52 protein-coding genes (1 of these 52 cut by a window edge) are annotated in these 56,716 nt (G+C 59.2%); 32 read left to right on the top strand and 20 right to left on the bottom strand.

Going from position 1 to position 56,716, the window contains the following annotated elements:
* Positions 1-47: 47 nt before the first annotated feature.
* The 4 genes from C1949_RS06655 to C1949_RS06640 all read right to left on the bottom strand — a co-directional run bounded on the left by C1949_RS06655 (position 48) and on the right by C1949_RS06640 (position 3,896).
* On the bottom strand, positions 48-785 hold the full coding sequence (locus tag C1949_RS06655) for a GntR family transcriptional regulator (RefSeq protein WP_104737686.1): 738 nt from the start codon (positions 783-785) through the stop codon (positions 48-50).
* Positions 786-797: 12 nt separating this feature from the next.
* Positions 798-2,600, bottom strand: coding sequence for an allophanate hydrolase (gene atzF / locus C1949_RS06650; RefSeq protein WP_104737685.1), 1,803 nt, complete (start codon positions 2,598-2,600; stop codon positions 798-800).
* A gap of 226 nt (positions 2,601-2,826) precedes the next feature.
* Positions 2,827-3,141, bottom strand: a complete 315-nt coding sequence (locus C1949_RS06645) for an SCP2 sterol-binding domain-containing protein (RefSeq protein WP_104737684.1) — start codon at positions 3,139-3,141, stop codon at positions 2,827-2,829.
* 50 nt (positions 3,142-3,191) lie between these two features.
* A complete protein-coding gene (locus C1949_RS06640; RefSeq protein WP_104737683.1) occupies positions 3,192-3,896 on the bottom strand; it encodes a histidine phosphatase family protein in 705 nt (234 codons plus the stop codon).
* Between the two features lie 170 nt (positions 3,897-4,066).
* Here C1949_RS06640 and sohB point away from each other — a divergent pair, with 170 nt between their 5' ends.
* Positions 4,067-5,092: a protease SohB gene (gene sohB, locus C1949_RS06635; RefSeq protein ID WP_104737682.1), complete on the top strand. Its 1,026-nt coding sequence runs from the start codon at positions 4,067-4,069 to the stop codon at positions 5,090-5,092.
* Between the two features lie 8 nt (positions 5,093-5,100).
* On the top strand, positions 5,101-6,087 hold the full coding sequence (locus C1949_RS06630; protein WP_104737681.1) for a YhdH/YhfP family quinone oxidoreductase: 987 nt from the start codon (positions 5,101-5,103) through the stop codon (positions 6,085-6,087).
* A gap of 60 nt (positions 6,088-6,147) precedes the next feature.
* Here C1949_RS06630 and C1949_RS06625 read toward each other — a convergent pair whose 3' ends face one another.
* The 5 genes from C1949_RS06625 to metH form a co-directional block, all read right to left on the bottom strand.
* Positions 6,148-6,645 (bottom strand): DUF934 domain-containing protein, encoded by a 498-nt coding sequence (locus C1949_RS06625; protein ID WP_104737788.1) that lies wholly within the window; start codon positions 6,643-6,645, stop codon positions 6,148-6,150.
* Complete coding sequence (locus C1949_RS06620) at positions 6,629-8,287, bottom strand: nitrite/sulfite reductase (protein WP_104737680.1); 1,659 nt, start codon at positions 8,285-8,287, stop codon at positions 6,629-6,631. Before C1949_RS06620 ends, C1949_RS06625 begins: the two co-directional genes overlap by 17 nt.
* A gap of 334 nt (positions 8,288-8,621) precedes the next feature.
* The gene (locus tag C1949_RS06615; protein ID WP_104737679.1) at positions 8,622-8,852 is read right to left on the bottom strand and encodes a DUF2970 domain-containing protein; all 231 of its coding nucleotides are present in this window, start codon (positions 8,850-8,852) and stop codon (positions 8,622-8,624) included.
* Positions 8,853-8,909: 57 nt separating this feature from the next.
* Entirely contained in the window at positions 8,910-10,244 is a 1,335-nt protein-coding gene (locus C1949_RS06610; RefSeq protein WP_229744343.1) for an MATE family efflux transporter, read from the bottom strand.
* A gap of 4 nt (positions 10,245-10,248) precedes the next feature.
* Entirely contained in the window at positions 10,249-13,941 is a 3,693-nt protein-coding gene (metH, locus tag C1949_RS06605; protein ID WP_104737678.1) for a methionine synthase, read from the bottom strand.
* 167 nt (positions 13,942-14,108) lie between these two features.
* On the opposite strand from metH, the gene nfuA reads away from it, so the two are divergent.
* Complete coding sequence (gene nfuA / locus C1949_RS06600) at positions 14,109-14,693, top strand: Fe-S biogenesis protein NfuA (RefSeq protein WP_104737677.1); 585 nt, start codon at positions 14,109-14,111, stop codon at positions 14,691-14,693.
* Positions 14,694-14,789: 96 nt separating this feature from the next.
* Positions 14,790-15,722, top strand: a complete 933-nt coding sequence (locus C1949_RS06595) for a chemotaxis protein CheV (protein ID WP_104737676.1) — start codon at positions 14,790-14,792, stop codon at positions 15,720-15,722.
* A gap of 51 nt (positions 15,723-15,773) precedes the next feature.
* On the opposite strand, the gene C1949_RS06590 is transcribed toward C1949_RS06595, so the two are convergent.
* A complete protein-coding gene (locus C1949_RS06590) occupies positions 15,774-17,702 on the bottom strand; it encodes a transglycosylase SLT domain-containing protein (protein ID WP_104737675.1) in 1,929 nt (642 codons plus the stop codon).
* A gap of 199 nt (positions 17,703-17,901) precedes the next feature.
* Between C1949_RS06590 and C1949_RS06585 the strand changes: the two genes are divergently transcribed.
* Positions 17,902-19,824, top strand: coding sequence for an ATP-binding cassette domain-containing protein (locus C1949_RS06585; protein ID WP_104737674.1), 1,923 nt, complete (start codon positions 17,902-17,904; stop codon positions 19,822-19,824).
* A 77-nt stretch (positions 19,825-19,901) separates the two neighbouring features.
* Here the strand turns inward: C1949_RS06585 and C1949_RS06580 are convergent, their stop codons facing one another.
* Entirely contained in the window at positions 19,902-20,339 is a 438-nt protein-coding gene (locus C1949_RS06580; RefSeq protein WP_104737673.1) for a universal stress protein, read from the bottom strand.
* Between the two features lie 515 nt (positions 20,340-20,854).
* On the opposite strand from C1949_RS06580, the gene fadB reads away from it, so the two are divergent.
* The 6 genes from fadB (at position 20,855) to C1949_RS06550 (ending at position 28,029) form a co-directional block, all read left to right on the top strand.
* Complete coding sequence (fadB, locus tag C1949_RS06575; RefSeq protein WP_104737672.1) at positions 20,855-23,002, top strand: fatty acid oxidation complex subunit alpha FadB; 2,148 nt, start codon at positions 20,855-20,857, stop codon at positions 23,000-23,002.
* A gap of 30 nt (positions 23,003-23,032) precedes the next feature.
* The gene (fadA, locus tag C1949_RS06570) at positions 23,033-24,208 is read left to right on the top strand and encodes an acetyl-CoA C-acyltransferase FadA (protein ID WP_104737671.1); all 1,176 of its coding nucleotides are present in this window, start codon (positions 23,033-23,035) and stop codon (positions 24,206-24,208) included.
* A gap of 79 nt (positions 24,209-24,287) precedes the next feature.
* Complete coding sequence (locus C1949_RS06565) at positions 24,288-24,500, top strand: DUF1653 domain-containing protein (protein WP_211287094.1); 213 nt, start codon at positions 24,288-24,290, stop codon at positions 24,498-24,500.
* Positions 24,501-24,593: 93 nt separating this feature from the next.
* Positions 24,594-27,209 carry a type I DNA topoisomerase gene (topA, locus tag C1949_RS06560; protein ID WP_104737669.1) on the top strand — a complete coding sequence of 872 codons (2,616 nt, stop codon included), beginning with the start codon at positions 24,594-24,596 and terminating at the stop codon, positions 27,207-27,209.
* 10 nt (positions 27,210-27,219) lie between these two features.
* Entirely contained in the window at positions 27,220-27,720 is a 501-nt protein-coding gene (locus tag C1949_RS06555) for a DUF6586 family protein (RefSeq protein WP_104737668.1), read from the top strand.
* Between the two features lie 72 nt (positions 27,721-27,792).
* Positions 27,793-28,029, top strand: coding sequence for a hypothetical protein (locus C1949_RS06550; protein ID WP_104737667.1), 237 nt, complete (start codon positions 27,793-27,795; stop codon positions 28,027-28,029).
* Between the two features lie 229 nt (positions 28,030-28,258).
* Here C1949_RS06550 and sulA read toward each other — a convergent pair whose 3' ends face one another.
* Positions 28,259-28,747, bottom strand: coding sequence for an SOS-induced cell division inhibitor SulA (gene sulA / locus C1949_RS06545; RefSeq protein WP_104737666.1), 489 nt, complete (start codon positions 28,745-28,747; stop codon positions 28,259-28,261).
* 10 nt (positions 28,748-28,757) lie between these two features.
* A complete protein-coding gene (gene lexA, locus C1949_RS06540; RefSeq protein ID WP_104737665.1) occupies positions 28,758-29,366 on the bottom strand; it encodes a transcriptional repressor LexA in 609 nt (202 codons plus the stop codon).
* A 219-nt stretch (positions 29,367-29,585) separates the two neighbouring features.
* On the opposite strand from lexA, the gene C1949_RS06535 reads away from it, so the two are divergent.
* Genes C1949_RS06535 through C1949_RS06515 form a run of 5 tightly spaced genes read left to right on the top strand, consistent with a single transcriptional unit; the run spans position 29,586 to position 33,746 of the window.
* The gene (locus C1949_RS06535; RefSeq protein WP_104737664.1) at positions 29,586-30,254 is read left to right on the top strand and encodes a TetR/AcrR family transcriptional regulator; all 669 of its coding nucleotides are present in this window, start codon (positions 29,586-29,588) and stop codon (positions 30,252-30,254) included.
* Positions 30,255-30,311: 57 nt separating this feature from the next.
* Positions 30,312-30,800 (top strand): L,D-transpeptidase, encoded by a 489-nt coding sequence (locus C1949_RS06530; protein ID WP_104737663.1) that lies wholly within the window; start codon positions 30,312-30,314, stop codon positions 30,798-30,800.
* A gap of 50 nt (positions 30,801-30,850) precedes the next feature.
* Positions 30,851-31,837, top strand: a complete 987-nt coding sequence (nagZ, locus tag C1949_RS06525) for a beta-N-acetylhexosaminidase (RefSeq protein WP_104737786.1) — start codon at positions 30,851-30,853, stop codon at positions 31,835-31,837.
* Positions 31,834-32,997, top strand: coding sequence for a mechanosensitive ion channel family protein (locus tag C1949_RS06520; protein ID WP_211287093.1), 1,164 nt, complete (start codon positions 31,834-31,836; stop codon positions 32,995-32,997). Before nagZ ends, C1949_RS06520 begins: the two co-directional genes overlap by 4 nt.
* A complete protein-coding gene (locus C1949_RS06515) occupies positions 32,994-33,746 on the top strand; it encodes an S-methyl-5'-thioinosine phosphorylase (protein ID WP_104737662.1) in 753 nt (250 codons plus the stop codon). Before C1949_RS06520 ends, C1949_RS06515 begins: the two co-directional genes overlap by 4 nt.
* Before the next feature lie 30 nt (positions 33,747-33,776).
* Here C1949_RS06515 and C1949_RS06510 read toward each other — a convergent pair whose 3' ends face one another.
* Together C1949_RS06510 and mfd are read right to left on the bottom strand one after the other, a co-directional pair.
* The gene (locus C1949_RS06510; RefSeq protein WP_104737661.1) at positions 33,777-34,343 is read right to left on the bottom strand and encodes a CsiV family protein; all 567 of its coding nucleotides are present in this window, start codon (positions 34,341-34,343) and stop codon (positions 33,777-33,779) included.
* Positions 34,340-37,825: a transcription-repair coupling factor gene (mfd, locus tag C1949_RS06505; RefSeq protein WP_104737660.1), complete on the bottom strand. Its 3,486-nt coding sequence runs from the start codon at positions 37,823-37,825 to the stop codon at positions 34,340-34,342. Before mfd ends, C1949_RS06510 begins: the two co-directional genes overlap by 4 nt.
* A gap of 184 nt (positions 37,826-38,009) precedes the next feature.
* Here mfd and C1949_RS06500 point away from each other — a divergent pair, with 184 nt between their 5' ends.
* Complete coding sequence (locus tag C1949_RS06500) at positions 38,010-39,449, top strand: glyceraldehyde-3-phosphate dehydrogenase (protein ID WP_104737659.1); 1,440 nt, start codon at positions 38,010-38,012, stop codon at positions 39,447-39,449.
* Between the two features lie 71 nt (positions 39,450-39,520).
* Here C1949_RS06500 and C1949_RS06495 read toward each other — a convergent pair whose 3' ends face one another.
* Positions 39,521-40,036 carry a chalcone isomerase family protein gene (locus tag C1949_RS06495; protein WP_104737658.1) on the bottom strand — a complete coding sequence of 172 codons (516 nt, stop codon included), beginning with the start codon at positions 40,034-40,036 and terminating at the stop codon, positions 39,521-39,523.
* 351 nt (positions 40,037-40,387) lie between these two features.
* Here C1949_RS06495 and C1949_RS06490 point away from each other — a divergent pair, with 351 nt between their 5' ends.
* The 9 genes from C1949_RS06490 to sthA are packed head-to-tail and all read left to right on the top strand — an operon-like array spanning position 40,388 to position 48,962.
* On the top strand, positions 40,388-41,725 hold the full coding sequence (locus C1949_RS06490) for a Na(+)-translocating NADH-quinone reductase subunit A (protein WP_104737657.1): 1,338 nt from the start codon (positions 40,388-40,390) through the stop codon (positions 41,723-41,725).
* A 1-nt stretch (position 41,726) separates the two neighbouring features.
* Positions 41,727-42,941 carry an NADH:ubiquinone reductase (Na(+)-transporting) subunit B gene (locus tag C1949_RS06485; RefSeq protein ID WP_104737656.1) on the top strand — a complete coding sequence of 405 codons (1,215 nt, stop codon included), beginning with the start codon at positions 41,727-41,729 and terminating at the stop codon, positions 42,939-42,941.
* Positions 42,931-43,710, top strand: coding sequence for a Na(+)-translocating NADH-quinone reductase subunit C (locus C1949_RS06480; RefSeq protein ID WP_104737655.1), 780 nt, complete (start codon positions 42,931-42,933; stop codon positions 43,708-43,710). The genes C1949_RS06485 and C1949_RS06480 overlap by 11 nt, the downstream gene beginning before the upstream one ends.
* Positions 43,711-43,712: 2 nt before the next feature.
* Complete coding sequence (locus C1949_RS06475; RefSeq protein WP_104737654.1) at positions 43,713-44,384, top strand: NADH:ubiquinone reductase (Na(+)-transporting) subunit D; 672 nt, start codon at positions 43,713-43,715, stop codon at positions 44,382-44,384.
* A 6-nt stretch (positions 44,385-44,390) separates the two neighbouring features.
* Positions 44,391-44,999 carry an NADH:ubiquinone reductase (Na(+)-transporting) subunit E gene (nqrE, locus tag C1949_RS06470; RefSeq protein ID WP_104737784.1) on the top strand — a complete coding sequence of 203 codons (609 nt, stop codon included), beginning with the start codon at positions 44,391-44,393 and terminating at the stop codon, positions 44,997-44,999.
* A gap of 15 nt (positions 45,000-45,014) precedes the next feature.
* Positions 45,015-46,238: an NADH:ubiquinone reductase (Na(+)-transporting) subunit F gene (nqrF, locus tag C1949_RS06465; protein WP_104737653.1), complete on the top strand. Its 1,224-nt coding sequence runs from the start codon at positions 45,015-45,017 to the stop codon at positions 46,236-46,238.
* A gap of 1 nt (position 46,239) precedes the next feature.
* On the top strand, positions 46,240-47,262 hold the full coding sequence (locus C1949_RS06460; protein ID WP_104737652.1) for an FAD:protein FMN transferase: 1,023 nt from the start codon (positions 46,240-46,242) through the stop codon (positions 47,260-47,262).
* 3 nt (positions 47,263-47,265) lie between these two features.
* Positions 47,266-47,508 carry a (Na+)-NQR maturation NqrM gene (gene nqrM, locus C1949_RS06455; protein WP_104737651.1) on the top strand — a complete coding sequence of 81 codons (243 nt, stop codon included), beginning with the start codon at positions 47,266-47,268 and terminating at the stop codon, positions 47,506-47,508.
* A gap of 56 nt (positions 47,509-47,564) precedes the next feature.
* Positions 47,565-48,962: a Si-specific NAD(P)(+) transhydrogenase gene (gene sthA / locus C1949_RS06450; RefSeq protein WP_104737650.1), complete on the top strand. Its 1,398-nt coding sequence runs from the start codon at positions 47,565-47,567 to the stop codon at positions 48,960-48,962.
* 13 nt (positions 48,963-48,975) lie between these two features.
* Here sthA and C1949_RS06445 read toward each other — a convergent pair whose 3' ends face one another.
* From C1949_RS06445 to C1949_RS06435, 3 genes are read right to left on the bottom strand one after another with little or no spacing between them, the layout of a single operon-like run.
* Positions 48,976-49,707, bottom strand: coding sequence for a glycerophosphodiester phosphodiesterase (locus tag C1949_RS06445; protein ID WP_104737649.1), 732 nt, complete (start codon positions 49,705-49,707; stop codon positions 48,976-48,978).
* Positions 49,708-49,713: 6 nt separating this feature from the next.
* A complete protein-coding gene (locus C1949_RS06440) occupies positions 49,714-50,007 on the bottom strand; it encodes a phosphodiesterase (RefSeq protein ID WP_104737648.1) in 294 nt (97 codons plus the stop codon).
* A 13-nt stretch (positions 50,008-50,020) separates the two neighbouring features.
* Complete coding sequence (locus C1949_RS06435) at positions 50,021-50,581, bottom strand: PilZ domain-containing protein (RefSeq protein WP_104737647.1); 561 nt, start codon at positions 50,579-50,581, stop codon at positions 50,021-50,023.
* A 112-nt stretch (positions 50,582-50,693) separates the two neighbouring features.
* Here C1949_RS06435 and C1949_RS06430 point away from each other — a divergent pair, with 112 nt between their 5' ends.
* Complete coding sequence (locus tag C1949_RS06430; RefSeq protein WP_104737646.1) at positions 50,694-51,938, top strand: lipoprotein-releasing ABC transporter permease subunit; 1,245 nt, start codon at positions 50,694-50,696, stop codon at positions 51,936-51,938.
* Positions 51,931-52,611 carry a lipoprotein-releasing ABC transporter ATP-binding protein LolD gene (gene lolD / locus C1949_RS06425; RefSeq protein ID WP_104737645.1) on the top strand — a complete coding sequence of 227 codons (681 nt, stop codon included), beginning with the start codon at positions 51,931-51,933 and terminating at the stop codon, positions 52,609-52,611. The genes C1949_RS06430 and lolD overlap by 8 nt, the downstream gene beginning before the upstream one ends.
* A 4-nt stretch (positions 52,612-52,615) precedes the next feature.
* Here lolD and C1949_RS06420 read toward each other — a convergent pair whose 3' ends face one another.
* On the bottom strand, positions 52,616-53,146 hold the full coding sequence (locus tag C1949_RS06420) for a DUF2062 domain-containing protein (RefSeq protein ID WP_104737644.1): 531 nt from the start codon (positions 53,144-53,146) through the stop codon (positions 52,616-52,618).
* A 93-nt stretch (positions 53,147-53,239) separates the two neighbouring features.
* Between C1949_RS06420 and C1949_RS06415 the strand changes: the two genes are divergently transcribed.
* From C1949_RS06415 to lpxK, 4 genes are all read left to right on the top strand, one after another.
* Positions 53,240-55,492: a DNA internalization-related competence protein ComEC/Rec2 gene (locus C1949_RS06415; RefSeq protein WP_170063015.1), complete on the top strand. Its 2,253-nt coding sequence runs from the start codon at positions 53,240-53,242 to the stop codon at positions 55,490-55,492.
* An 84-nt stretch (positions 55,493-55,576) separates the two neighbouring features.
* Complete coding sequence (locus C1949_RS06410) at positions 55,577-56,236, top strand: MotA/TolQ/ExbB proton channel family protein (RefSeq protein WP_104737642.1); 660 nt, start codon at positions 55,577-55,579, stop codon at positions 56,234-56,236.
* A 2-nt stretch (positions 56,237-56,238) separates the two neighbouring features.
* Positions 56,239-56,673 (top strand): ExbD/TolR family protein, encoded by a 435-nt coding sequence (locus tag C1949_RS06405; RefSeq protein ID WP_104737641.1) that lies wholly within the window; start codon positions 56,239-56,241, stop codon positions 56,671-56,673.
* Positions 56,670-56,716: the 5' end (the start) of a tetraacyldisaccharide 4'-kinase gene (gene lpxK / locus C1949_RS06400; protein ID WP_104737640.1), read on the top strand. 979 nt of this gene lie beyond the right edge of the window; the window shows 47 of its 1,026 coding nt (coding positions 1-47); it begins with the start codon at positions 56,670-56,672; its stop codon lies beyond the right edge, outside the window. The genes C1949_RS06405 and lpxK overlap by 4 nt, the downstream gene beginning before the upstream one ends.

Genomic DNA, 56,716 nt, shown 5'->3' with positions numbered 1-56,716 from the left:
GCCCGCTCATTGTGTTGATCAATGGGGTAACCGGATACGCGGTGAGTTTAGCTGAGCGTTGCTGTCTCCGGACCTTGTAGCGCCTGCTGGCGAGCCTGCTGCAGCATGTGCAGGGTGACCTTGCGCACCTCGGCCTTGCTGGCCTCGATATGCTCAAGCAACAGTTGCTGGGCTGCCTGCAGGTTGCCGGCGTTGATCTGCTGCAAGATCATGGCGTGTTCCTGGTACGTCTTTTCCAGTCGCTCTGCGCGCTCAAAGTCCAGCTTGCGAATGACCCGTATGCGTTCACAGATGTCCGCGTGCAAGCGGGTCATTTCACTGTTCCCGGCGGCCTCGACCAGCCGGCAATGGAAGCGCTCGTCCAGCATGAAGACGTGATCACCTTGGGTATGTCGCTGCGCCGGTGGGACTGCCCACAGGTCATGCAGTTCTGTCAGTACCTCGTGCGCCACCGGTCCGGAGTCGCCCGTGCAGAGGCGGCGTACCGCCTCCATTTCCAGCACGATACGCAGCTCATATAGCTCCTCGAACCGGGCGAAGTCGAAGGCGCGAACCTGCCAGCCGCTGCGAAAGCGCACCTCCAGATAGCCTTCGCGCTCCAGCTGATAAAGCGCTTGGCGCACCGGCGTGCGGCTGGCGTCCATGCGCTCGGCGATCTCGCTTTCCGAGAAGCGATCGCCCGGGAGCAGGCGAAAGGACAGGATGTCCTCCTTAAGTTGGCTGTGGATGCGTTCGGCGAGATTTTCTCGCCGGGCTGTCGTCCTGGCGGGCTGGTTTAGCTGCATGCGATGCCTCGCTCAGGCTGCGTTCAGACTGGCGATGAACGCGCGCCAACCGCCGAAGCCGGTGATGTCGCGGGCATTGGCCAGTGCGGCCGGTTCACAGATGAAACCTTTCACCCAGCGACCATCCGCCAGCTGCAGGTTGCCGATCCCCAGTGGCGGCGGGATCTCGGCGACGAACTCACCGAAGCGGGCCAACGGGATGTCCCACAGCTCGACTATGATCTGTGCGCCATCCTGCGCGACGCGAGCCAGGCCCGGCTTGGGTGGGACAGTGCCCGGCAGGGCATACAAGCGGTACTCCGGGCAGGTCAGGGTTTGTTCGACCAGCACGGCGTCGCGACTGGTCAGCTGGAAGTTCAGCGGCATGCCGGTGAGGTGAGCGCCAACCACGGCAACCCGCACGCTGCCAGGAGCCTGATTGGCCTGCGGCGCGGTTGGGCAGGGCTTCTGGGTCGCACCCAGCGGGAGCGCCTGGGCCTGCTGCCAGCGTTTGCCCAGCTCGGCCAGGGCGTGATCGTACCAGGCCGGTGCGATCAGGGTGACGCCAGCGGGTAAGCCGTCTTCGCGGAAGCCCGCAGGGATGGCCAGGGCGCTGAGATCGGCCAGGTTGGTGAAGTTGGTGTAGGTACCGAACTGGCTGTTGTAGAGCACCGGTTCATCCGCCATTTCGCTGATACGGCGAATGGTCGGGGAGGTTGGCACCAGCAGCGCGTCAAACTCGGCCAGGATCAGGTTGATCCGGCGCGACAGCTCGGCGCGGATGTACTCTGCCTGATAGGCATCACAGGCACTGTACCGGTAACCGCCTTCGACAATGCTCCGCACCACCGGGTCCATTTTGTCCGGGTCCATGTCGCCGACGGCGACGGTACGCTCAGCGACCCATGAGCCCTGATAAAGCTGGGCCGCCAGATCCGCGAATGGGGTGAAGTCGACCTCGACCAGCTCTGCGCCAAATGCGCGCCACTTTTCCAGTGCGACTTCATAGGCAGCCTGCATCTGGCCGTCACCGAAAAACTCGGGACTGGCCGGGATGGCCAGTTTCGGCCTGACCGGCAAGCCGACTGGTGCGGTGCATGGGTTGGCGCGGCTGTAGGCGTCGCTGGGGTCAAAGCCGCCGGCGATGGTGGCGACTGCCTGGGCGTCGGCAACGGTCAGGGCGAACACCGAGATGCAGTCGAGTGTGCGGCACGCCGGTACCAGTCCGGTATTGGATAGCCAGCCACGGGTCGGCTTGAGGCCGACGATATTGTTGAAACCGGCCGGTACACGGCCAGAGCCGGCGGTGTCGGTACCGAGCGCAAAGGGCACCAGGCCGCGGGCGACCACGCTGGCCGAGCCGGAACTGGAGCCGCCGCTGACGTAATCGGGATTGAAGCTGTTGCTGACAGCACCATACGGGGAGCGAGTGCCGACCAGGCCGGTGGCGAACTGGTCCAGATTGGTCTTGCCAATCAGAATGGCGCCGGCCGCTCTCAGGCGGGCAACCACGGTGGCATCAGTATCTGCCTCGTGGGCAAACGCGGGGCAGGCTGCGGTGGTGTTCCAGCCCGCCGCGTCGATGTTGTCCTTGATGGCAAAGGGGACGCCGTACAGCGGAAGCGACTCGAGTTTGCCTTCCACCTGTTGCAGTTGCTCATCCAGCGCTGCGATCTGTGCACTCAGCTGGACCTCGCTGATAAGGCTGATCCAGGCGTTGTCGTTGCTGTCCAGTTCGTTGCGCAGGCTGCCGAGCAATTCCGCAGGAGACTGCTTTTCCTGTTGGTATGCCTGTTGCCAGTCGGAGAGGGTGAAGCCGAGGGTGTGTTGCGTCATGTCTGAATACCATCTTGGATACAAGTTGGTATTTGCAGAGCAATCGTCATGCCTGTTTTTAATAATCTATTAAAAACATAGGGTTATATCGTTCTTCAGGGTTGGGTTTGCCGCTGATAGGGTGAGGATTGCGGAGTGCTGGTGCAGGTGAGGGGCGGTATGAGCGATTGTAGTGCAGAGGCCAGGCAGGCGCCGACCAGCGGCAACCTGCCTGCCTTCATGCGGATCAGGCCGGGAACAGTTCGCCCAGCTTGAGTGCCAGCATCATGTCACCTTCGGCGCGCAGTTTACCGCCCATGAAGGCCTGCATGCCGTCAGTTTCACCGGTCATGACGCCAACCAGGGTTTCTTTGTCCATGATCAGGGTAACGTTCGGATCGGCTGCTTCGCCTTGAGCCACTGCGCAGGTGCCGTCCTTGACGGTAACGTTGAAGTTCTCGTCGTCGGTGATGTTGAACTGGAATACCAGATCCAGACCGGCTGCAGCGGCTGAGTTGAACTTGGATTCCATTTGGCTGGTGATTTCTGCAACGGTAGTCATCGGTGGTTCCTTTGGTGGTTAAGGGCAGGGCGCGGGATGCGCCGTGCGAATCATCTGAAGCTGATCCATTCAGGTTGCTGGTGGATCTCAAGGTGTGCTCGGCTGTTGAACGACGCCAGGCTCAGCTTGTCTGCGCGATATTGCAGTCGGCTTACAGATGTATTCACGATCTGCCAGTTCAGTTCGAATGCGCTGGTGGCTGGCATGTTCGTGATCAGTTGCAGGGCGGCGGTTATGGTGCCACCCGAGGCGAATATGGCAATGTTCTGCCCGCTGCCGCTATTGGCGCTGATGACCCGGCGCAGGCCGTCAGCTACCTGATCAACGTAGCTTTGCCAGGAAGGGCAGTCACTGCGTTCGCTGGTATCGGTGATCCAGAGCGTCACGGCGCGGCTGAACACGCGCTGAAATTCTTTGCGGAACTGGCCTGCGTTCTGCAGATAGTATTCGGCGTCAGGAATCGCTTCGAGTACCTGCGGCAGGTAGCTTTCGACCACTTGATCGGAGTGGTATTCATTGAAGGCGGCGTCATTCTGAATCACCAGGTTGGGTTGATTCATGGCGTCGAGCGCGTATCGCCCGGTATCGATCTGACGCTGCAAAGTACCCGCATAGCAGGCATCAAACTGCATGCCCAACTGGTGGAAATGCTCACCGCATAGTTGCGACTGACGAATTCCCAGCGGAGAAAGGACGTCATAGTTGGCAGCGCCAAGCGATGCCTGTCCGTGCCTGATCAGGTAAATACTGCCCACAATCTACCGCCTTGTAATGATTTGTATACGGAGGTTAGGGCTAAGCTCGCGAGGCTGTCAACCGAAAATCATACGCCCGTTTGAATTTTCCTCGGGCGGCCTGCACCCCGGTCTTTGCGATCCTGTATGCTTGCTCTCCAGAGCAGTCGAAACAGACATTGGAGAGCACTGTGGAATGGTTTGATCAGTATGTCTATTTCCTCGCCAAAGCCTTGACGGTGCTGGTGATCGTGGTTGTGATTCTGGTAATGATCGCGGCCACCAAGGCGCGTGGCAAGCGCGCCGAAGGTACGTTGAGCGTGAACCGCTTGAATGACCGGTTGCAGCGGATGCAGGAGCAGTTGAGTCTGATGGTGCTCAGCAAGAGTGCGCGCAAGGCGCAGCAGAAGGCACTCAAGCAGCAGGCCAAGGCCAAGGCGAAAGAGGACGATCATGATGAGAAGGGCCGGGTCTATGTGCTCAACTTTCACGGTGACATCAAGGCCAGCGCGCTGGAAAACCTTCGTAACGAAGTAACAGCGGTGCTTGAGCTGGCCCGGCCGCAGGATGAAGTGGTGGTTCGGCTGGAGAGTGGCGGTGGTATGGTGCACGCTTATGGTCTGGCATCCTCTCAATTGGTTCGGGTGCGTGAAGCAGGCATTCCGCTGACCATTTCCGTCGACAAGGTCGCGGCCAGTGGCGGGTATATGATGGCGTGTATCGCTGACCGGGTGCTGGCGGCGCCGTTTGCCATGCTCGGCTCCATCGGTGTGGTGGCCCAGTTACCCAACTTCAACCGCTTGCTGAAGAAGCACGATATTGATTTCGAGATGCTGACGGCGGGCGAGTACAAGCGCACACTGACTGTATTCGGTGAAAACAGTGACAAGGCGCGCGAGAAGTTTCAGGATGATCTGGAAAATATTCACGGCCTGTTCAAGCAGTTTGTAGCGCGTTACCGCCCTAGCCTGGATGTCGAAGCCGTCGCCACTGGCGAGGTCTGGTTTGGTAGTGAGGCGCTGGAACGAGGCCTGGCCGATGAGATCAAAACGAGTGATCAGTACCTGTGCGAACGGATAAAACAGGCCGATGTGTTTGAAGTGCAGTTTGAGCAGCGCAAGCGCCTGCAGGACCGGTTGTCCGGCGGGCTGGCGCAGGCAGCAGACCGGTTGTTGCTGACCTGGGCATCGCGCTTCAACAATCAACGATTCTGGTAGGAGTGGATATGTCTGAATTCAAGGCGTTGGTGGTATCTGAGCAGGATGGCCGTTATGTCAGCGAGATCAAGCAACGGCACGTTGATGAGCTGCCAGCTGGTGACGTGCTGATTCGCGTGCGCTACTCCTCCCTGAACTATAAGGATGCGCTCTCGGCCACTGGCAACAAGGGCGTCACCCGCAATTTTCCGCACACCCCCGGCATTGATGCGGCCGGTGTGGTGGAGGCCAGCTCGGTGCCTGAGCTGGTTGCTGGTGATGAAGTCATTGTCACCGGTTACGATCTGGGTATGAACACCTCCGGAGGGTTCGGTCAGTACATTCGTGTTCCGGCAGGTTGGGTAATCAAGCGTCCGGAAGGGCTGTCATTGCGTGACAGCATGGTTCTGGGTACGGCAGGTCTGACCGCCGCGCTGTGTATCGACAAGCTGGAGCAGGCCGGTTTGGCGCCGGGCCAGGGGCCGGTACTCGTAACCGGCGCTACGGGTGGGGTTGGCAGTATTGCTGTGGCAATGCTGGCTTCACTCGGCTACGAGGTGGCTGCCTCGACCGGCAAGGCCGATCAGGTGGATATGCTCAAGGGTCTGGGTGCCAGCCAAATCATCGATCGCGCTGCGCTGTCGGCGGGTGTCGAGAAGATGTTGCTGAAGGAGCAGTGGGCCGGCGCGGTAGATACCGTTGGCGGCGATATCCTGTTTAACGTGGTCAAGTCCCTGCGTTACGGCGCCAGCGTGGCAACCTGTGGAATGACGGCTGGCGGCGGGTTTGCGGCCAGCGTATTCCCCTTCATCCTGCGCAACGTCAACCTGTTGGGTGTCGACTCGGTTGAATTGCCACTGGTGGTCAAGGCGTCCATGTGGGATCGGTTGTCGCTGCAGTGGAAAACCGATTTGCACAATCTTGAGCGCGAGGTGACGCTGGATCAGTTGCCTGCCGAGATTGAACGCATCCTGGGCGGTAATATGGTCGGCCGGGTAGTTGTCAATCTGAGCTAATCCGCTATTTCCTGCGGGCAAAAAAAAACCGGGGCATTGCCCCGGTTTTTTATCTGCGCCTCAAGCACGGCGCCGGAACAGCGGTAACGGCTGATCCGTTGCGGCCTGGTAGCAGTTGGAAAAGTCTTTCAGACTTTCCAGTGCCTGCTCGGCATCGCGGTCCGCACGCAGGTCAAAGGCATCAAAACCACAGCGCTGCATGAAGAACAGTTGGTCGCGCAGTACATCGCCGATGGCGCGTACCTCGCCCTTGTACTGGTAACGATCACGCAACAGGCGGGCGTTGGAGTAATTGCGACCGTCACTGAAGACCGGGAAGTTCAGCGCGATCACCTGGAACTGATCCAGATCGCCGGCAATGCTTTCCACTTCTTCGTCGCTGTCCAGCCACACACCCAGACCACCGTCACGGGCTTTCAGCGCGTGGGCATGCTCCAACCAGAGTGCCAGCGGGACGATGATGCTGTCGCTGTTGGGCAGCCCGTCCAGTGTGGCGTCCTTGTCGAGAAGGTGCCAACTGTCGTTGACGACTTCACCGTTCTTAATTAGCCGCTGCATACACGCGCTCCTTGAAAGGTGCCATGCCGATACGCTTGAACGTATCGAGGAACTGTTCTTCGGGGGTGCGGTTTTCGATGTAGACATCGATCACCTTGGTCATCACGCTGGGCATGTCTTCGGCAGAGAAAGACGGGCCGAGGATCTGGCCGATGCTGGCGTCGCGGCCGCTGTTGCCACCGAGGGAGACCTGATAGAACTCCTGACCTTTCTTGTCGACACCCAGTACGCCGATGTGACCAACGTGGTGGTGACCGCAGGCGTTCATGCAACCGGAGATATTGAGGTCCAGATCGCCGATGTCGTGCAGGTAGTCCAGATCATCAAAGGTGCGCTGGATGGCTTCGGCAATCGGAATCGATTTGGCGTTGGCCAGGGCGCAGAAATCGCCGCCGGGGCAGCAGATGATGTCGGTCAGCAGGCCGATGTTCGGCGTTGCAAAGCCGTGCTTGCGGCAGGCTTGCCACAGCTCGTACAGGTCGCTCTGGCGCACGTCGGCCAGCACCAGGTTCTGCTGGTGGGTAACGCGCAGTTCGCCGAAGCTGAACTGGTCGGCCAGATCGGCAATGGCTTCGAGCTGCTTGTCGTCTGCATCGCCCGGGGCAACGGCGGTCGGTTTCAGCGAGAGGGTTACCGCAGCGTAGCCTGGCACCTTGTGCGCCTGGACGTTGCGCATGGCCCAGTTGTTGAAGCCTTTCTCGGCTTCACGCTTGGCCAGGTAGTCGGCGTCGTCACCGCTGAACTGCTCGTAGGCAGGGGCGGAGAAGTGGCCGGCAACGCGCTCCAGTTCCTGCTGGGTCAGGGTGGCCGGGCCATCCTTGGTGTGCGCCCATTCGGCGTTGACCTTCTCGGCGAAGACCTCGGGGGTCAGCGCCTTGACCAGAATCTTGATGCGCGCCTTGTACTTGTTGTCACGACGGCCATAGCGGTTGTACACACGCAGAATGGCGTCGAGGTAGGTCAGCAAGTGCTGCCACGGCAGGAATTCGCAGATCTGCGAGCCAACCATGGGGGTACGCCCCAGGCCGCCGCCGACCAGTACGCGGAAACCGATCTCACCGGCTGCGTTGCGAACGACGTTCAGGCCGATGTCGTGAACACCGATAGCGGCACGGTCCGCTTCGGCGCCATTCACGGCAATCTTGAACTTGCGCGGCAGAAAGGCGAATTCAGGGTGGAAGGTTGACCACTGACGAATGATCTCGCACCACGGGCGCGGATCGACCAACTCATCGGCGGCAACGCCGGCGAACTGGTCGGTGGTGGTGTTACGGATGCAGTTGCCGCTGGTCTGGATGGCGTGCATCTGAACTTCGGCCAGGTGGGCCAGAATGTCCGGCACGTCTTCCAGTGCCGGCCAGTTGAACTGGACGTTCTGGCGGGTGCTGAAGTGGACGTAACCCTTGTCATACTTGCGGGCGATAAAAGCCAGCTTTCTAACCTGTTTGGCCGAGATCAGGCCATAGGGAATGGCCACCCGCAGCATCGGGGCGTAGCGCTGAACGTAGAGGCCGTTTTGCAGACGCAACGGCAGAAACTCTGTTTCGCTCAATTCGCCGGCAAGAAAACGGCGGGTCTGATCGCGGAACTGCCTTACGCGGTCCTCGACGATCTGCTGATCATATTCGTCGTAGATATACATACAGAAACCTGTTCATGGGGTGCTGTTGACCCCTTCTTTAGTCATGACCCTTCAGGCTTGGGCGGGCAGACAATAGCAGTTTTTGAATATGCACAAAAGGAATGTTTATCTATATCTTTAGATTGAAAATGCACATAAAAAGCCGCCTTGTGAGGCGCTGGGGAATGGTCTTAACTGGGGTTTGAGTCCATAACAACAATCAAGGAAAACTCGTCATGGCAGATCCGCAAACGCAGAACACCGAATCCTCGCTCGATGCGATTGCCGCCATCGCCCTGATCATGATCGTCGTGATTGCTGCGATCTTCTGGGTCAGTGGTCAGTAAGGACGTCGTCAAACGCCGGCTAGGTGCAGCACCAGTTTAACCACGCCGAGTACGATCAGCACAAACAGTAGCGTAAAGGTGATGCCCAGCACGATGAAATGGCTGGGCTTGCCTTTTGCAAAGTCGCGTTCCCGGGCGCGGTTGCTTTGTACGCCCAACGCTGCGGCAAGCACACTTTGCAGCGTGTCGCGCAGGCGCATTGGCTCTTCGTTTTGGGGCTTGTCCTGTGAGTCGTTCATACTGCCTCCACGGTGTCCGTCTTCAGCAGCTTAGTCGTACCCGCAGGCTTGTGCAGGTCAGATGTCGATTCTGGCCCAGTGTCGGCGTCGCCACATGATGGCAAAGATCAGTGAATTGATGCAGCGGTGAACGGATTGCAGCAGCCAGACCACCAGTAAACTACCACCCATTGCTGGCCCCATTACGTAGGCGCAGGGCAGAAATAATAGCCATTGGGTGCCAAAGTTGACCCCCATTACGGTTCGGCTGGCACCCGCTCCCAACAGGGCCTGGGTCAGGACCAGTGCAGTGGCATCCAGGCTCATGCCCAGACCAGTGATGCGCAATGGCCACTCGCCGAGGGCAATCAGGTTCGGATCAGAGGTGAATAGCCCGAGGATCAGGTGCGGTGCCAGCCAGAACGGGATGCCAAGCAAAAAGAGCGTTACCCCCGCCACTCGTACCACGTCCCAGCCCCAGCGATAGGCCTGCTCCTGATCATTCTGGCCCAGGCTATGGCTAACCAGGGTGGTCGCGGCCATGCCGAGGCCGACGCCGGGCAGGATGAGGAACAGCGCCAGGTTGATCAATACATGAGCGACGGCGAGTTCGTCGGTGCCGATCTGCGCGATGATCCAGAACAGGGTGGTGATGCCAGTGGCGAAAAGAAACTGCTGCAGCGAGTTCGGCAGCGCCAGACGCAGCATGGCGCGAATGTCTCGCCAGCGGGGACGGGCACGCAGGAAGCCGTGGTCACGGCCGCTGCGCCAGGTGGCTGCAAAATAGAGCGCGGAGCCGATCAGCATGGCGATTGCGGTGCCGGCTCCCGAGCCTTCCGCGCCCATTTCGGGCAGGCCGAAACGGCCGAAAATCAGGCCATAGCTGATGCCAATATTGGCCAGATGCATGACGACCAGTATCTGCAGGTAGCGGCCTGAATGATGAGTGCCGTTCCAGTAGCCGCGGAAGGCGAAATTGGCACCTACGGCGGCTATCGCCAGTACCCTCCACTGAAAGTAATGCGTGCCGACCTCAACGACGGCCGGGTCGTCGGCAAGAAAGCGGATGATGGCGTCGGCCTGGAACCAGCCAAATAGCGTGAGCGGGATGGCCAGCAGCAATGCGATCAGCAGGCCTTCGTTAAGTGGCGCGGCAATTTCGCTGGTTGCGCCGGCGCCCTTGCGGCGGGCGACCATGGCCTGCACGCCTGCGCCCAGCCCCATCACCAGCGCTACAGCCATGAAGTTGGCATAGCTGCCGAGCCCGACACCCGCCAGTGCTTCACTGCCAAGGCTGCCGACCATGGCAGCATCAATCAGATTCAGCAGGCTCTGGCTGAGCATGCCACCCATGATCGGCAAACCGAGGGTGGCAATGCTCTTGAGCCGGTCGCGTGCCGGCAGCAGGGCCATCAGTTCAGCGGTCGTAGTTCAGGTTCGGGGCGAGCCAGCGCTCGACGCTGTCCTGCTCCTGCTGTTTGCGCTGGCTGTAGGACTCGACCTGATCGCGACCGATTTTGCCGACGGCGAAATACTGGCTCTGCGGGTGCGAGAAGTACCAGCCGCTGACAGATGCTGCCGGGTACATGGCGAAATGCTCGGTCAGGTCCACGCCGCACTGCTGCTTCGGGTCGAGCAGCTTGAACAGCGTGGCTTTCTCGGTGTGATCCGGACAGGCCGGGTAGCCGGGGGCCGGACGAATGCCGCGGTATTTTTCGCGGATCAGATCGTCGTTGGCCAGGTGTTCGTCGTCGGCATAGCCCCAGTAGTTCTTGCGCACCTGCTCATGCAACCACTCTGCGCAGGCTTCGGCCAGGCGGTCGGCCAGCGCCTTGACCATAATTGCGTTGTAGTCATCGCCCTTGGCCTCATACTCCTTGGCCATTTCTTCGGCGCCGATGCCTGCTGTGGTGATGAAGCCACCGACGTAGTCGGTTTTACCGCTGTTCTCTGGGGCGACGAAGTCGGCCAGTGACATGCTGGGCTTGCCGTCCGGTTTGATGTTCTGCTGACGCAGGTGGTGCAAGCGGGCTAGCGGAGCGCCGTTCTCATCGCGCAGCTGGATGTCGTCGCCATCCACCTGGTTTGCCGGCCAGAAGCCGAACAGCGCGCGGGCTGTCAGGCGCTTCTCGCTGATGATCTTGTCCAGCAGTGCCTGGGCGTCGTTGAACAGCGAGGTGGCGGCTTCACCAACCACTTCATCTTGCAGGATGCGCGGGTACTTACCGGCCAGATCCCAGGCGATGAAGAACGGCGTCCAGTCGATATACTCGGCCAGGGTGCGCAGATCGATGTTGTCCAGCAGTTGAACGCCCTGTACTCGGGGTACCGGCGGGATGTAGTCGGACCAGTCAAGTTGCAGGCGGTTGTCGAGCGCCTGCTGGTAGGTCAGATATGCAGTGCGGGCTGAACGGTTGGCGGTGCGCTCGCGCACTACGGCGTAGTCTTCACGCACCTTTTGCACGTACCCGCTCTTCAACTCCTTGGAGAGTAGCGAGGTGGCAACGCCAACCGCACGGGATGCATCTGTAACATAGATTACAGCGTCATTGTGGTAGTGCGGCTCGATCTTCACCGCAGTGTGTGCCTTGGACGTGGTAGCGCCGCCGATCAGCAGTGGCAAGTGGAAGTCGCGGCGCTGCATTTCGCGGGCAACGTGCACCATCTCGTCCAGCGACGGAGTGATCAGACCGGACAGGCCGATGATGTCGCACTTCTCGTCGATGGCGGTCTGCAGGATCTTCTCCGCCGGAACCATGACCCCGAGGTCGACAACGTCGTAGCCGTTACAGCCCAGCACTACGCCGACAATGTTCTTGCCGATGTCGTGTACGTCGCCTTTTACCGTGGCCATCAGGATCTTGCCCTTGGCTTCCGGGGTGTCGCCTTTCTCCTCTTCAATGAAGGGGATCAGGTGGGCAACGGCCTGCTTCATGACGCGGGCAGATTTGACCACCTGCGGCAGGAACATTTTGCCGGAGCCAAACAGGTCACCGACCACGTTCATGCCGGCCATCAGCGGGCCTTCAATGACCTCGATGGGGCGTGCGCAGGCCTGCCGGGCCAGCTCGGTGTCTTCGACGATCCAGGTGGTGATGCCTTTGACCAGCGAGTGCTCCAGGCGCTTCTCGACCGGCCAGCTGCGCCATTCTTCGCTTTCCGCTTCCTTGACGCTGCCATCACCCTTGAACTGGTCGGCAATGGCCAGCAATGCCTCGGTGGCTTCGTCGCTGCGGTTGAGCACCACATCCTCGACGCGTTCACGCAGTTCAGCCGGGATCTCGTCATAGATTTCCAGCTGGCCAGCGTTGACGATGCCCATCGTCAGGCCGTTGCGGATGGCGTAGTAAAGGAAGACCGAGTGGATCGCTTCGCGCACCGGGTTATTGCCGCGGAATGAGAAGGACACGTTGGACACGCCGCCCGAGCTTAGGGCGTAGGGCAGGTTGTCACGAATGTAGGCACAGGCGTTGATGAAGTCGACTGCGTAGTTGTTGTGTTCCTCGATGCCGGTGGCGACGGCAAAGATGTTCGGGTCAAAAATGATGTCTTCCGGCGGGAAGCCAACTTCGTTGACCAGGATGTCGTAGCTGCGCTGGCAGATTTCGTTCTTGCGTGCTTCGGTGTCGGCCTGGCCCTGCTCGTCAAAGGCCATGACTACCACGGCGGCGCCGTAGCGCTTGCACAGGCGGGCGTGGTGCTTGAACTGCTCAACACCTTCCTTCATGGAAATGGAGTTGACGATGCCTTTGCCCTGAATGCACTTGAGGCCCGCTTCGATGACGTCCCATTTTGAGGAATCGATCATGATCGGCACACGGGAGATGTCCGGCTCGGAGGCGATCAGATTCAGGAACCGTACCATCGCCGCCTTGGAGTCGAGCATGCCCTCGTCCATGTTGATGTCGATGATCTGGGCGCCTGCCTCGACCTGCTGCTGGGCCACTTCCAGCGCTTCGGCGTAGTTCTCTTCACGGATAAGACGGGCGAACTTGGCGCTGCCGGTAATATTGGTGCGTTCGCCGACGTTAACGAACAGCGAGTTGCGGTCGATGGTGAACGGCTCAAGACCGGACAGGCGGCAGGCACGCGGGATGTCGGGAATAACGCGCGGCGGGTACTTCGCAACCGCTTCGGCAATCGCTTGAATGTGGCCCGGCGTGGTGCCACAGCAGCCGCCGATAATGTTCAGAAAGCCTGCGGCGGCGAATTCTTCGACTACGGTCGCCATTTGCGCCGGGGTTTCGTCGTATTCGCCAAACTCGTTCGGCAGGCCCGCGTTAGGGTGGGCGGACACGTGTGTGCCGGCCTTGTTTGACAACTCTTCCAGATAGGGGCGCAGTTCTTTGGCGCCGAGCGCGCAGTTCAGGCCGACCGAGATCGGGTTGGCGTGGCGCACCGAGTTCCAGAAGGCCTCGGTGGTCTGGCCGGACAGGGTGCGGCCGGAGGCGTCGGTAATGGTGCCGGAAATCATGATTGGCAGCTCGACATCGTCTTCCTCGAACACCTGCTGGACCGCAAAGATGGCGGCTTTGGCGTTCAGGGTGTCGAAGATGGTCTCGATCAGGATAAGGTCGGCGCCGCCCTCGATCAGGCCGCGGGTGGCCTCGGTGTAGTTCTCGACTAGTTCGTCGAAGGTGACGTTGCGATAACCTGGATCATTGACGTCCGGTGAAATCGAGCAGGTCCGGCTGGTCGGGCCGAGCACGCCGGCAACAAAGCGTGGGCGATCCGGCGTCTCGGCTGTCTTGGCGTCGCATACCTGACGGGCGATGCGCGCCCCGGCCACGTTCAGTTCGTACGCCAGGGCCTGCATGCCATAGTCGGCTTGGGATATCCGGGTGGCGTTGAAGGTGTTGGTTTCCAGAATGTCGGCACCGGCATCCAGATAGGCTTTCTGAATCTCGGCGATGACCGGACCCTGGCTGAGTAGCAACAGGTCGTTGTTGCCCTTGACGTCGCTCGGCCAGTCGGCGAAGCGCTCGCCACGGTAGTCCTCTTCCTCCAGCTTGTAGCTCTGGATCATGGTTCCCATGCCGCCATCAAGGATCAGAATGCGCTGCTGCAGTGCTTCGCGCAGGGCGGTCAGGCGGGTGCTACGGTCAGACATGGGTACTCCGGACAAGGGGGCGCTGAAAAGCCGGCAAGCATACCACGGAGCGCTTGTCGGCAGAATCTCTGCATTGTCGGTAATAACCAAGCAAAAAGGTAGGGCTTTATTCGTGTCGCTGCATCCCTTACACTTGCACCCTCAGGTCATCGAGCAAGAGGCATTTCATGGCAGGCATTACCTTTACCAAGGCAGCAGAAGCGTATTTGGCTGATCTGTTGTCCAAGCAGGACTCCGAGGGCGTTGGCATTCGGGTGTTCATCACCCAGCCGGGTACCCCGTATGCGGAGACCTGTATTGCCTACTGCAAGCCCGGTGAGGAAAAGCCTGAAGACCGTCTCATGGCGCTGGAGTCGTTCCGGGTGTTCATTGATGCCGTCAGTGAGCCTTTTCTGGAGGAAGCGCTGGTCGACTTCGCTACCGACCGTATGGGTGGCCAACTGACTATCAAGGCGCCTAATGCCAAGGTGCCTATGGTCAACGACGACAGCCCGTTGAACGACCGCATCAACTATCTGTTGCAGACCGAAATCAATCCGGGTCTGGCCAGTCATGGCGGTGACGTGAAGCTGGTCGATGTGGTTGAAGGTGGTATTGCCATTTTGCAGTTCGGCGGCGGTTGCCAGGGTTGCGGCATGGTCGATGTCACCCTGAAGGAAGGCATCGAGAAAACCCTGGTTGCGCGGATTCCCGAGATCAACGGGGTTCGCGACGTCACTGATCACAGCGTCACCGAAAACGCCTACTGCTGATCAGCCCTTGTCCTTACCGGCCTGACTGGCGCTATACTGCCGTAACCGGGCTGGCATCCTGCCAGCCCCTGAGTTTATGGTTTCGCGAGGCTTGCTATGGCAGGGGTACTGGATACGGTCGATCAGCGGACTCGTCTGGTGGGCGAGAACCGGCTGGAAATATTGCTGTTTCAGCTGGCCGGCCCCCAGCTGTTTGCTCTCAACGTGTTCAAGATTCGCGAAGTGCTCACGCTGCCGCCTCTGACCCAGATGCCCCAGCGTCACCCGCACGTTGTCGGTGTGATTCACTTGCGGGGACAGACCATTCCGGTCATCGATCTCTCCGGGGCCATAGGCCTGCAGCCGCAGAAAGTCGAAGCGGATAGCACCATCATCGTTACCGAGTACAACCTGTCGGTGCAGGCCTTCCTGGTACGTACCGTGGATCGCATTCTCAATCTCAACTGGGACACCGTGCAGCCGCCGCCGCGCGGGGCAGGGCGCGCGCACTATCTGACTGCCATTACACGGCTGGAAAACATGCGTCTGGTTGAAATCATTGATGTGGAGAAGGTGCTGGCGGAAATAGTGCCGTTCAACACCCGCGTTAGTGATGCGCTGCTCGAAGATCCGCTGCTTGAGCGTGCCCGCGGGCGTGAAGTGCTGGTTGTGGATGACTCACCCACTGGTGTGAACCAGGTGCGCGATACACTATCGCAGCTCAACCTCAAGTTGCATGTGGCGACCGACGGATTGAAGGCATTGCGGATGCTCAAGGGGTGGGCCGATGCCGGCGATGATATAAACGAGCGGCTACTGATGGTGATTACAGATGCGGAAATGCCGGAAATGGATGGCTATCGCCTGACCACCGAGATTCGCCAGGATCCGCGGCTGAAGGATCTCTACGTGGTACTACACACGTCGTTGTCCGGTAACTTCAACAAGGCGATGGTCGAGAAGGTGGGGTGTGACGGATTTCTGTCCAAGTTCCAGCCCGATCAACTGGTGGAAACCGTGCGTAAGCGGTTGCAACTTCTCGAACCCTGAATCCGGCTCTATATGAAAACGCCTCCTGGTCCTGGACCAGGAGGCGTTTTTTTATGGCTCCAGATAACGTTCGTGCTGCTCCATGACCGGCTGCTGAATCCCGAGTTTCTGGCCGTAGATGACCGCATAACTCAGTACGCTCTGAACGTACTTGCGGGTCTCGTCGAAGGGGATTGACTCAATCCAGACGTCTGCCGGCAGACTGCCCATATCGCGAGTCCACTGGCGCACCCGGCCCGGCCCGGCATTGTAGGCGGCTGATGCCAGCACCCGGTTGCCACTGAACTGCTGGCTCAGGCCAGACAGGTAAGCGGCGCCCAGCGCGATATTGCGTTCCGGAATCAGTGCATCCGCGCTGCTGGAATAGGGAATGGCGTAGCGGCGAGCGGTTTCGCGTGCCGTCGCAGGCATCAACTGCATCAGGCCCATGGCGCCGGCGTGGGAGCGGGCGTCTGCCATGAAGGCGCTTTCCTGGCGGGTGATGGCGTACACCCAGGTGGAGTTGATCTGCCGAGTACGGGCCTGATCCTGAATCGACTGCTGATAGGCCATCGGGAAGCGAATATCCAGGTCATCCCAATACTGCGCCTGACTGATGCCGCGAATGGCTGGAAAGTACCAGGCCATCTCGTTGGCGAGCACAGCCTGGGCAATCAGCTGGTCGCGGTTGAAGCGGTCGCCAGCGTGGTACCACTCGCGGCGAGCGCTGAGCACGTCGTTGCGGTTCAAGAACTCGCGGGCACGCAGGATACCGGGATCCTGCTGCACACTGAGCATCACGTCGTCAGCAACATTGGCGCGCTGGTGATTGAGGGCGTAGGGCTGGCGCGCGCGCTCTGCGGCCAGAAACCCGTAAAAGTCGCGCTCCTGGGCCAGTGACTTGTATTCGCTGACCAGTTCGCCTGCAGCGCTGGACGACAGCTGGGTGCTGCGCAGGCGCCAGTAGCGCCAGCGGCTCTGCTCGGCCAGTGAAGCTGGTAGTTGTTGGGTCAGTTGCCGTGCAGCGTCCCATTGGCGGGTGCGCAGGGCCAGTCGTACTCGCCATTCGCTGATTTCGTCGTCGTTCATCTGCGGATCGTTGGCAGCCATGAACTCGAGGGCGGCTGGATCGACTCTCTTGGCCAGGCGTACTCCGATATCGCGGGTGATGGCCAGCCGGTCTTCTTCGCTGTAGGGCAGGTCCTTGTAGGACGGCCACAGGCTGAGGGCCACGCTGGCATCATCGCGGCCCAAGCGGCGTAGCGACACCGTGGCGATATCAGCCATCTTGCTGGCCGGCAGCCCCCGATAGTTATCAGCGTCGCGCAGCTTTTCCGGCTGGGTGGCGGTGTCGACAAACAGTGTCGCGAGTGCCTGGTTCTGCTGCATCAGCTTCGCCAGATAGCGTGCCAGGGCATCCTGTCGGTAGAGCAGGGCAAGTCGAATGCGTTGCCAGACAATCTCGTCATTCAGGCCGCCAGCGGCGCGCCAGCGATCAAACAGCGGGTCGCAGGCGTTGGGCTGGGAGCGGCCAACTGTCCAGAGGGTTTGTGCCTGCTGCATCGCGCCGGCACGATCACCCAGGTCCCACTGATGCATGGCGCGGCGACAATCCTGGCTGGCGTTGTGGTCAGCCTCAAGGTAGTTCTGGTCGAACAGGCTCCATTTGCCTTCACTTGCCAGGCGGGTGAGCCAGCGGTCTTTCAGGCGAGCGACGAATGGCAGGTCGCTATGGGTGTTGACGAAGTCGGCGAGGTCGCTATCGGATGCGGTAGCGAAGGTCTGATTCAGATAGGCCTGGCGGACATAGGGATAAAGGACGTAGTTGCGCAGGCCGGGCTCGAGCTGGCGGAACTGGTCCCACTGCTGTTTTTCGATGCTGGTGAGGGCGCGGTCATAGGCCAGTCGCTGGCTTTCGAGGCTGCTCGCCTGGGCGAGTGCAGGCAGTAATAAAACAGCGGTGAGGGTACGGCAAAGTACTGAACGGGTGTGGAAACGCATGATGATCCTGCCGCGGGGCGGTTTGGTGCGATTGAACGTCAGCTACTCGTCGCGAACGCGACGGACGGCAAAGCAGTGCGCCCAGCTTAGCGGTTTGGTTGGTGGCGGCAAAGGGGCACTTTTGTTAATTGCTGTGTAGCGGTTATCGGGGGGCGCGGCAAAGGGTAGAATGTCCGGCTTGATAGCCAACAGGTGAATTATGCCGCTGCTCTCGTTTTCCGATGTATCTCTGGCCTACGGGCTCAATCCGCTGCTGGATAAAGTGGGCTTTCAGCTCGATCGTGGTGAACGGGTCTGCTTGATTGGTCGTAATGGCGCGGGCAAATCCAGTTTGTTTCGCCTGGTGACCGGTGAGCAGACTGCCGACGAGGGCGAGATCTGGTTCGCGCCGGGGTTGAAGGTGGGGCAGTTGCCGCAGGAGCTGCCAGCGGCGGATGACAAAACGGTCTATGACGTGGTGGCGTCTGGCCTCGCTGGCGTTGGTGAGCTGCTTGCCGAGTATCACCACCTGATCTCCGGTGATATGGGGGATGCGGAGCTGGCGCGGCTGGAAAAAGTGCAGGGACAGCTGGAGGCGAAGGACGGCTGGCGGCTGGATCAGTTAGTCGATACCACCCTGACTCGCCTCGGCCTGCCGGCTGACAAGCAAATGTCCGAGCTGTCCGGTGGCTGGCGCCGCCGTGTACTGCTGGCACAGGCGCTGGTGGCAGAGCCGGACGTGCTGCTGCTGGACGAGCCGACCAACCACCTGGACATTCATACCATCGCCTGGCTGGAAAGCGTGCTGCTGGAGTTCCGTGGTGCGGTGTTGTTTATCACCCACGACCGGGCATTCCTGCAGGCGCTGGCGACCCGTATTCTTGAGCTGGATCGCGGTCAGCTGATTGATTGGCAGGGTGACTATCGCAGCTTCCTGGAGCACAAGGAGCAGCAACTGGCAGCCGAAGCGACAGCCAATGCGCTGTTCGACAAGAAGCTGGCGCAGGAAGAGGTCTGGATTCGTCAGGGTATCAAGGCCCGCCGCACCCGCAACGAGGGCCGTGTGCGCGCCCTCAAGGCGATGCGGGACGAGCGCGCCCAGCGTATTGAGCGTCAGGGCAAGGCGAGCTTTCAGCTGGAAACTGCAGAGGCGTCCGGCAAGCGGGTTATTGAGGTCGAGCATGTCAGCTTTGCCTGGCCTGGCCGCGCGCCGCTGGTGCGTGACCTGTCGCTTAACGTGATTCGCGGGGATCGGATCGGTCTGATCGGCAACAACGGTTCCGGCAAAAGTACCCTGCTCAAGCTGCTGCTGGGGCAGTTGCAGCCGACCAGTGGTCGCATTCATAGCGGCACGCGGCTGGAGGTCGCCTACTTCGATCAGTTGCGTGACCAGCTGGATCCGGAAAAGACCGTGATCGACAATATTTCCGAAGGGCGCGATTTCATCGAGATCAATGGTGATCGCCGCCACATTATCAGTTACCTGGGTGATTTCCTGTTTTCCGCCGAGCGCGCCCGTACGCCGGTGAAAGCGCTGTCTGGTGGCGAGCGCGCGCGGCTGCTGCTGGCCCGGTTGTTCAGCAAACCCGCCAACCTGCTGGTGCTGGACGAGCCGACCAACGATCTGGACGTGGAAACCCTGGAGCTGCTGGAAGAAGTGCTCGCCGGTTTCGACGGCACCGTGCTGATCGTCAGCCACGACCGGGCGTTTCTGGATAACGTGGTCACCAGCACCCTGGTGTTTGAGGGGCACGGACGGGTGCGGGAGTATGTCGGCGGCTATGCCGACTGGCTGCGTCAGGGCGGCAGTGTTGATCAACTGGCGGAGTGGAGTGAAAAGACCCAGCCACAGAGCGCGCTGGTTGTCGAGCCGGCACCGGAGCCTGCACCAGTGGCGCCTGCGGCGACCGGCAAGACCAAGCTCAGCTACAAACTGCAGCGTGAGCTGGATGGGCTGCCCGCTGTGCTGGAGAAGTTGGAGGCCGAACTGGAGGCCTTGCAGGCGCAGGTCGGCGATCCCGAGTTTTACCTGCAATCACATGAGGTTACCGCGCCGGTGTTGGCCGCAGTGGAAGCCAAACAGACGGAGCTGGACGCGGCGATGGAGCGCTGGGCGGAGCTGGAGGATATGGCGGGCAGCTAAGCCGTCTCGCTCTAGCTAAAAGCTGCAAGCCAGGGAAGGCTGTTTCGCGGTTTTCTCTTGCAGCTCCGGCAGGGGCGCTAGCCTTTCTTGCCCAGCCGCACGGCAATCACATCGCAGGGCGCGCCGTGCAGCACGTCGTTGGCAGTGGAGCCCAATAACAGGGCCAAGCCGTGACGGCCGTGGCTACCCACGACAATAAGGTCGCACGCCTGCTCGGTAGCAACCCGATGGATTTCCTGGCGCGGCTGGCCAAAGGCGATCTGCAATTGCTCTTCCGGCAGGCCATAGTCAGCGGCGAATAGCTGCATTCGCTCCTTGGCTTGTTCGAACTGCTGCTGTTGCAGCATGGACAGGTCCATGGGCACATCACCACCGTAGGCCATTGCCAGCGGCTCGACTACGTGCAGCAGCGACAGCTTGGCGTTAAGGGCGTTGGCCAGCTGCATCGCGTGGTCGGCGACAGCGCGACATTCTTCGATCAGGTCTACTGCTACCAGCACGTGTTTGTACAGCATCGGCTCTTCTCCTTTTTTAGGCGATAGTAGCAGCCTTGCCTGCATGCGTGCAGTCCATTATTGGGCTCTGTGATGCAGGTTTCTGGCTACTACTGTCTGACCTCAGCATAACGCCGATGCAGTCGTCGGCACAGCCGATATTCGATCTGCGGGCGCATTCTCTGGTTGCTCTATACTGGTGCGGCGGCTGTCTGTATGGCCGTCTCAATGAGAAAGTTTTGATTTTGCTGTGGTGCTCAGGTTGATTCTTTATCTTTATGTTTTTTAAGTTCTTTTTTTGACTTTTTAGCCTGCTGCGCTTGCGCCCGAAGCGCCGCAGGCGGGTGTTCCAATTGACAAGCGGAACGAATTCACAGAAGGTGTGCGCACCGAATCAAACGGTCGTATGAATTTTTTTATTCAGCGTATCACCCGATTATCGGGATCGTTCATGACACTGGCGAACTGACGTGTCGACAAAGGCGCGCGGCTGGTCAGTGTTTCTCATGTGCTTTTCATAGCGTGGAGATCAGTTGATGATTTACGAAGGTAAAGCCATCACGGTTCAAGGCCTTGAAGACGGCATCGTCGAGCTCAGATTCGATCTGCAGGGCGAGTCAGTCAACAAGTTCAACAGCGCCACTCTGTCCGAGCTGCAGGCGGCGGTAGAGGCCATCCAGAACAATGCCGATGTCACCGGCGTTGTTGTCACCAGCGGCAAGGACGTCTTCATCGTCGGCGCCGATATCACCGAGTTCGTTGGCACCTTCAAGCTGCCGGAAGAAGACCTGGTGGCCGGTAACCTGGAAGCCAACAAGACCTTCAATGCATTCGAAGATCTGAATGTCCCTACTGTCGCTGCCATCAACGGCATCGCGCTGGGCGGTGGTTTGGAAATGTGTCTGGCTGCTGACTTCCGCGTCATGGCGGCGAGCGCCAAAATCGGTCTGCCGGAAGTCAAGCTGGGTATCTACCCGGGCTTCGGTGGCACTGTGCGTCTGCCGCGCCTGATCGGTGTTGATAATGCCATCGAGTGGATCTGTGGCGGTGCCGAGCAGCGCGCTGACAAGGCCCTGAAAATGGGCGCTGTTGACGCCGTCGTCGCCGACGACAAGCTGAAAGCTGCTGCCATTGACGTTATCAAGCGCGCCATCGCTGGCGAGCTGGACTACAAGGCCAAGCGTCAGCCCAAGCTGGAAAAGGTCAAGCTGAACACCATCGAGCAGATGATGGCGTTCGAAACCTCCAAGGGTTTCGTCGCTGGTCAGGCTGGTCCGAACTACCCGGCACCGGTTGAAGCGATCAAGACCATCCAGAAAGCGGCCAACCACGGTCGTGAGAAGGCGCTGGAAATTGAGGCTGCCGGTTTTGCCAAACTGGCCAAGACCTCGGTTGCTGCCAGTCTGGTCGGTCTGTTCCTGAATGATCAGGTGCTCAAGCACAAGGCCAAGAAGTACGACAAGCAGGCTGCTGACGTGAATCTGGCTGCCGTCCTGGGCGCGGGTATCATGGGTGGCGGTATCGCCTACCAGTCTGCCGTCAAGGGTACTCCGATCCTGATGAAGGACATCCGCGAGGAAGGCATTCAGCTAGGTCTGGACGAAGCGTCCAAGCTGCTGGGCAAGCGCGTTGCCAAGGGCCGTATGAAGCCCGAGCAAATGGCCAAAGCGCTGAACGCCATCCGTCCGACCATGTCTTATGGCGACTTCAAGGAAGTCGACCTGGTGGTTGAGGCGGTTGTCGAGAACCCGAAGGTCAAGCACGCCGTGTTGGCTGAAGTCGAAGGTCAGGTGACGGAAGACACCATCATCACCTCCAACACCTCGACTATCTCCATCACCTATCTGGCCGAGGCGCTCAAGCGTCCGGAAAACTTCTGCGGCATGCACTTCTTCAACCCGGTACACATGATGCCGCTGGTTGAGGTAATCCGTGGTGCGAAGTCCAGTGAAAAAGCTGTTGCCACTACCGTTGCTTATGCCAAGAAAATGGGCAAGACCCCGGTTGTTGTTAACGACTGCCCCGGCTTCCTGGTTAACCGTATCCTGTTCCCGTACTTCGGTGGTTTCGCTCGCCTGATTGGCATGGGCGCAGACTTCCAGCGCGTTGACAAGGTCATGGAAAAGTTTGGCTGGCCGATGGGCCCGGCTTACCTGATGGATGTGGTCGGCATGGACACCGGTCATCACGGCCGTGACGTCATGGCCGAAGGCTATCCGGATCGCATGGCTGACAGCACCCGCACTGCCGTTGACGTCATGTACGACGCCGGCCGTCTGGGCCAGAAGACCGGTAGCGGCTTCTATGCCTACGAGATGGACAAGAAAGGCAAGCCGAAGAAGGTTGTCGATGCGAAGGCCTACGAACTGCTGAAGGAAGTGGTTCTGGAGCAGCGCGAGTTTACTGACGAGGAAATCATCGAAATCATGATGGTTCCGCTGTGTCTGGAAACCGTGCGCTGCCTGGAAGACGGCATCGTCGAGTCCGCAGCTGACGCAGATATGGGTCTGGTCTACGGTATTGGCTTCCCGCCCTTCCGTGGAGGTGCCCTGCGTTACATCGACACCATCGGCGTGGCTGAATTTGTCGCCATTGCTGATAAATACGCCGAGTTCGGCGCCATGTACGCACCGACTGAGAAGCTGCGTGAAATGGCGAAGAACGGTCAGAAATTCTTCGGTTAACCGCGGAACGTACAGAGCGAGAGTAAATCTATGAGCCTGAATCCGAGAGACGTCGTAATTGTCGATTTCGGCCGCACCCCGATGGGCCGTTCCAAGGGCGGCATGTATCGCAACGTGCGTGCTGAAACCCTGTCCGCCAACCTCATCACTGGCGTACTGGCACGTAACCCGAAGATCGATCCGGCAGAAGTCGAAGATGTGATCTGGGGCTGTGTAAACCAGACCCTGGAGCAGGGTTGGAACATCGCGCGCATGGCGTCGTTGATGACCCCGATTCCGCACACCAGTGCAGCGCAGACGGTGAGCCGCCTGTGTGGTTCTTCCATGAGCGCGCTGCATACTGCCGCCCAGGCGATCATGACCGGTAACGGTGATGTGTTTGTCGTCGGTGGTGTCGAGCACATGGGTCATGTCAGCATGATGCACGGTGTTGACCCGAACCCGGGCCTGTCGCTGTATGCTGCCAAGGCGTCCGGCATGATGGGTCTGACTGCCGAAATGCTGGGCAAGATGCACGGCATCACCCGCGAACAGCAGGATGCCTTTGGTGAGCGTTCTCACCGTCTGGCGCACAAGGCTACCGTCGAAGGCAATTTCAAGGATGAGATCATCCCGATGGAAGGGCACGACGAGAACGGCTTCCTGAAGGTGTTCACGACTGACGAGACTATTCGTCCCGAGACCACCCTGGAAAGCCTGGCTGCCTTGCGTCCGGCATTCAATCCGAAGGGCGGTACGGTCACCGCGGGTACGTCCTCGCAGATCACTGACGGTGCTTCCTGCATGATCGTGATGTCTGCCGAGCGTGCCCAGGCCCTGGGGCTGGAGCCGCTGGCCGTTATCCGCTCAATGGCGGTGGCTGGTGTCGATCCGGCGATCATGGGTTACGGTCCGGTCCCGGCGACTAAAAAGGCGCTACAGCGTGCTGGTATGACTATGGATGACGTTGATTTCGTTGAATTGAACGAAGCCTTCGCTGCCCAGGCTCTGCCGGTGCTGAAAGACCTCAAGCTGCTGGACAAGATGGACGAGAAGGTGAACCTGCACGGCGGCGCGATCGCTTTGGGTCACCCGTTCGGCTGCTCCGGTGCACGTATCTCCGGCACCTTGCTGAACGTCATGAAACAGAACAGTGGCACTATCGGTATCTCTACCATGTGTATTGGTCTGGGTCAGGGCATCACCACGGTCTTCGAGCGCGTCTGAAGCCTGTAGGTGCTACCGGAAGCCGAGGCCTTGTGCCTCGGCTTTTTTATTGATGCTGCCGTTGGGCAGGGGGGCAATAATGCGTCCAGGACGCTATCGACACTATAAAGGAAAGGACTATCAGGTCATTGGGCTAGCGCGGCACTCGGAGACCGAGGAGCAGCTGGTCGTGTATCGAACGCTGTATGGCGAGTTCGATCTTTGGGTAAGGCCGCTGGCCATGTTCAATGAAGTGGTCGAGGTTGACGGGGAGTCACATCCGCGCTTTACCTTTATCAGCGAAGACGTGTAGGCTCTGGCCCCTCCAGTCCATCCGGCAATCCGCCGAGCGATGTGGCTGAGTCGCCAGTTTCGAGTTCAGTTCGGGTCAGGAAAAAAATTATCCATGGGAAAAGCACTGGTCATTGTGGAGTCGCCAGCCAAGGCCAAGACAATCAACAAGTATCTCGGTAACGAGTATGTGGTGAAGTCGAGTATCGGCCATATTCGCGACCTGCCCACCAGCGGCAGTGGCAAGACCGAAAGCAAACCCAAGGGTGGTCGCAAGGCAGCTGCCAGCGAGCAGGAAAAGCAGCAGAAAGCCAGGGCCCAGTTGGTCAAACGCATGGGCGTTGATCCCGAGAACGACTGGAAGGCCCACTACGAGATCCTGCCCGGCAAGGAAAAGGTCGTCGACGAGCTGCGCCGTCTGGCCAAGGACGCCGACACCGTCTATCTCGCAACGGATTTGGACCGCGAAGGGGAAGCCATCGCCTGGCACCTGCGCGAGAGCATTGGTGGTGACGATTCGCGCTACAAGCGCGTAGTGTTCAATGAGATCACCAAGAAGGCCATCCAGGACGCGTTCTCGCAGCCTGGCGAGCTGGATATGAACCGAGTCAATGCCCAGCAGGCACGCCGCTTCCTCGACCGCGTCGTGGGCTATATGGTGTCCCCGCTGTTGTGGCAGAAGATCGCCCGGGGTCTCTCCGCCGGTCGTGTTCAGTCAGTCGCGGTCAAGCTGATCGTTGATCGAGAGCGCGAAATTCGTGCCTTTGTGCCGGAAGAGTTCTGGGAAGTGCATGCCCGCCTGAATACGCCCAAGGCTGAAAGTGTTCGCTTTGAGGTGGTAAAGCAGAACGGCGAAAATTTCCGTCCGACCAGCAAGGCGCAGACTGATGCGGCGCTGGCGGTACTGGAAAAGGCTGCCTACAAGGCGGTCAAACGTGAGGACAAGCCCACCAGCTCGCGTCCGAACGCACCCTTTATTACCTCCACACTGCAGCAGGCTGCCAGCACGCGCCTCGGTTTCAGTGTGAAGAAAACCATGATGATGGCCCAGCGATTGTACGAAGCGGGTTACATCACCTACATGCGTACCGACTCGACCAATCTGTCGGCCGATGCCATCGCCATGGCGCGCAGCTACATTGAAAGCAATTTTGGTGCACCGTACCTGCCGGAAAAGCCTAACCTCTATAGCAGCAAGGAAGGAGCTCAGGAGGCGCACGAGGCGATTCGTCCCTCTGACGTTAAGCTCAAGCAAGCCGACCTCAAGGGCATGGAGCGCGATGCCGAGCGGCTGTACGAGCTGATCTGGCGCCAGTTCGTGGCCTGTCAGATGACACCGGCCAAGTATCTGTCGACCAGTATCCTGGTTGCCGCCGGTGAGTTCGAGCTGCGAGCAAAGGGGCGCATCCTCAAGTTCGATGGTTACACCCGCGTCATGCCGCAGCAGGGCAAGGGCGGTGAAGATGAAGTATTGCCTGATATCCAGGTTGATGACGCGATGGCGTTGCAGGGGCTGGACCCGAAGCAGCACTTCACCAAGCCGCCGGCACGCTACGCGGAAGCCAGTCTGGTAAAGGAGCTGGAGAAGCGTGGTATTGGCCGCCCGTCTACCTATGCGTCCATCATCTCGACCATTCAGGATCGTGGCTATGTCACGCTAAACAACCGTCGTTTCTACGCTGAGAAGATGGGCGACATTGTCACCGAGCGCCTGAATGAGAGCTTCCCGAACCTGATGGATTACGGTTTTACCGCCAGCATGGAAGAGTCGCTGGATGATGTTGCTCACGGCGATGTGCTCTGGAAGCAAGTGCTCGATAACTTTTATAGCGACTTCAGTGCCAAGCTCAGTGCAGCTTCGGCTGCTGAACAAGGGATGCGCGCCAATCAGCCAACACTGACTGATATCCCCTGTCAGGAGTGTGGTCGGCCGATGATGATTCGCACTGCCTCCACTGGCGTGTTTCTAGGCTGCTCTGGTTACGCCCTGCCACCCAAGGAGCGGTGCAAGGCGACCATCAACCTGGTGCCCGGTAACGAAGTGGCTGATGACGACGAAGAAGGTGAGTCTCGCGTTCTGCGCGGCAAGCACCGCTGTGCAATTTGCGGCACAGCCATGGATAGCTACCTGATCGATGAGCGTCGCAAGCTGCATGTGTGCGGTAATAATCCGGACTGCTCCGGGTTTGAAATCGAAACCGGGCACTTCAAGATCAAGGGTTATGATGGCCCGACGCTGGAGTGCGACAAGTGCGGCAGTGAAATGCAGCTCAAAACGGGCCGTTTCGGCAAGTACTTCGGTTGCACCAACAGCGAGTGCAAGAACACCCGGAAGCTCCTGCGTAACGGCGAGGCAGCGCCGCCCAAGGCGGACCCGGTACCCATGCCGGAGCTCAAGTGTCAGAAGGTCGATGACGTCTACGTGCTGCGTGATGGCGCGTCTGGTCTGTTCCTGGCTGCCAGCCAGTTCCCGAAGAACCGTGAAACTCGGGCACCGCTGGTCAAAGAGCTGATTCCGCACAAGGCGGAGATTGACCCGAAGTATCACTTCCTGCTCGATGCGCCGGTAGCTGATCCGGACGGTAATCCGACCGTCGTGCGCTATAGTCGCAAAACGAAAGAGCAGTACGTGCAGACCGAGGTAGAGGGTAAGCCCACAGGATGGCGGGCGTTCCACGATGGTAAGCAGTGGTCGGTGGATGACGGCCGCAGCAAGAAGGCCAAGCGGTAAGGCGATAACCATGGCTAACGAAGTCTATACCCGCACCAATCAGGCGTTGTACTTCGCCCGGCGAGCTATTGAGTCCTGGCAGCAGGCGGAGCAGAGTGACGCGATCGATGCGTTGACGCAGGCGCAGTACCATCGTGAGCATGCGGTCTTTCACCTGTATCGAGGTGTCCTGGCACTGATTCACGAGGTTGCTGATCGCTACCGCTGGCCGCTGGTTGATGCGCGTGACGTTGAGGGTGTGCTTATTCCATCTGTTGTGACGCGTTTTCCGGGGCCTGAGTTGGCTGAGTTGACTGAGCTGGCAGACAATGCTGAAACCTGGCTTGCAGGCGTTATCGCAGCATGGCAGCGCCTGCAGGCGCCGCCGCAGCCGATCGATAACTCGACCAACTCGCTGATTGCCAGCAGTGCTACGCCGGTCAGCGAGTGGACTAGTGCTCAGGCAGAGGAGGCGCTGCAGGAAATTTCCCGTCGCGTGCGCGCCTATCGTGATGGCATGCAGGAATGGTGAAGATGGCATCGCGGATGCCCTGAATCCGGTGCTGTGTTACACTGCGCGCAATTCAGACAGGAGATATCAGCAATGCCTTCACCCTTCCTTGAAATCGTCGAGCTCGCCAATGGCAAGGTTGCTCTGCGCCGTTCCGACGAAGAGGGTGAGCCGTTGGTGGTCATCGAGTTTTCCCGCGATGCACGGGAATATTTGCAAGAAAGCTATATTGAAGTCGCCAAGGCGATGATCAGTGCTGGAATGCAGGCGGCTGGTCAGATGATGGATGACGACGACGAGGTTATTCCTGAGAGTCGCGTCCTGCATTGAGTGATAGTAGAGACATGGAAAAGGCCAGCAGCTAGCTGGCCTTTTTTGTGGCTGACTGCGGATTTCCGCAGGTTGGCAGCGTCCTCATGCTTGCGCTAGTCGCCCGCTCGAGTCGGGCGAGTACTGGATGAACCCTCCGTCATCCCGCATTCGGTGCACTGCCTTGGTCTAATACCCCCGCGTCGCGTTACCTCGGGTTTCCGCGAACGAAGAAGCTTTTTGTGCATTATCAGCCGAGGTGGACATTCAGGCTATGACACCGGCCGGCCTGGGCTGCCCGTTCAAGGCGGGGTGCTATGCAGTGGTCATGGTCTAGCCAACTGACAACAGTGTGGCTGCCACCCATCTTGAGCAGGTCGCAGCAGAGCTTCAAGCTATCCATGCCAGCCTTGGAGCGTACGATCATAATTCTTTGCGGGTCCAGGTTGGCGCCTCGCAGCCATTGTTGGCTGACCGCCGTCGGCGGATCAATCAGGGTCAACCAGCGCCGGCAGTCTTTCTGGCTAAGCTCGCGTAATACTGGAGCCAACCATTGCAGGCACTGGCGGGCGCTGCCCTGGAGGGTCATTTCGCTGTAGCTGCCTTCTGACTCTTCGTCCTGTGGCACGGTGGGCGCTGACTGTTCGAATGCGCGGTGCTTCAGGCGGGTAGCCATCAGAGCGTTGTGAAACAGGTCAGTTTGAGTCAGTGTCTGTTGCTCGGTGCGGGCGTACTGCATGATCAGCTCCTCAGCGACGGATAACTCCGACGCTTAAACCTTCAATGGTAAGTTCCTGTTCTGCGAGATCGACTTCAATTGGTTTGAAGTCAGGGTTCTCCGCGATCAACGAGACCTTGCGGCCCTGACGCTGAAAGCGTTTGACTGTTACTTCTTCCCCTATGCGGGCGACAATTACCTGTCCGTTACGTGCTTCGCTGGTGCGATGTACTGCCAGCAGGTCGCCATCCATGATGCCGATATCTTTCATGCTTTCTCCCTGCACGCGCAGCAGATAATCGGCGCTCGGAGTGAAAAAGTCGGGCGAGATGCGGCAGTGATCTTCAATATTTTCCAGGGCCAGGATCGGGGCGCCTGCGGCAACCCGGCCGATAACGGGTAGCTGATCATCGTTTGCTTCGCCTTCGGACTCTGGCAGTCGGATACCGCGAGAGGCGCCGGGGATCATTTCGATTGCGCCCTTGCGGGCCAGGGCGCGCAGATGGTCTTCAGCTGCATTGGGCGACTTGAAACCCAGCGTCTTTGCAATGTCGACCCGAGTTGGCGGGTAGCCATTGCTGTCCATGTATTCCTTAATGAACGCTAGAACCTGCTGTTGTCGCGCGGTAAGTTTCTGCATGGCTGGTTGCCTGTGTTTTTATCCAGTATCTGGGATTATATACAGTTGTTTGGTCTCGGCAACCCCAAATTTGGATGGCTAGGAGGGGCATGGGTTCGGATAGGTACTAAAAAGAGGGCGTAAGTACGACTGATTGCCACAGGGAGAGGAGTTGGGGTTGACACTAAAATCGTTTTAAACGTATGTTTGAAACGATTGTTTGTCTTACTGGGGGAGCGCATGGCGCAGTCCGATACGGTCAAGCGTATTCTTGACGCGGCCGAACAGCTGTTTGCAGAGAAAGGCTTTGCCGAAACGTCTCTGCGTCTTATTACCAGCAAGGCTGGCGTCAACCTGGCGGCAGTCAACTACCACTTCGGTTCCAAGAAGGCGCTGATCCAGGCGGTATTCGTGCGCTTCCTTGATCCGTTTGTCAGTAGCCTTGAAAAGGAACTGGATCAGCATGAGGCGCGCGGTAAGGATGCACCGCTCAGTCTTGAGGTCCTGCTTGAAATGCTGGTGCATCAGGCACTGGCGGTAAAGCCGCGCAACGGTCACGACCTGTCGACCTTCATGCGTCTGCTTGGTTTGGCATTCAATCAAAGCCAGGGGCATCTGCGCAAATACCTCAGCGAAGTGTATGGCAAGGTATTTCAGCGCTATATGCAACTGCTGGTCGGTGCTGTGCCGGGCATTCCGCCGCAGGAGCTGTTTTGGCGCGTGCATTTCATGCTGGGCAGCGCAGCGTTCACTATGTCCAGTATGAAGGCGTTGCGCGCGATTGCTGAGGCTGAACTTGGTGAACCGCGGCAGGTCGATGACGTGTTGCGCCTGATGGTCCCGTTCCTGGCGGCCGGCATGCGCGCCGAGAGCGCCTCAGTGGCGCGTGCGGAAGTCGTTTCGCCCTGAGACTCCATTTACCTCGGCTGCGCCGTCCGCTAAGGTGTGCGCAGCGCTGGAGGTGACATGCAGCTCGATCATATCCATATTTCCCTTACTAATCAGACGCTGGTTGGCTACTGCGACGGCCTGCCGGTCTGCTGTTATGGTGTCTCTACGGCGCTCAATGGCGCGGGCGAACAGGAAGGCTCCGGGTGCACCCCTCGGGGGGCGCACAGGGTGCGTGCCCGGATCGGCGATGGGCAGCCGCTGGGAGCGGTTTTTATCGGGCGCAGACCCACTGGTGAAGTCTGGTCGCAGGCGTTGGCTGAGCAGTTCCCTAAGCGCGACTGGATTCTGACCCGAATTCTCTGGCTGTGTGGCGAGCAGGTCGGCTTCAACCGGGGTGGCCGGGTTGACTCCCAGCGCCGCTATATCTATCTGCATGGTACCGGTGACGATCAACCAATGGGCGAACCGCTCTCGCATGGATGTATTCGTCTTCGTAACGCCGACATGCTGGAACTGTTCGAGCGCACGCCGGTCGGTTGTAGCGTTCAAATCGACGCGCATTGATTGCGCGTTTTCGTTTTTCAGGAGAAGCAATATTGAAACAGGGTGCCTTGATGCTGGACCTGCCTGGCCTGTGGCTGGAAGCAGAAGACAGGCAGTTGTTGCGTCAGCCGGAAGTGGCCGGTCTGATTTTGTTCGCGCGCAATACCGAGTCGCCCAGGCAGGTTGCTGAGCTGGTACGTGCCATTCGTGCAGAGCGTCCCGATATGCTGATTGCCATCGATCAGGAAGGTGGTCGGGTGCAGCGCCTGCGCCGTGATGTGTTGCGCCTGCCGGCGCTCGCGGATGTGGCTGCGGTCGATGCTGAGCCGGTCGAGTCCGTTGCGCGAGCGGCGGCCTGGGTCATGGCGACTGAAATGTTGGCCTGCGGCATCGATATCAGCTTTGCGCCGGTGCTGGATCTTGATCACGGGCGCAGCCAGGTTATTGGCAATCGCTCGCTGGGCGGTGACCCGGACCGGGTGTCGCGTCTCGCTGGGGCTTATATTGACGGGCTGCATGCGGCAGGTATGGCTGCGACCGGCAAGCATTTCCCTGGTCATGGCTGGGCCGAGGCGGACTCGCACTTTGCTCTGCCGATAGACGAGCGGTCGCTGGACGACATTCGCCGCACTGACCTGGTGCCCTTCGCGGCACTGGCCGGCAAGCTGGACGGCATCATGCCGGCGCATGTGGTTTATTCGCAGGTTGACCCGCTTCCTGCTGGCTTCTCGACCCGCTGGTTGCAAGACATTCTGCGTGCCGATCTGGGGTTTGACGGGGTGATTTTCAGTGATGACCTGACTATGGCTGGCGCGCATGCGGTCGGCGGCATGGACGCGCGCATTGACGCCGCGCAGGCGGCTGGTTGCGACATGCTGTTGATTTGTAATGATCGTGCCGCGGCCGAGGAGGGGTTGGTGCATGCTCAGAAGCAGCAGCTCCAATGTCCATCGCGGATTGCTCGTATGCTTACTCGCACGCCGGCGGGATCCGATTATCGTGCTACGCCCCAGTGGCGTCAGGCTGTTACCTTGCTGAGGGAGTTTGACCTGGTTTGAATGATTTTATCGAACAGCTGCCGGAGCAGTTGCAGCTTGACCAACTGCCGTTGATTGGTGAAGCGTGGATATATCATGTTTTCGCCGTGGTGCTGGCCTCACTGGTTGCTGCCTACGTTGCCAAGCGGGTGCTGGATCATGTGCAAAAGCGTGCTGAGCGCACCCGTAATATATGGGATGACGCATTGGTTGAGGCGGCGCGGCGTCCGGCGTGGGTTTTGATCTGGAGTATGGGGTTGATGTGGGCAGCGCGGATCACCGCGTTGCAGATGGATGACAGTTTGGCCGCCGTACTGGATCAGGTGCAGCGCGTGCTGCTGATCGTACTGCTGACCTGGTTTATTCTGCGCATGATGCGGCAGGTCGAGCTGCGCCTCGTGGACCCCGCTTATCGGGAAACGCCAGCCGATCAGACAACCGTCAGCGCCCTTGGCAAGCTGCTACGTGCTTCAGTGGTGATCACTGCGGTCTTGGTCGTGCTGCAATCATTGGGCTACAGCATTTCTGGGGTGCTGGCGTTCGGCGGCATTGGTGGCATAGCGGTAGGCTTTGCCGCCAAGGACCTGCTGGCCAACTTCTTTGGGGGGCTGATGATTTATCTTGATCGCCCCTTCGTGGTTGGTAATTGGGTGCGTTCGCCAGATCGCAATATCGAAGGGACAGTTGAAGAGATAGGTTGGCGCCTGACCCGTATTCGCACCTTCGATAAACGGCCGCTGTACATCCCCAATGCGGTGATTGCCAGCATCGTGGTTGAAAACCCGTCACGCATGACGCATCGGCGTATTTATGAACACATTGGCATTCGCTATGACGACATTGCACGAATGGAGCCGATTGTTGCGGAGGTGCGCAAGATGTTGCAGGCGCACGAGGATATTGATCAGGGCCAGACCTTGATGGTGTTTTTTGACCGCTGTTCGCCGTCCTCGGTCGATTTCTTTATCTACTGTTTTACCACGCCGGTCTGGGCCGAGTTCCACCGTGTGAAAGAGGATGTGCTGCTGAAGATATTGGCCATTGTCGACAAGCACGAAGCGCAGGTGGCGTTCCCGACGTCGACCATTCATTTGCCTGATGCGCTGGAGTTGCGTCGTGCTCAGGTTGAAGGTGGGCGGCAACGCGAGTCCGCGCCTGAACTTCAGGAGCATGGCGCATGAGCGGAATCTGGGGTGTCATCGGCGGTACCGGGCTCAGTGCGCTCGACGGTCTTGAAGTGGAGGGTGAAGAGTTCATTCAGACCCCGTGGGGGGCGCCCTCAGCGCCGGTTGTTCGCGGTCGCATTGGTGGGCAGCGGGTCTGCTTTTTGGCGCGACATGGGCACCCCCATCGGATACCGCCGCATCGGGTCAACTATCGCGCCAATCTCTGGGCGCTGCGCGAGGCGGGTGTTGATCGCATTGTTGCGGTTAACGCTGTCGGCGGGATGCATCCCGCGTTGGGCACGGGCGCGTTCTGTGTGCCGGACCAGATAATCGATTACACCTGGGGGCGGGCGTCTACCTACTTCGAGGACGATCTGGAAGCGGTCACCCACATTGACTTCACATCGCCCTACGACGAACCGTTGCGGCAGCAACTGCTTGAGGTGCTGCACACACAAGGGCATCGGTGCCTGCCGGGCGGAGTCTATGCTGCGACTCAGGGGCCACGGTTGGAGACGGCGGCAGAGATCCGCCGGCTTGAGCGCGATGGTGCTGACCTGGTCGGCATGACCGGTATGCCGGAGGCTGCATTGGCCCGTGAGCTGGGGCTGGCGTATGCCTGTCTGGCTCTAGTAGTGAATCCGGCCGCTGGCAAGGCAGCTGAGGTGATCACCATGGAGGCGATCGAGGCGGTGGTCGCGGCGGGTATGGAGCAGGTCAAACTCGTGCTGCAGCAGCTACTAAAGGATTCACCGCGCCTCTGATTGCGCGGTGAATCAACCATCAGCGCTGGATCAGCGGCTGATGGTCACCAGCATGCCGAGACTCTGGTGGTCCAGATAGTGGACCTCACCCGGGCGCAACGCGCGGGTTTGATGCAAAAACTCAGAGATTAAGGGTGTGGCGGACTGCAGTTGCAGCTCTGCCGCTGAACGGTTGCGCCAGAATGCGACTTTCACTTCGGTCAGATTTTCCTGCCGCAGATTGACCAAGCCCTGAACCGGGTAGATCCCGTTTTCCGCGGTGCCGCGATGGAGGGCGACAACCAGGTCGTTCTCCAGTGGTTGTGACCAGGCCTGGTGAAGATAGATCTGGTAGCCGCTTTGCTCCAGTTTGCGTGCCTGATTGCGCAAGCGGTAACGGGTCTGGTCGATTGCCCGCACGTCAGGGCGAGCCGTACCCTCCAGGTCAACTGCCTCCGCTTCCCAGTCCGGGTTGGGGCTGGTGCCCTGTACCAGGGGCGCCGAGGGTTGCCCGAAGAACATCACCTCAACCAGATAGTCTTCTGCGCTGGCGGTCAGCGAGAAGCTGGCCAGTGCGGTGAGCAGCGAGATGGAGAGCAGTTTGCTCAACAGTTTCATGGGCGTTTTCCTTTGCCTTTAGTGGTGTCTTTCGGGGTGTCGGTCAAGCGTTCAAAGAGTGCTTCAACGGTGTTGAGGCGCAGTTCGGCATTGCCCATGGGCGAATTGAAGCGAAATACCGTCGCGCCTTCAAGTCGATAACGCTGTGGGTTGTCCTGGATCATGCGTACCAGCACCATCGGATCAATACGCGTGTCGGCGGCGAATTCGATCCGGCCATGCTCGGCACCAACGTCAATCTTGGTGATGCCCAGCGGCTCGCAACGCAGTTTTAGGGAGGTGATTCGGAACAGGGTCTTGACCGGTTCCGGCAGCAGGCCGAAGCGGTCAATCATTTCAACCTGAAGATCTTTCAGTGCATCCTCGTCCGCAGCGTTGGCGATGCGCTTGTACAGAATCAGGCGGGCGTGCACGTCCGGCAGGTAATCCTCCGGAATCAGCGCCGGCAGGCGCAGATTGATATCCGTTCCGCCGCCCAGCGGCTGTTCCAGCTCCGGCTGTTTGCCTTGCTTGATGGCTTTGACGGCGCGTTCAAGCATCTCCATGTACAGGGTGAAGCCGACGGCCTGAATCTGGCCGCTCTGGCCTTCGCCCAGCAGTTCACCGGCACCGCGGATTTCCAGGTCGTGGGTGGCGAGGGTAAAGCCGGCGCCCAGGTCCTGGGCCGCGGCGATCGCCTCAAGGCGTTTTTCTGCATCGCTGGTGACCTTGCGGCCTTCGGGGGTCAGCAGGTAGGCGTAGGCTTGGTGATGGCTGCGGCCAACGCGTCCGCGCAGCTGGTGCAGCTGGGCCAGGCCGAACTTGTCGGCACGCTCGATGATGATGGTGTTGGCGCTGGGCACGTCGATGCCGGTTTCGATGATGGTGCTGGTGACCAGAATGTTGAAGCGGCGATGGTAGAAATCGCGCATCACCTGCTCGAGTGCACGTTCGGGCATCTGGCCGTGGCTGATGCCGATGCGTGCTTCCGGCACCAGTTCGGCGAGGTCGGCAGCGCACTTCTCGATGGTTTCGACGTCGTTGTGCAGATAATAGACCTGACCGCCGCGCAGCAGCTCACGCAAAATGGCTTCTTTGACCACGGGTTTTTGCTGCACCATGACAAAGGTCTTGACTGACAGCCGGCGCGCGGGCGGCGTGGCAATGATCGACAGGTCGCGCATGCCGGAGAACGACATGTTCAGCGTGCGCGGAATCGGCGTGGCTGTCAGGGTCAGTACATCGACTTCGCTGCGCAGCGCTTTCAGTGCCTCCTTCTGGCGCACGCCAAAGCGGTGTTCTTCGTCGATGATGACCAGACCGAGATCCTGGAACTGGACGTCGCCCTGCAGCAGCTTGTGGGTGCCGATCATGATATCGACCTTGCCCTCGGCCAGCTCGGCGGCCGCGGCTTTGACTTCCTTGGCGGACTTGAAGCGCGACATTACCTCGACGCGTACCGGCCAGTTGGCAAAGCGGTCCTTGAAGCTGTTGTAGTGTTGCTGGGCGAGCAGGGTGGTCGGCACCAGGACCGCGACCTGCTTGCCGCTGTGCACCGCGAGAAAGGCCGCGCGCATGGCGACTTCGGTCTTGCCGAAGCCGACGTCGCCGCAGACCAGCCGGTCCATCGGCTGCGGGCTGGTCATGTCCTTGAATACTGCTTCGATAGCGGCCAACTGGTCGGCGGTTTCCTCAAACGGGAAGTCGTCGGCAAAGCACTGGTAGTCCTGCTCCGGGTCGGCGAAGCTGAAGCCCTGGCGCGCCGCGCGGCGGGCGTAAACGTCGAGCAGTTCGGCGGCGACGTCGCGAACCTTCTCGGCGGCCTTGCGCCGTGCCTTCTGCCATTGATCAGAGCCCAGACGGTGCAGCGGCGCACTGTCGTCATCGCTGCCGGAGTAGCGGGCAATCAGGTGCAGGTTGGCGACCGGCACGTACAGCGTCGCCTCGTCGGCGTACTCGAGCACCAGAAACTCGGCCTGTTGGTCTTCAACAGTCAGGTTGGTGAGGCCCCGATAGCGGCCGACGCCGTGGTCGATATGAACCACCGGCGCGCCTTCGCGCAGCTCGGTCAGGTTGCGAATGACCGCGTCGCCTAGGTCCGTCGCCTTGCCACGGCGGCGGCGCTGCATTACGCGCTGGCCGAATAGCTGGCTTTCGGCGATCAGGGCGACGGCAGCACTGTTGATCAGCATGCCCTGGTCGAGCGGCGCGATGGTGATGGCGACGGGGCTGCTGCCGGCGTTGAATGCCGGCCAGCTGTCAACGTCGTCAGGTTTGATCTGAATGCGGGCCAACAGCTCGGTCAGCGCTTCGCGGCGGCCGGCGGTTTCAGCGACAAACAGAGTGCGCCCCGGATGCTGTTGCAGAAAGCGTTGCAGCGCCTGTAGTGGATTTTCCAGCTTGTTGTCGATAGCCAGTTCCGGCGGCTGCGGGCAATCAAATACGCTGGCCTGCGATTCGTCCGGACGATCCTGATGGCAGACAACGCGGGGATGCCGCTTGAGCAGGGCAAAGACTTCCTCGACCGGCAGAAACAGTTCGCTCGGCGGCAGCAGCGGGCGGGTTGGATCGACGCCTTGCTCGGTATGCCGGGTACGTACGTCCTGCCAGAAGTGTTCGGCGTTCTGCTCGATGCCCGGCAGGGTAAACAAGCGGGTGTTGTCTGGCAGGTAGTCGAACAGGCTCGCCAGTTCGTCGAAGAACAGCGGCAGATAGTACTCGATGCCCGGCGGAATCAGGCCCTCGCTCAGATCCATGTACAGTGGGCAGCGCCGGTGGTCGACTTCGAAGCGCTCGCGGAAACGTGCGCGAAAGCCCGTCAGTGCTGATTTGTCGAGGGGGAATTCCTTGGCCGGCAGCAGGTGAATACGGTCAACCTTGTCGATCGAACGCTGGGTTTCCGGGTCGAAGGTCCGCAGCGTTTCGATCTCGTCGTCCAACAGGTCGATGCGGTAGGGCAGGGTGCTGCCCATCGGATACAGGTCCAGCAGTGCGCCGCGCACGGCGTAGTCGCCGTGCTCGTAGACGGTATCAACGCATCGATAGCCGGCGGCATCAAGATTGATGCGCATCTGATCGATGTCCAACTGCTGACCGATTTCGAGCAACAGCACCGAGCCGCCGAGGAAGTCGCGTGGCGGCAGCCGGTGCAGCACGGTAGTCATCGGGACGACCAGAATGCCCTGGCCAATGCGGGGCAGCTGGAACAGTGTCCTGAGTCGTTGCGAAATAATGTCCTGGTGCGGCGAGAAGCGGTCGTAGGGCAGCGTCTCCCAGTCAGGGAAGCTGACGACCGGCAGTTGCGGCGCAAAGAAGTGCAGTTCCTGTTCAAGGCTATCAGCGGACGCGGTGTCCGGCGTGATGACCAGGCTCAGGCCATTGTGTTGCTGTGCACCCTCGGCGATGGCCAGGGCGCGGGCGGCGCCCTGTAATCCGGTCCAGTACAGACGATTACCGGTGGTGGCCTTCAGGGGAGGGGTTAGCAGCAGCTTGGATGCGGGCATGCGGTGGCTCGTGAGGTCGGTTCGGGGTTGCGCTGGCCAGCGGCCGGCTGACAAAGGCAGGCAGTTTAACGCGCTCGCTGCGATTGTGCCCGCACCGGCTGGATTTTGTCCTGATCATTGCCTATGGCGCGCGCTGAAAGCATAATATGCGCCCTTTGGTTATCAAGACTTGGAAGGTAAAGCCGTGACTCAAGCCCAATTTGAGCAGTGTCTGGAAAACTGGACGGACCGTGAAGCCACCGCTGAGGCGATGATTCCTTTGATTGGTCGTCTGTACCGTGAGCATAACGTTGTCACCTCCATCTACGGTCGTGGCCTGGTCAATCGCTCGGTTATCAGCCTGCTGAAATCTCACCGTTTCGCTCGTCAGATCGACGACAACGAGCTGTCTGTTCACGACACCTTCCCGGTTCTGAAAGAACTGCTGGATCTGAATCTGGGTCCGGCCTCTATCGACCTGGCACGGCTGGTCAACAAGTTCCGCGCCTCTGGCAGCGACGACCTGAACGCCTTCCTGCGCGTCGAGCTGGCCAGTGTCATCGGTGGCACTGGTGAGCGTCGCCAGGGTCGCGACGTTGTGCTGTATGGTTTCGGTCGCATCGGCCGACTGCTGGCGCGCATCTTGATCGAGAAGGCGGGGGCTGGTGATGGCCTGCGCCTGCGTGCCATCGTTGTTCGCAAGGGTGCACCCAACGACCTGGCCAAGCGCGCTAGCTTGCTGCGCCGCGATTCGGTTCATGGTTCCTTCCAGGGCACTATCACCATCGATGAAGAAAACAACACCATCACGGCTAACGGCAACCTGATTCAGGTTATCTACGCCAGCGACCCGACCAGTATCGATTACACAGCCTACGGTATCGAAGACGCCATCGTGGTCGACAACACTGGCGTATGGCGCGATGAGGCTGGCCTGTCTCAGCACTTGCAGTGCAAGGGCGCTTCCCAGGTTGTGCTGACTGCGCCGGGCAAGGGCGATCTGAAGAACATCGTGCATGGCATCAACCACGCGGCCATCACGCCGGAAGACAAGATCATCTCCGCTGCGTCCTGCACCACTAACGCGATCGTGCCAGTGCTGAAGGCGATCAACGACAAGTTCGGTATCGTCAATGGTCACGTTGAGACAGTTCACTCGTACACCAACGACCAGAACCTGATCGACAATTTCCACAAGGGCAACCGTCGTGGCCGTAGCGCGGCGCTGAACATGGTTATCACCGAAACCGGTGCTGCCAAGGCGGTTGCCAAGGCGCTGCCTGAGCTGGCTGGCAAGCTGAGCGGTAACGCTATCCGTGTGCCGACGCCAAACGTCTCCATGGCGATCCTGAATCTGAATCTGGAACAGTCGACTGATCGCGATGAGGTCAACGACTACCTGCGTCACATGGCGTTGCACTCCGACCTGCACAAGCAGATTGACTTCACCAACTCGCAGGAAGTGGTTTCCACTGACTTCGTGGGTTCGCGTCACGCTGGTGTCGTCGATGCCGAAGCAACCATCTGCAATGACAATCGTGTCATTCTGTACGTCTGGTACGACAACGAGTTCGGCTACAGCTGCCAGGTTGTCCGCATTCTGGAAGACATGGCCCATGTGAATTCGCCGGCGTTCCCGGCCTGATTCCTTGGGTGGCAAGAAAAAAAGGCGCTTCGGCGCCTTTTTTTTGTTTTGCTGCCTGATGGGGGGGCAGGTTAGCGCAAAAGGGCGCTGCGCAGATCGTCGGACAGGCCGTTTGGTGCCAGCCAGATGCCGAGGTACAGCTCCGCCAGTCCCGGAGTAGTGCTTTGAAAGCTGAGCTGGCCGTTGTGATGCAGCAACAGCTCGCCTTCGGCTGTGCGGGTCAGGCTGTAGGTGTCGCCGTCGCGGACATCGGCGAAGTGCGCGTGCAGTTGCTCAATCTCGTCCAATAGCGGGTTGAGTCGGGATCGGGGGTGTTGGCGTTTGAGCGTTACCATGGCGGCTTTGATCATGTCGTCCCGGTCGATCGAGCGGTGATATTGCAGCGTCAGGCGGATCGGCTGCTGGCTCTCCAGTAACCGGGTCAGGTTGCTGTTGCCCGGCGCATAGAGTGTGGCGGTGTAGATATCCATGAAGAGGTAGCGAAACAGGTGCTGGTTACGTGTGGCCAGGCTCACATCGGTGGTCGCTGTGACGCTTGTTGAGACGAGTAGCAACAGGGCGCTCAGAAGGGTTGCCGGCAGTGACATGCGGGTTTCCTTTGTTGGCTGTTTTGTGATCAGTGTACGCCGTTGCGGCCGGTTGGCGGTTAACGCTGTTTCCGTTGGTCGGATACAGTGTTTCCGCGTGTTTCATGAATGCGCGGTCAGGGCTGCCGGCGTTATCGATTTCATCAATGAGGCCGATTAAAAAACCGAAAAATCCAAGGGCTCGGTAGCATTGAGGTGTCATGCTCTTTATACTTGGCGGGATTTTTTATGGGGGTTTGAGGCTGCCCCGGCCACTACTTTAATCTACCTTCGGCTCGGGTGGATTCCGGTATCTGTGCATGCTCTGGCGGCCCGCCCGTGAAGATTTCAAACAGTGATTAGGCTATTCGTATGATAAAAATCAAACGGGGCTTGGATCTGCCAATCACCGGTTCTCCCGAACAGCGCATTGAAGACGCTCGTGCGGTGCGTAGTGTCGCCGTTGTCGGCTTCGACTACCACGGCATGAAGCCGACCATGGAAGTGCGTGAGGGAGATCGGGTCAAACTTGGACAGGTTCTGTTCAGCGACAAGAAAACTCCGGGCGTAGTCTTTACCGCGCCTGCCGCTGGTGTCGTCAGCGCAATCAATCGTGGTGATAAGCGTGTCCTGCAGTCGGTGGTTATCGATATCGACGGTGATGACGCCGAAAGCTTTGCCGCCCATGACGCAAATGCCCTAAACGGTCTGGCACCGCAGCAGGTCCGTGAGCAGTTGATCAGCTCCGGTCTGTGGACAGCGCTGCGTACCCGTCCATTCAGCAAGACTCCGGCGGTCGATGCTGAGCCCAGTTCGATTTTTGTCACCGCAATGGACTCCAATCCGCTGGCAGCTGATCCCGCTGTCATCATCAAGGAGCACGCTGCTGATTTCGAGAACGGCTTGAAGGTTCTGTCTCGTCTCGCCAAGGTCTGGCTGTGCAAGGCCGATGGTGTCAGCCTGCCGGGCGAAGGCCTGAGTGGTGTCAGCACTGAGAGCTTTGCCGGTCCGCACCCTGCTGGCCTGCCGGGTACCCACATTCACCACCTGGATCCGGTGAGCGAAAGCAAGAGCGTCTGGCAGATCAACTACCAGGACGTGATCGCCTTTGGCGTGCTGTTCACAGAGGGTCGTATCTGGACTGACCGCTATGTCGCCCTGGCGGGTCCGCAGGTCGAGAAGCCGCGCCTGTTGAAGACGCGTCTGGGTGCCAATCTGGACGAGCTGACTGCCGGTGAGTTGAAGTCCGGTAACAATCGCGTGATTTCGGGTTCCGTCTTTGGCGGCCGCGCAGCACGTGGTCCAGTTGCCTTCCTGGGACGCTTCCATTCGCAGGTATCTGTGCTGCTGGAAGGTACTGAACGCCAGATGCTGCATTACCTGCGCGCGGGTGCCAACAAGCACTCGGTGCTCAATATCTTCATTTCCAAGCTGAACCCGTCCCGGCTGTTCAACTTTGATACCAGCACCAACGGCAGTCCGCGAGCCATGGTGCCGGTAGGCAACTATGAAATGGTCATGCCGCTGGACATTCTGCCGACCCAACTGCTGCGTTATCTGGTAGTGGGCGACACAGACATGGCTCAGAAGCTGGGTGCCCTGGAGCTGGATGAAGAAGATCTGGCGCTGTGCAGTTACGTCTGCGCTGGCAAGTACGAGTACGGCCCGATTCTTCGGGATAACCTGACTCGCATCGAGAAGGAGGGCTGATATGGGCCTGCGTGCATTCCTCGACAAGATCGAGCATAACTTCGAGAAGGGCGGCAAACACGAAAAGTGGTATGCCCTTTACGAAGCCGTTGATACCTTCTTCTACCGCCCGGGCAGTGTCACCAAGACAACCGCCCACGTGCGCGACGGTCTTGACCTCAAGCGCATGATGATCACTGTATGGCTGTGCACCTTCCCGGTGATTTTCTACGGGATGTACAACATCGGTTTTCAGGCTAACACCATCTATGCGGGTAACCCGGATCTGCTGGCTGCTCAGGATAACTGGCGTCTGGCACTGATCGCGATGTTTGCCGGGTTTGATCCGGCCAGCCTCTGGGACAACCTCATCCACGGCGCTGCCTACTTCCTCCCGGTATACGCCGTAACCTTCCTGGTTGGTGGCTTCTGGGAAGTGGTATTCGCCTCCATCCGCAAGCACGAAGTGAACGAAGGCTTCTTCGTTACCTCCATCCTGTTTGCCCTGATCGTTCCGCCTAGCATCCCGCTGTGGCAGGTTGCGTTGGGTATCAGCTTTGGTGTCGTGATCGGCAAGGAAGTGTTTGGTGGTACTGGTAAGAACTTCCTCAACCCAGCGCTGACCGGTCGTGCATTCCTGTTCTTTGCCTACCCGGCCCAGATGTCCGGTGATGCAGTCTGGACTGCGGTTGATGGCTTCGCTGGTGCAACCGCGTTGAGCATGGCTGCTTCCGGTGGCGTTGAACAGATTGTCGGCAGTGGTCTGACCTGGCTGAATGCCTTCTACGGCAACATGCAGGGGTCCATGGGTGAAGTCTCTACCCTGGCCATTTTCATCGGCGGTGCGGTACTGCTGCTGACCAAGATCGCCAACTGGCGCATCGTTGCTGGTGTCATGATCGGCATGATTGCTACCAGCCTGCTGTTCAACAGCATTGGCTCGGATAGCAACCCGATGTTTGCCGTGCCGTGGTACTGGCATATGGTGATCGGTGGCTTTGCCTTCGGCATGATCTTCATGGCAACCGATCCGGTGTCGGCGTCGATGACCAATACCGGCAAGTGGATCTTCGGTGCGCTGATCGGCCTGATGGTCATTCTGATCCGCGTCGTCAACCCGGCATTCCCTGAGGGGATGATGCTGGCGATCCTGTTCGCCAACCTCTTTGCGCCGCTCATTGACCACTTCGTGGTTCAGGCCAACATCAAACGGAGGCTTGCACGTAATGTCCAGTAAGAAAGAATCCGTTGCCCGCACGCTCACGGTAGCGCTGCTCGTCTGTCTGGTCTGCTCCGTCGTGGTGTCAGCCGCTGCGGTTGCACTCAAGCCGGTTCAGACCACCAACAGGCTGCAGGACAAGCAACGCAATATCCTGCAGATTGCCGGCCTGTTCCAGCCCGGCGTCAGCGTCCAGGAGCAGTTCCAGCAGATCACGCCGCGTCTGGTCGATCTGCGCACAGGTGAGTTCAGTGATGCCCAGGATCCGCTGACCTTTGATCAGCAGAAGGCGGCGAAAGATCCGTCGATGTCCGAGCAACTGTCCGGTGAGCAGGACATTGCGAGCATCCGTCGCCGCGCCGACTTCTCCACTGTCTATGTGGTGGAAAACCCTGACGGCAGCATCAAGACCCTGATTCTGCCGATCCACGGTTACGGTCTGTGGTCGACCCTGTATGGCTTCATGGCGCTGGAAAGTGACCTGAAGACCGTCGTCGGTCTGGGCTTCTATCAGCACGCCGAAACGCCTGGTCTTGGTGGTGAAGTAGACAATCCGAACTGGAAGGCGCAGTGGACTGGCAAGGTCGTCTATGACGAATCCGGTAAACCGGCCATCAGCGTCATCAAGGGTGGTGTCGACCCGAGCAACCCGGACGCTGAACACCAGGTCGATGCGCTGGCCGGTGCCACGTTGACCAGTCGCGGTGTAGAGAATCTGGTGCGCTTCTGGCTGGGTGAAGACGGGTTTGGTCCGTTCCTCGAACATCTTCGTGCAGGGGAGGCATAATCATGGCTAAAGCCACTGCCAAACAGGTTCTGTTCGAACCTATTTTCAGCAACAACCCGATTGCCCTGCAGATCCTCGGTATCTGTTCGGCGTTGGCGGTCACCACCAGCCTTAACGTGACTCTGGTCATGTGTATCGCGCTGACGTCGGTAACTGCGCTGTCCAACTTCTTCATTTCCATCGTTCGCAACCAGATCCCCAGCTCGATCCGTATGATCGTGCAGATGGTGATCATCGCGTCGCTGGTAATCGTGGTTGATCAGGTGCTCAAGGCGTACGCCTATAGCATCAGCAAGCAGTTGTCGGTTTTCGTCGGTCTGATCATCACCAACTGTATCGTGATGGGTCGTGCTGAAGCCTTCGCCATGCAGAACCCGCCGCATATGAGCTTCCTGGACGGTGTAGGTAACGGTCTGGGTTACAGCTTCATTCTGATCTGCGTCGCGGTCATCCGTGAGCTGTTCGGTGCCGGCAAGCTGTTCGGCATTGAGATCCTGCCGCTGGTCAGCGCTGGTGGCTGGTACCAGCCCAACGGTCTGCTGCTGCTGCCGCCGTCTGCGTTCTTCATCATTGGTCTGATCATCTGGGCGCTGCGCTCCTGGAAGAAAGATCAGGTGGAAGCTGCAGAGTTCAAGATGGCGCCGCAAAGCCGTGCTATGAAGGAGGCCATGTAAGCCATGATTGAACATTACATCAGCCTGCTGGTGCGGGCGATTTTCGTAGAAAACATGGCGCTGGCCTTCTTCCTGGGGATGTGTACGTTCATTGCAATCTCCAAGAAGGTGCAGACCGCTATTGGTCTGGGCGTTGCGGTTGTTGTCGTACAGGCAATCACCGTACCGGCCAACAACCTGATCTATACCTATCTGCTCAAGGATGGCGCACTGGCTTGGGCCGGTCTGCCAAACGTCGATCTCAGCTTCCTGGGTCTGCTCAGCTACATCGGTGTGATCGCGGCCATTGTTCAGATTCTGGAGATGCTGCTCGACAAGTTCGTGCCTGCGCTTTACAACGCGCTGGGCGTGTTCCTGCCGTTGATCACCGTGAACTGCGCGATCATGGGTGCGTCTCTGTTCATGGTTGAGCGTGACTATGCCTTCGGTGAAAGCGTGGTCTACGGTGTTGGCGCCGGTGTTGGCTGGGCGCTGGCTATCGTTGCGCTGGCAGGTATCCGTGAAAAGCTCAAGTACAGCGATGTACCGGACGGGCTGCGTGGTCTGGGCATCACCTTCATTACTGTTGGTCTGATGTCGCTGGGCTTCATGTCCTTCTCCGGCGTGCAACTGTAAGAGGAGCTGTAACTGATGAACATGGAAATCTATTTAGGCGTAGGGATGTTTACCGCGATTGTATTGTCGCTGGTTGCCATCATCCTGATCGCTCGTTCCAAGCTGGTCAGCAGCGGCGACGTCACCATCGAGATCAATGGTGAGCGTACGGTTACCGTTGCTGCTGGTTCGAAGCTGCTGAATACCCTGTCTGCCAACGGCATTTTCCTGTCCTCCGCCTGTGGTGGCGGTGGTACCTGCGCCCAGTGCAAGTGCATCGTCGAAAGCGGTGGCGGCGAAATGCTGCCGACCGAAGAGTCGCACTTCACCAAGCGCGAGGCGAAGGAAGGCTGGCGTTTGTCCTGCCAGACTCCGGTCAAGCAGGATATGAAGATCGAAGTGCCGGAAGAAGTGTTTGGTGTGAAGAAGTGGGAGTGCACGGTCGAGTCCAACCCGAACGTTGCTACCTTCATCAAGGAGCTGACCCTGAAGCTGCCGGAAGGTGAGAACGTTGACTTCCGCGCTGGCGGCTATGTGCAGCTGGAATGCCCGCCGCACACTGTCCACTACAAGGATTTCGACATTCAGCCGGAATTCCGCGGTGACTGGGACAAGTTCAACCTGTGGAAGTACGTGTCGAAGGTGGATGAAACCACTATTCGTGCCTACTCCATGGCCAACTATCCAGAAGAGAAGGGGCTGGTCAAGTTCAACATTCGTGTTGCTTCGCCGCCGCCCGGTCGTGACGACCTGCCGCCTGGCAAGATGTCGTCCTGGGTGTTCTCGCTGAAGCCGGGTGACAAGGTTACCGTGTACGGTCCGTTCGGTGAGTTCTTTGCCAAGGACACCGATGCCGAGATGGTCTTCATTGGCGGTGGTGCCGGTATGGCGCCGATGCGCTCGCACATCTTCGATCAGCTCAAGCGTCTGAACTCCAAGCGCAAGATGAGCTTCTGGTATGGCGCGCGTTCGCTGCGTGAAGCCTTCTACGTTGAAGAGTACGATCAACTGGCGGCAGAAAACGAGAACTTCCAGTGGCATCTCGCGTTGTCTGATCCGCTGCCGGAAGACAACTGGGAAGGCCCGACCGGCTTCATCCACAACGTGCTGTTCGAGAACTACCTGAAGGACCATCCGGCGCCTGAAGATTGTGAGTTCTACATGTGTGGACCGCCGATGATGAACGCATCCGTGATCAAGATGCTGCAGGACCTTGGTGTCGAACCCGAGAACATCCTGCTCGACGACTTCGGCGGCTAGTATGCGCCCTAGCGTTATCCGGCCCGTTATTGCTGTTGCCTTGGCAGCAGCCCTAACGGGCTGTTTCAATTCTGTAGACCCGGTTGCGGAAATCTACGGCGCAACCATGGGCAGTACCTATTCGATCAAGTGGGTTCCTGTCGAGGATGCTCCGGATGCAGAGACGCTGCAGGCCGACATCGATGGCATGCTTGCGCGGTTTGATGAAGAGGCCTCAACCTGGCGTTCTGATTCTGATATCGCCCGGTTTAATGCGGCACCGGCCGGGACGTGCATGGATATGCCCAACTCCGTGCTCGATATGGTCCGCTTGGCCGAAACCCTCAATCGCGAGAGTAACGGAGCGTTCGATGTAACGGTCGGGCCGTTACTCAAGTTGTGGGGGTTCCATGGCGATCCGCAGCTGCAGGAGGTGCCAAACGCCGATGCGCTTGCCGCGGCCATGCAGACGGTCGGACAGCAGCACCTGCACGTACGTGAGTCCCAACTTTGCAAGGATGTTGCGCTGACTGTCGAGCTGAGTAGTGTTGGCGCCGGCTATATGGTTGACCGGGTGTCTGAACGTCTTGAGCACTACGGCATCAAAAACTATATGGTTGAGATGACGGGAGAACTTAAGGCTGTTGGCCACAAGCCGGGTGACCGGCCATGGCGGATTGCCATTGAAGAGCCGCGAGACGATAACCGCGTGGCTCAGATGATTCTCTCGCTTGATGGTGAGGGCGTTTCAACCTCAGGTGACTATCGTAATTATTTCGAACTTGATGGCCAGCGTTTCTCACATACCTTCGATGCGCGTACCGGGAAGCCGGTGATGCACCGTCTGGCGGCGGTAACCGTGCTGGACCCCTCTGCGGCAAGGGCGGATGGCCTTTCCACAGTGTTGATGATCATGGGTGAGAAGGCCGGATGGGATTATGCTATTGCCCACGACATCGCTGCATTTTTCGTTGTGCGCGACGGCGACACCTTTGAATCCAGGGTGACCCCGCGCTTTGATGCCCTTACCCCGGGCAAGGAGTAAAACATGGTTTGGCTATTGGCTTTTCTGCTCATGCTGCTGTGTGTTGCCGGCATGGCAGTTGGAGTGATGATGGGGCGCAAGCCCATCGCCGGCTCCTGTGGCGGCATTGGTGCTGTGGGTGTCGATAAGGCGTGTGGTATCTGTGGGGGTGACACAACCAAGTGTGAAGAGGCCAGCGCTAACGCCGGTGTGCCTCAGCGCCCAATGAACAAGGATCTGATTCGCGACGCGACCAAGGTCGACTAGTGATTCACGTGTGGCACGTGGCACCCTCTTTTTCCGTGATACAAGGAACAGACTGAATGGCCGTCTATAACTACGACGTGGTGGTGCTGGGCTCAGGCCCGGCGGGTGAGGGCGCGGCGATGAACGCCGCCAAGCATGGCCGCAAGGTGGCCGTGGTCGAGGAGCGCAGGGAAGTTGGTGGTAACTGCACTCATCTCGGAACTATTCCTTCCAAGGCGTTGCGTTATTCGGTCAAGCAGATCATTCAGTTCAACACCAACCCGATGTTCCGCCAGATTGGCGAGCCGCGCTGGTTCTCGTTTCCCGATGTGCTGCGCAGCGCTGAAAAGGTAATGAACAAGCAGGTGGCTTCGCGCACCAGCTACTACGCTCGTAATCGCGTTGATGTGTTCTTCGGCAAAGGCAGCTTTGCTGATGAAAACACCATCGAGGTGGTAGATGGCTCCGGCGCGGTGGAAAAGCTGATCACCAAGGAGGTCATCATTGCCACCGGATCACGCCCGTATCGCCCTGCTGACGTCAACTTCAGCCATCCGCGGATCTATGACAGCGATACTATCCTCAAGCTCAACCATACGCCGCGCACGCTGATTATCTATGGTGCCGGCGTGATCGGCTGTGAGTATGCGTCGATTTTCTGTGGTCTCGGCGTGAAAGTCGACCTGATCGACACCCGTGACCGGCTGCTCAGCTTCCTCGATGATGAAATCTCCGATGCGCTCAGCTATCACCTGCGTAACAGCAGCGTGCTTATCCGACACAATGAGGAGTATGAAAAGATTGAGGGGCTGGATAACCGAGGCGTGGTTCTTCAGCTCAAATCGGGCAAACGACTTAAGGCCGATGCGCTGCTCTGGTGTAACGGGCGTACCGGCAACACTGACGGGCTGGGTCTGGAGAATGTGGCGTTGCATCCCAATGGCCGCGGCCAGCTGGAGGTGGACGAGAACTACCGCACCAGTGTGCCGAATATCTATGCTGTCGGTGACGTGATCGGCTGGCCCAGCCTGGCCAGTGCGGCCTTTGACCAGGGCCGGTCAGCGGCGGGTAACATCGTCAGCAACGACGGCTGGCGCTTTGTCGACGACGTGCCGACCGGGATCTACACCATTCCAGAGATCAGTTCGTTGGGTAAGACCGAGCGCGAGCTCACTGAGGCGTGCGTGCCTTACGAGATTGGCCAGGCCTTTTTCAAGAGTATTGCGCGTGCGCAGATCAGTGGTGAGCCGGTTGGCCTGCTGAAAATTCTGTTCCACCGCGAGACGCTCGAGGTGCTGGGTATCCACTGTTTTGGAGACCAGGCGGCGGAGATTGTGCACATTGGTCAGGCGATCATGAACCAGAAGGATGGGGCCAACACCATCAACTACTTCGTCAACACGACCTTCAACTACCCCACCATGGCTGAAGCCTATCGGGTCGCGGCGTTGGACGGCTTGAACCGGCTGTTTTGATTGGTCCGGGGCGCTACGGGCGCCCCTGATTGATTACCTTTACCGCGAGGGAGGGCAGGTCGGTAATCAGGCTGTCCACACCCATTGCGGTCAGTCGCCGCATCAATTCTGCATCGTTTACAGTCCAGACCGACACATGCAGTCCGGCTGCTTTTGCTGCGCGCAAACGCCGTTCGCTGCAGAGCTTCCAGTTCAGAATTAGATAGTCGCAGCCGTAGCGGCGAGCGCTCTTTATCGGATCAAGCAGTCCGTACTCTTCCACCAGTCCGGTCGGCAGCATGAAGTCGTTGCGTTTGGCGTAGCGCAATAGCGTTCGGCTGGAGGAGGTGACCACCGCCTTGTCGTGCAGCTTGTACTGCTCCGTCAGCGCGGCTATAGCGTCGAGAACGATACGTGACTGACGTTCTGATCCGCTTTTTACCTCTAACTGATAGTGTTCGATCTCCGGGCACTCCTGCAGCAATTGTGCAAGGGTCGGAATGGGGCAGGGCGTGCTCCAATCGGCCAGGCCCAGACGCGCATCCATCCGAGTGAGTTCGGCGGCGGTGTGCTGGGCCACCTTGCCGCGCAAGCCCGTAGTGCGCTTAAGAGTCGGGTCGTGTATCACCATCAGTTGCTGGTCTGCAGACAGGTGAAGGTCAAGCTCTACCCGGGTTACCCCGGCTTCAAGTGCTTTGCGAAAACTGGGCAAGGTATTTTCTGGTGCTTCTGCCCGTGCACCACGGTGTCCGTAAATCAGGGTCATTTCAGATCAGGGTGCCTTCGGGGTGTGCAGGCGTACGCTGTCGATGACCTTGTTGTACTCGAAGTACACGCTGAAGTCAGGATAGTCCCAGCGGGTAATTGGGGGTTGGCCGACGGCGGCATGGCGCTTGCTCGGCTCGCCCCAGCGTGCAGTGACACTGTCAAAGGTGGCACCGCGTTGCGGCAATGGGGTTTGCTGGCCGCTGGCTTGTTCGCCGACCGGAATGCGCAGGGTATCAGCCTGGGCGGTGCCGGCCAGGGACAGGCAGGCGCAGAGCAGTAGCGAGTAGGTGGCTTTCATCTCGGAGTTCCTTTCAGGTTGATTTTGCGGCGCGGATGTCCTGCGCCTGCTTTTGCAGGATGTGTCGTGCCAGCAACTGACGTTGGGCATCGTTAATCAGGTCGAAGTTCAATGCAATGCGCCAGCGGTCAGGGGTGTCGGCGGGCTCGCAGCGTACCACCCTGGCAGGAATCGCCAGCCCAAGAGGAGCCGGTAGCAAAACCAGGCGCGCCGCGACCCAGCTGTCGACGGGGTAGGCGGTGTCCGCCTCGAAGTCCACACCGCCCTCGCTGAGGCTGACACTCTGGGGGGCGCCCAGGTTGTCACCCAGCTCCAGGGCCAGTGTCTGGCCAAGCAGGTCGATGCGCTTGTTGATGATCTTTAGATATTGGGCCAGCGCCCGGTCACGTTCGCTGATCTGACGCAGCAGGTGCTGGGACTCATAGTCCAGCATGTGCAGGTCGGCTAGCAGGTTGAACAGGGCGCTCTGGCGTGACCCCAGATCTGCCTCAGGACCTGCAATGGGCGTGCAGTCCAGGAGAATCTGATCCTGAATGCGAAAGAACTCGCGGCTTTCTTCGTGGTCTGTGTGCATGGCGATTCTCTATTCGCGCCGTCGGTAGGCGCTGACCAGGCTGTGACGTTCAGTGTAACATGTCGCTCAAAATCCACCGGCTATGGCCGGAGCATAAGGTAACCCGCTTTTCATGTTCAGACCTTTACCCTTTTTTATCGGCCTGCGCTACACCCGTGCCAAACGGCGTAATCATTTCATTTCCTTCATCTCGCTGATCTCGATGCTCGGGCTCACGTTGGGGGTGATGGTGATGATCCTTGTGCTGTCGGTGATGAACGGTTTCGACCGGGAGTTGCGCACGCGGATTCTCGGTATGGTGCCGCACGCTACCATCAACGGCTATCAACCAATCAGTGACTGGCGCTCGTTGGCCGAGCGCTTTGAGCAGAATCCGAAAGTCGTCGGCACGGCACCATTCATCCAGCTTCAGGGCATGCTGACCCATAACGGTAGTGTCGCGCCAGTGCTGGTCAACGGTATCGAGCCGCAGGCAGAAAAGCGTGTCTCGATTCTGGAAAACCACATGCAGTCAGGGTCGCTGGACAATCTGGCGGCGGGTGAGTTTGGTATTGTGATTGGGGAACTGATCGCCAAGCGCTTCAACGTGGCAGTAGGCGACAAGCTGACGTTCGTGCTACCGGAGGCTTCGGTCACCCCCGCAGGTGTGTTCCCGCGCCTGAAGCGTTTTACCGTGACCGGCGTCTTCAAGGTTGGAGCCGAGCTGGATGCCTCCCTAGCGATGATTCACATCGACGACGCGGCACGCCTGAGCCGCTGGGAACCAGGTCAGGTGCAGGGCGTACGATTGAAGCTAAAGAACCTGTTTGAAGCGCCGCAGGTGGCCTGGGATCTGGTGCGTGAACTGCCTGGCGACTACTACGCGCAGGACTGGACTCGGACTCACGGTAATCTGTTCGCCGCGATCAAGATGGAAAAGACCATGATTGGTCTACTGCTGATGCTGATTGTTGCAGTTGCTGCCTTTAACATCATTTCGACGCTGGTCATGGTGGTCACCGACAAGAAGGCGGATATTGCCATTCTGCGCACTCTGGGAGCGACTCCGGGCTCGATCATGGGTATTTTCATGGTGCAGGGATCGTTGATCGGTGTCGTCGGTACCATCAGCGGCTGTGTTCTGGGCGTGCTGGCGGCGCTGAACGTTTCCGATATGGTGGCCTGGCTTGAGCGGGTGCTGGGCATCCAGTTCCTCAGCTCGGACGTCTATTTCATCAGCTACTTGCCCTCCGAATTGATCTGGAGCGACGTGGCCATTATCTGTGCCACGGCACTGAGCCTGAGTTTCCTGGCTACTCTGTATCCCGCATGGCGGGCGTCACGAACCGAGCCTGCGGAGGCGTTGCGCTATGACTGATCTCGTTTTGGAATGCCGTAATCTGTGTAAGGAATACGCGGTAGGGCCACAGAATCTTCGTGTGCTCGACAATGTGGAGCTGCACCTGCAGCGCGGCGAACGTGTTGCTATCGTCGGTAGCTCCGGGTCCGGCAAGACGACCCTGCTGAACATGCTGGGTGGGCTGGATACGCCGACATCCGGTGAAGTTCGGCTGGCAGGTCGCGAGCTGTCAGCGCTGAAAGAAGTGGATCGTGGGCGTCTGCGTAATGAGGCGCTGGGGTTTGTCTATCAGTTCCACCATCTGCTGCCCGAGTTCACCGCATTGGAGAACGTCTGCATGCCGCTGTTGATTGGTCGTACGCCAATTTCAGAGGCGCGTCAGCGCGCGGTAGCAATGCTGGAACGGGTGGGGCTGGGAGAGCGTATTGGTCACAAGCCGGCGGAGCTGTCCGGTGGCGAGCGACAGCGTGTGGCGATCGCACGTGCCTTGATCAACCAGCCGGCCTGTGTGCTACTCGATGAGCCGACCGGTAACCTTGACCAGTACACCGCAGAGAGCGTTCAGCAGTTGATGCTGGAGCTCAGTCAGACACTGCAGACCGCGTTTTTGGTCGTTACCCACGATCTGGCACTCGCGGCCCAGATGGACCGCACCCTCACTCTGCGTCAGGGCCAGTTGTTGTCGGCCTGACGTTTCAGTCCTGCGACTGGCGACGACGTCGCAATTTACGTCGTTGCCAGTTGCGTGATACCCACATGCGCCAATACAACAACGTCAGCACATAGCCGAGTGTGGCGACTATTGTGCCTACCACCAATGATCCGAGCAGTAGGGGTTGCCAGATGTGGTGCAGCTCCGCCATCAGCCAGTTGACCGACAGCTCCATTGGCATGCTGCGCTCGGATGTGCCCAGCAACAGCACGCCGACCTGATACTGGGCGAAGAAAATGGGTGGCATGGTGACGGGGTTGGTCAGCCAGACCAGACTGACCGAGATCGGCAGATTGGAGCGCACCAGAATGGCGATGGCTGCGGCGACTGCCATCTGCAGCGGTATTGGCATCAGCGCGACGAACAGGCCGACGGCCATTGCGCGCGAGACGCTATGGCGGTTGAGATGCCACAGATTCGGGTCGTGCAGCAGATTGCCCATGAACTGCAGGGACTTGCTGCTCTTGATCCGATCGGGGTGGGGCATCATGCGTTTGAGTAAGCGGCGCGGCATCGCTGAGTTCGGTTTAGCTGGCGTGCGCCAATTATGCATGGAATGTCAGGTTGGCACTACTGCCTGACAGCTAAAGCAAAACAGGATGTTTCCGTGAGTGATCTGCGTCTGCTGCTGCTCTGTCTGCTGGCAGGGCTGCTCTGCCCGTTGCTCTTTACGGCACTGCCGCTTTGGACACCGTTTGCCGGCGGTGTTGTTGTGCTGGCATTGCTGCTCCGTCGCCGCCCGTTGCGCCCCTTGCGCGCGTTATTGTTGTTCTGCTGTGGCTTGTCGTGGTCGCTTTTCTGGCATCACGCGGCGCTTGACTCTCGTCTGTCACTGGCACTGGATAATCAACAAGTCACGCTCACCGGGCGGGTTGATTCGTTGCCACAGCAGACGGATACCGGCTGGCGGTTTCAGTTACGCGATGTGCGAGATATCTCGCAGCGGTCATTGCCCGATATGCGCCTGCACTGGTGGGGCGGTGCCCCGATTGCGGCTGGCGAGATATGGCAGCTGGAGGTGCGTTTGCGCCGTCCCAGGGGGCTGCGTAACCCCGGCACCTTTGATTATGAATCATGGCTCTATGCGCAGGGGATTGGTGCGGTGGGCAGCGTGAAAGCCGGACAGCGAATATCAGCTGCTCCGGCGTTGGGGCAGTGGCGCGATCGGCTGCAGGAACGGCTTGCCAGGCCGTTATCCGAGCTGCCGCGGGGTACGAGGCTACTAGCCCTGTTAACGGGCGATCGCAAGGCGCTCGACCGGAGCGACTGGGATCTGCTGCAAGCAACTGGCACGACCCACCTGCTGGTTATCTCTGGCCTGCATATCGGCATGCTGGCAACGGCTGTATTTGCCCTCATGGGGCTTGTGCTGCGCAGCTTTCCGCTCGGCTGGTCGCGGCCTCAGCTGTGGTTGAGTGCGCCGGTGGCACTGGTTGCTGCAGTGGGCTATGCCGGGCTTGCCGGTATGGGGGTGCCGGTGCAGCGGGCATTGTTGATGTGTTTGCTGGTTTTGCTGCTGAAACTCTGGCGACGTCAGTTGCCTGCGATCGAGCTTTGGCTGGCAGCAATGGTGATCGTTACCTTGGTCAACCCGGCGGCGCCACTGCGTGCCGGATACTGGCTATCGTTCATGGCGGTGGGGTTGCTGTTGCTTGGGATGGGCGGGCGTCTGCATACCGGTAGCGTTTGGTGGCGCTGGGGGCGAGCCCAGTGGATTGCATTTATTGGTCTTTGGCCTTGGTTGCTGCTGTGGGGGCTGCCGACCAGTGCGGTGGCGATGCTGGTCAATCTGCTGGCTATCCCTTGGGTCAGTTTGCTGGTGGTGCCCACCGCGTTGCTCGGCGCGGCACTGGAGCTGCTCTGTGGGCTGGATTGGTTGTTGCTGTTGGCAGCTCATCTGCTGAATCTGTTGTTGTTGGCCTTGGCCTGGGTCGCAAAGTGGGATGGCCTGTTGTGGCTGCCATTTCCGGGCTGGAGTGCATGGTTGCTGGCGCTGGCGGGAGTGCTGGCCTTGCTGTTGCCGGTTGCCACGCTGCGCCCGCTGGCACTGTTGTGCCTGCTGCCGCTCCTGTTGCCGCCGCAGGCTCGACCTGCAGCAGGTGAGGTTCGGGTGATTGTGCTGGATGTCGGACAGGGATTATCGGTGCTGGTACAGACTGCTGGCCACGACCTGCTGTATGACGCCGGCGCGCGTTTTGGCAGCGGCTTCGATCTGGGGGAGGCGGTCGTTGCGCCGGCACTACTCAGCTTTGGGGTGCGCGAGCTGGATTTGCTGCTGCTTAGTCACGCCGATACGGATCACGCTGGCGGCGCGCTCGCACTGGCTCGACGTGTGCCACCGTTGCGGGTAATCAGTGGCGAGGCGGAGCGTATTCCTGCAGCGCTTGCCGCCGATGCCTGCCGTATGGGGCAGGAGTGGCTCTGGGATGGGGTTCGCTTCCGTTTGTTGCAAGCTCAGGATAGCGGTGATGACGGCAATGCCCGTTCCTGTGTGCTGCAGGTCTGGGCGGGTGAGCATTCGTTGTTGCTGCCAGGGGATATTGGCAAGGCCGATGAAGCGCTCCTGCTGGCTGAGTTGGCACCGGCCGAGTTGTTAGTGGCACCGCACCATGGCAGCCGCAGCTCCTCAAGCTATGCGCTGATAAGACGCCTTGGGCCAAAGTGGGTCGTGTTTAGTGCCGCCTATCATAATCCGTTCGGCCACCCTCATCCGCAGGTTGTGGCGCGCTACCGCGAATTGGGCAGCGATGCGATTTATACTGGCGGCGCCGGGGCGGTCAGCTTTATCCTGAGGCCTGACCGGCCGGTTGTTACGGAGTGGCGCTGGCGCGATGTGGCGCGGCGCTTCTGGCATGAATAACAAGCAGGTGTGCGTTGGTTTTGCGGGCCTTGGAACCGGCATGCTGTGCTAGAGTAGGCAACGTTTTTGGGGGAGGGATCGCTTGTGTGGGAATTGATCAGTTCTGGCGGATGGTTGATGTTGCCCATCATCCTGTCGTCAGTCATCGCCGTGGCTATCGTGATTGAGCGACTGTGGGCGCTGCGCAGCGGCAGGGTGGCTCCGGTCAATCTGCTGGGTCAGGTCTGGCGGTGGGTCAAGGATGGTCAACTGGATGCCGCAAAGCTGAAAGCGTTGCGCGCAGATTCGCCGCTGGGTGAGATTCTGGCGGCGGGGCTGGCTAACTCTCGGCACGGTCGCGAGATCATGAAAGAGTGCATTCAGGAAGCTGCCGGCAAGGTAGTACATGAACTGGAGCGCTACCTGAATACCCTCGGTACCATCGCAGCCATCACGCCGCTGCTCGGTTTGCTGGGGACTGTAATCGGCATGATTGACGTCTTCAGTGCCATCATGATCCAGGGCACGGGCAATACCGGAGTGCTGGCCGGTGGTATCTCCAAGGCGCTGATCACTACCGCCGCCGGTTTGACCGTCGCCATTCCCGCCGTGTTCTTTCATCGCTTCTTCGTGCGTCGTGTGGATGAACTGGTTGTCACCATGGAGCAGGAGGCGACCAAGCTGGTCGAAGTAATGCAGGGTAACCGCGAGGTCGAATTCAACGGCAATGATCGCGTAGCTGCGGCTGGCGGAAAGGGGGCCTGAGGGTGAACTTCCGTCGGCAGAAAATAGAGGAAGTCAGCGTCAACCTGACCCCTTTGATTGACGTGGTGTTTCTGCTGCTGATCTTCTTCATGGTGTCGACTACGTTTACCCGTGAAACACAGCTCAAGCTGGACCTGCCGCAGGCGGTTTCCGGGGAGCGGGTAGAGGATCGCACCATCAGGCAGTTGGAACTGACCATCAACGCGACAGGTGAGATGGCGTTGAACGAGCGCACACTCATTACGTCTGATCTCAAGACGCTTATGGCTGCACTGCAGAAGGAGTCCGCTGGTAATACTGATCTGCCGCTGGTGATCAGTGCCGACGCACAAACGCCGCACCAGTTTGTCATCACCGCGATGGACGCCGCCGGCCAGCTCGGCTTAAACCATCTGCGCCTGACGACCAGCGAAGCCGAGGCGGACGCAGCTAAGTGAGCGGTTCGTCGCTGGAGCAGCGGCTGCTGCGTGCTTGGTATAC

Origin of the sequence: Halopseudomonas oceani (assembly GCF_002903165.1) — a bacterium.
Taxonomy (GTDB): Bacteria; Pseudomonadota; Gammaproteobacteria; order Pseudomonadales; family Pseudomonadaceae; genus Halopseudomonas; species Halopseudomonas oceani.
This window is presented reverse-complemented; position numbering and strand designations above follow the sequence as displayed.

Coding starts and splice junctions, on each gene's coding strand:
- atzF (WP_104737685.1), bottom strand. CDS start 2,600: ATGACGCAACACACCCTCGGCTTCACCCTCTCCGACTGGCAACAGGCA.
- C1949_RS06490 (WP_104737657.1), top strand. CDS start 40,388: ATGATAAAAATCAAACGGGGCTTGGATCTGCCAATCACCGGTTCTCCC.
- C1949_RS06655 (WP_104737686.1), bottom strand. CDS start 785: ATGCAGCTAAACCAGCCCGCCAGGACGACAGCCCGGCGAGAAAATCTC.
- C1949_RS06555 (WP_104737668.1), top strand. CDS start 27,220: ATGGCTAACGAAGTCTATACCCGCACCAATCAGGCGTTGTACTTCGCC.
- C1949_RS06435 (WP_104737647.1), bottom strand. CDS start 50,581: ATGCACACAGACCACGAAGAAAGCCGCGAGTTCTTTCGCATTCAGGAT.
- C1949_RS06645 (WP_104737684.1), bottom strand. CDS start 3,141: ATGACTACCGTTGCAGAAATCACCAGCCAAATGGAATCCAAGTTCAAC.
- lexA (WP_104737665.1), bottom strand. CDS start 29,366: ATGCAGAAACTTACCGCGCGACAACAGCAGGTTCTAGCGTTCATTAAG.
- C1949_RS06510 (WP_104737661.1), bottom strand. CDS start 34,343: ATGAAACTGTTGAGCAAACTGCTCTCCATCTCGCTGCTCACCGCACTG.
- topA (WP_104737669.1), top strand. CDS start 24,594: ATGGGAAAAGCACTGGTCATTGTGGAGTCGCCAGCCAAGGCCAAGACA.
- fadB (WP_104737672.1), top strand. CDS start 20,855: ATGATTTACGAAGGTAAAGCCATCACGGTTCAAGGCCTTGAAGACGGC.
- metH (WP_104737678.1), bottom strand. CDS start 13,941: ATGTCTGACCGTAGCACCCGCCTGACCGCCCTGCGCGAAGCACTGCAG.
- nqrM (WP_104737651.1), top strand. CDS start 47,266: ATGGTTTGGCTATTGGCTTTTCTGCTCATGCTGCTGTGTGTTGCCGGC.
- C1949_RS06460 (WP_104737652.1), top strand. CDS start 46,240: ATGCGCCCTAGCGTTATCCGGCCCGTTATTGCTGTTGCCTTGGCAGCA.
- C1949_RS06580 (WP_104737673.1), bottom strand. CDS start 20,339: ATGCTGTACAAACACGTGCTGGTAGCAGTAGACCTGATCGAAGAATGT.
- sthA (WP_104737650.1), top strand. CDS start 47,565: ATGGCCGTCTATAACTACGACGTGGTGGTGCTGGGCTCAGGCCCGGCG.
- lolD (WP_104737645.1), top strand. CDS start 51,931: ATGACTGATCTCGTTTTGGAATGCCGTAATCTGTGTAAGGAATACGCG.
- fadA (WP_104737671.1), top strand. CDS start 23,033: ATGAGCCTGAATCCGAGAGACGTCGTAATTGTCGATTTCGGCCGCACC.
- mfd (WP_104737660.1), bottom strand. CDS start 37,825: ATGCCCGCATCCAAGCTGCTGCTAACCCCTCCCCTGAAGGCCACCACC.
- C1949_RS06480 (WP_104737655.1), top strand. CDS start 42,931: ATGTCCAGTAAGAAAGAATCCGTTGCCCGCACGCTCACGGTAGCGCTG.
- C1949_RS06535 (WP_104737664.1), top strand. CDS start 29,586: ATGGCGCAGTCCGATACGGTCAAGCGTATTCTTGACGCGGCCGAACAG.
- C1949_RS06630 (WP_104737681.1), top strand. CDS start 5,101: ATGTCTGAATTCAAGGCGTTGGTGGTATCTGAGCAGGATGGCCGTTAT.
- C1949_RS06530 (WP_104737663.1), top strand. CDS start 30,312: ATGCAGCTCGATCATATCCATATTTCCCTTACTAATCAGACGCTGGTT.
- sulA (WP_104737666.1), bottom strand. CDS start 28,747: ATGCAGTACGCCCGCACCGAGCAACAGACACTGACTCAAACTGACCTG.
- C1949_RS06565 (WP_211287094.1), top strand. CDS start 24,288: ATGCGTCCAGGACGCTATCGACACTATAAAGGAAAGGACTATCAGGTC.
- nfuA (WP_104737677.1), top strand. CDS start 14,109: ATGGCAGGCATTACCTTTACCAAGGCAGCAGAAGCGTATTTGGCTGAT.
- C1949_RS06475 (WP_104737654.1), top strand. CDS start 43,713: ATGGCTAAAGCCACTGCCAAACAGGTTCTGTTCGAACCTATTTTCAGC.
- C1949_RS06625 (WP_104737788.1), bottom strand. CDS start 6,645: ATGCAGCGGCTAATTAAGAACGGTGAAGTCGTCAACGACAGTTGGCAC.
- C1949_RS06485 (WP_104737656.1), top strand. CDS start 41,727: ATGGGCCTGCGTGCATTCCTCGACAAGATCGAGCATAACTTCGAGAAG.
- C1949_RS06430 (WP_104737646.1), top strand. CDS start 50,694: ATGTTCAGACCTTTACCCTTTTTTATCGGCCTGCGCTACACCCGTGCC.
- C1949_RS06445 (WP_104737649.1), bottom strand. CDS start 49,707: ATGACCCTGATTTACGGACACCGTGGTGCACGGGCAGAAGCACCAGAA.
- C1949_RS06620 (WP_104737680.1), bottom strand. CDS start 8,287: ATGTATATCTACGACGAATATGATCAGCAGATCGTCGAGGACCGCGTA.
- C1949_RS06585 (WP_104737674.1), top strand. CDS start 17,902: ATGCCGCTGCTCTCGTTTTCCGATGTATCTCTGGCCTACGGGCTCAAT.
- nagZ (WP_104737786.1), top strand. CDS start 30,851: ATGCTGGACCTGCCTGGCCTGTGGCTGGAAGCAGAAGACAGGCAGTTG.
- C1949_RS06610 (WP_229744343.1), bottom strand. CDS start 10,244: ATGGCCCTGCTGCCGGCACGCGACCGGCTCAAGAGCATTGCCACCCTC.
- C1949_RS06590 (WP_104737675.1), bottom strand. CDS start 17,702: ATGCGTTTCCACACCCGTTCAGTACTTTGCCGTACCCTCACCGCTGTT.
- C1949_RS06615 (WP_104737679.1), bottom strand. CDS start 8,852: ATGAACGACTCACAGGACAAGCCCCAAAACGAAGAGCCAATGCGCCTG.
- C1949_RS06420 (WP_104737644.1), bottom strand. CDS start 53,146: ATGCCGCGCCGCTTACTCAAACGCATGATGCCCCACCCCGATCGGATC.
- C1949_RS06495 (WP_104737658.1), bottom strand. CDS start 40,036: ATGTCACTGCCGGCAACCCTTCTGAGCGCCCTGTTGCTACTCGTCTCA.
- C1949_RS06595 (WP_104737676.1), top strand. CDS start 14,790: ATGGCAGGGGTACTGGATACGGTCGATCAGCGGACTCGTCTGGTGGGC.
- C1949_RS06440 (WP_104737648.1), bottom strand. CDS start 50,007: ATGAAAGCCACCTACTCGCTACTGCTCTGCGCCTGCCTGTCCCTGGCC.
- C1949_RS06550 (WP_104737667.1), top strand. CDS start 27,793: ATGCCTTCACCCTTCCTTGAAATCGTCGAGCTCGCCAATGGCAAGGTT.
- nqrF (WP_104737653.1), top strand. CDS start 45,015: ATGAACATGGAAATCTATTTAGGCGTAGGGATGTTTACCGCGATTGTA.
- C1949_RS06515 (WP_104737662.1), top strand. CDS start 32,994: ATGAGCGGAATCTGGGGTGTCATCGGCGGTACCGGGCTCAGTGCGCTC.